Origin of the sequence: Streptomyces sp. NBC_00690, assembly GCF_036226685.1 — a bacterium.
Classification (GTDB): domain Bacteria; phylum Actinomycetota; class Actinomycetes; order Streptomycetales; family Streptomycetaceae; genus Streptomyces.
This window is the reverse complement of the sequence record NZ_CP109009.1, coordinates 4,600,564-4,658,234: the sequence shown is the minus strand read 5'-3', so window position 1 is coordinate 4,658,234 and position 57,671 is coordinate 4,600,564. Positions and strand designations below refer to the sequence as shown.

At 69.1% G+C, this 57,671-nt stretch carries 47 protein-coding genes and 1 riboswitch (2 of these 48 only partly in view); of the genes, 21 read left to right on the top strand and 26 right to left on the bottom strand.

The features are described 5' to 3' along the window. The 5 genes in view from OID54_RS20350 to OID54_RS20330 are tightly spaced (each overlapping or abutting the next) and all read right to left on the bottom strand, a layout consistent with a single transcriptional unit that may run on beyond the window. Nucleotides 1-415, bottom strand: partial view of an ABC transporter ATP-binding protein gene (locus tag OID54_RS20350; RefSeq protein ID WP_329021498.1) — the 5' portion only. It extends 362 nt beyond the left edge of the window; only the first 415 of its 777 coding nucleotides appear in the window; its start codon is at nt 413-415; its stop codon lies off the left edge, out of view. Then, entirely contained in the window at nt 412-1,437 is a 1,026-nt protein-coding gene (locus OID54_RS20345) for a FecCD family ABC transporter permease (RefSeq protein ID WP_443055642.1), read from the bottom strand. Before OID54_RS20345 ends, OID54_RS20350 begins: the two co-directional genes overlap by 4 nt. Then, nucleotides 1,434-2,513: a FecCD family ABC transporter permease gene (locus OID54_RS20340; RefSeq protein ID WP_329021496.1), complete on the bottom strand. Its 1,080-nt coding sequence runs from the start codon at nt 2,511-2,513 to the stop codon at nt 1,434-1,436. The genes OID54_RS20345 and OID54_RS20340 overlap by 4 nt, the downstream gene beginning before the upstream one ends. Then, nucleotides 2,503-3,366 (bottom strand): siderophore-interacting protein, encoded by an 864-nt coding sequence (locus tag OID54_RS20335; protein WP_329021495.1) that lies wholly within the window; start codon nt 3,364-3,366, stop codon nt 2,503-2,505. The genes OID54_RS20340 and OID54_RS20335 overlap by 11 nt, the downstream gene beginning before the upstream one ends. Next, entirely contained in the window at nt 3,363-4,358 is a 996-nt protein-coding gene (locus OID54_RS20330) for an ABC transporter substrate-binding protein (RefSeq protein WP_329021494.1), read from the bottom strand. The genes OID54_RS20335 and OID54_RS20330 overlap by 4 nt, the downstream gene beginning before the upstream one ends. Nucleotides 4,359-4,468: 110 nt before the next feature. On the opposite strand from OID54_RS20330, the gene OID54_RS20325 reads away from it, so the two are divergent. Then, complete coding sequence (locus tag OID54_RS20325; protein ID WP_329021493.1) at nt 4,469-5,332, top strand: helix-turn-helix domain-containing protein; 864 nt, start codon at nt 4,469-4,471, stop codon at nt 5,330-5,332. A 433-nt stretch (nt 5,333-5,765) separates the two neighbouring features. Continuing rightward, the gene (locus tag OID54_RS20320; RefSeq protein ID WP_329021492.1) at nt 5,766-6,164 is read left to right on the top strand and encodes an SHOCT domain-containing protein; all 399 of its coding nucleotides are present in this window, start codon (nt 5,766-5,768) and stop codon (nt 6,162-6,164) included. Nucleotides 6,165-6,314: 150 nt separating this feature from the next. Here the strand turns inward: OID54_RS20320 and OID54_RS20315 are convergent, their stop codons facing one another. After that, complete coding sequence (locus OID54_RS20315) at nt 6,315-8,498, bottom strand: MMPL family transporter (protein ID WP_329021490.1); 2,184 nt, start codon at nt 8,496-8,498, stop codon at nt 6,315-6,317. Between the two features lie 420 nt (nt 8,499-8,918). On the opposite strand from OID54_RS20315, the gene OID54_RS20310 reads away from it, so the two are divergent. Continuing rightward, a complete protein-coding gene (locus tag OID54_RS20310) occupies nt 8,919-10,157 on the top strand; it encodes a sensor histidine kinase (RefSeq protein ID WP_329021489.1) in 1,239 nt (412 codons plus the stop codon). 113 nt (nt 10,158-10,270) lie between these two features. Continuing rightward, nucleotides 10,271-10,933, top strand: coding sequence for a response regulator transcription factor (locus OID54_RS20305; protein WP_329027659.1), 663 nt, complete (start codon nt 10,271-10,273; stop codon nt 10,931-10,933). Nucleotides 10,934-11,059: 126 nt separating this feature from the next. Here OID54_RS20305 and OID54_RS20300 read toward each other — a convergent pair whose 3' ends face one another. Further along, nucleotides 11,060-11,488 (bottom strand): DoxX family protein, encoded by a 429-nt coding sequence (locus OID54_RS20300; protein WP_329021487.1) that lies wholly within the window; start codon nt 11,486-11,488, stop codon nt 11,060-11,062. Between the two features lie 306 nt (nt 11,489-11,794). Here OID54_RS20300 and OID54_RS20295 point away from each other — a divergent pair, with 306 nt between their 5' ends. The 5 genes from OID54_RS20295 to OID54_RS20275 are packed head-to-tail and all read left to right on the top strand — an operon-like array spanning nt 11,795 to nt 20,271. Further along, nucleotides 11,795-13,039, top strand: a complete 1,245-nt coding sequence (locus tag OID54_RS20295) for a hypothetical protein (RefSeq protein WP_329021485.1) — start codon at nt 11,795-11,797, stop codon at nt 13,037-13,039. Between the two features lie 43 nt (nt 13,040-13,082). Continuing rightward, nucleotides 13,083-14,342 (top strand): toll/interleukin-1 receptor domain-containing protein, encoded by a 1,260-nt coding sequence (locus tag OID54_RS20290; RefSeq protein ID WP_329021483.1) that lies wholly within the window; start codon nt 13,083-13,085, stop codon nt 14,340-14,342. Nucleotides 14,343-14,399: 57 nt separating this feature from the next. Next, nucleotides 14,400-15,326 carry an AAA family ATPase gene (locus tag OID54_RS20285; RefSeq protein ID WP_329021481.1) on the top strand — a complete coding sequence of 309 codons (927 nt, stop codon included), beginning with the start codon at nt 14,400-14,402 and terminating at the stop codon, nt 15,324-15,326. Continuing rightward, nucleotides 15,323-16,291, top strand: a complete 969-nt coding sequence (locus OID54_RS20280; RefSeq protein ID WP_329021480.1) for a hypothetical protein — start codon at nt 15,323-15,325, stop codon at nt 16,289-16,291. The genes OID54_RS20285 and OID54_RS20280 overlap by 4 nt, the downstream gene beginning before the upstream one ends. Next, complete coding sequence (locus tag OID54_RS20275; protein WP_329021478.1) at nt 16,288-20,271, top strand: CHAT domain-containing protein; 3,984 nt, start codon at nt 16,288-16,290, stop codon at nt 20,269-20,271. The genes OID54_RS20280 and OID54_RS20275 overlap by 4 nt, the downstream gene beginning before the upstream one ends. Before the next feature lie 220 nt (nt 20,272-20,491). Here OID54_RS20275 and OID54_RS20270 read toward each other — a convergent pair whose 3' ends face one another. After that, nucleotides 20,492-20,818 carry a hypothetical protein gene (locus OID54_RS20270; protein WP_329021476.1) on the bottom strand — a complete coding sequence of 109 codons (327 nt, stop codon included), beginning with the start codon at nt 20,816-20,818 and terminating at the stop codon, nt 20,492-20,494. A 184-nt stretch (nt 20,819-21,002) separates the two neighbouring features. Then, nucleotides 21,003-21,734 carry a hypothetical protein gene (locus OID54_RS20265; protein WP_329021474.1) on the bottom strand — a complete coding sequence of 244 codons (732 nt, stop codon included), beginning with the start codon at nt 21,732-21,734 and terminating at the stop codon, nt 21,003-21,005. A 624-nt stretch (nt 21,735-22,358) separates the two neighbouring features. Here OID54_RS20265 and OID54_RS20260 point away from each other — a divergent pair. Further along, the gene (locus tag OID54_RS20260) at nt 22,359-23,198 is read left to right on the top strand and encodes a helix-turn-helix domain-containing protein (protein ID WP_329021473.1); all 840 of its coding nucleotides are present in this window, start codon (nt 22,359-22,361) and stop codon (nt 23,196-23,198) included. Further along, nucleotides 23,195-23,395 carry a DUF397 domain-containing protein gene (locus tag OID54_RS20255; RefSeq protein ID WP_329021472.1) on the top strand — a complete coding sequence of 67 codons (201 nt, stop codon included), beginning with the start codon at nt 23,195-23,197 and terminating at the stop codon, nt 23,393-23,395. The genes OID54_RS20260 and OID54_RS20255 overlap by 4 nt, the downstream gene beginning before the upstream one ends. 138 nt (nt 23,396-23,533) lie before the next feature. On the opposite strand, the gene istB is transcribed toward OID54_RS20255, so the two are convergent. Further along, complete coding sequence (istB, locus tag OID54_RS20250; RefSeq protein WP_443055638.1) at nt 23,534-24,910, bottom strand: IS21-like element helper ATPase IstB; 1,377 nt, start codon at nt 24,908-24,910, stop codon at nt 23,534-23,536. Nucleotides 24,911-25,179: 269 nt separating this feature from the next. Continuing rightward, nucleotides 25,180-25,437 (bottom strand): hypothetical protein, encoded by a 258-nt coding sequence (locus OID54_RS20245; RefSeq protein ID WP_329021471.1) that lies wholly within the window; start codon nt 25,435-25,437, stop codon nt 25,180-25,182. Nucleotides 25,438-25,803: 366 nt separating this feature from the next. On the opposite strand from OID54_RS20245, the gene OID54_RS20240 reads away from it, so the two are divergent. Further along, entirely contained in the window at nt 25,804-27,813 is a 2,010-nt protein-coding gene (locus OID54_RS20240; protein WP_329021469.1) for a PA14 domain-containing protein, read from the top strand. Nucleotides 27,814-28,048: 235 nt separating this feature from the next. Here the strand turns inward: OID54_RS20240 and OID54_RS20235 are convergent, their stop codons facing one another. Next, entirely contained in the window at nt 28,049-28,861 is an 813-nt protein-coding gene (locus OID54_RS20235; RefSeq protein WP_329021467.1) for a calcium-binding protein, read from the bottom strand. 329 nt (nt 28,862-29,190) lie between these two features. Here OID54_RS20235 and OID54_RS20230 point away from each other — a divergent pair, with 329 nt between their 5' ends. Next, nucleotides 29,191-29,532, top strand: a complete 342-nt coding sequence (locus tag OID54_RS20230; RefSeq protein WP_329021466.1) for a hypothetical protein — start codon at nt 29,191-29,193, stop codon at nt 29,530-29,532. Nucleotides 29,533-29,665: 133 nt separating this feature from the next. Here OID54_RS20230 and OID54_RS20225 read toward each other — a convergent pair whose 3' ends face one another. The 5 genes from OID54_RS20225 to OID54_RS20205 form a co-directional block, all read right to left on the bottom strand. After that, complete coding sequence (locus OID54_RS20225; protein ID WP_329021465.1) at nt 29,666-30,559, bottom strand: universal stress protein; 894 nt, start codon at nt 30,557-30,559, stop codon at nt 29,666-29,668. Nucleotides 30,560-30,901: 342 nt separating this feature from the next. After that, a complete protein-coding gene (locus OID54_RS20220; RefSeq protein WP_329021464.1) occupies nt 30,902-31,357 on the bottom strand; it encodes a hypothetical protein in 456 nt (151 codons plus the stop codon). Continuing rightward, entirely contained in the window at nt 31,350-31,910 is a 561-nt protein-coding gene (locus tag OID54_RS20215) for an RNA polymerase sigma factor (protein ID WP_329021462.1), read from the bottom strand. The genes OID54_RS20220 and OID54_RS20215 overlap by 8 nt, the downstream gene beginning before the upstream one ends. 227 nt (nt 31,911-32,137) lie before the next feature. Beyond that, nucleotides 32,138-37,519, bottom strand: coding sequence for a caspase family protein (locus OID54_RS20210; RefSeq protein WP_329021461.1), 5,382 nt, complete (start codon nt 37,517-37,519; stop codon nt 32,138-32,140). 14 nt (nt 37,520-37,533) lie between these two features. Further along, the gene (locus OID54_RS20205; protein ID WP_329021460.1) at nt 37,534-38,379 is read right to left on the bottom strand and encodes a hypothetical protein; all 846 of its coding nucleotides are present in this window, start codon (nt 38,377-38,379) and stop codon (nt 37,534-37,536) included. Between the two features lie 419 nt (nt 38,380-38,798). On the opposite strand from OID54_RS20205, the gene OID54_RS20200 reads away from it, so the two are divergent. After that, on the top strand, nt 38,799-40,121 hold the full coding sequence (locus OID54_RS20200; protein ID WP_329021459.1) for a DUF418 domain-containing protein: 1,323 nt from the start codon (nt 38,799-38,801) through the stop codon (nt 40,119-40,121). Nucleotides 40,122-40,185: 64 nt separating this feature from the next. Here OID54_RS20200 and cobN read toward each other — a convergent pair whose 3' ends face one another. Beyond that, entirely contained in the window at nt 40,186-43,866 is a 3,681-nt protein-coding gene (gene cobN / locus OID54_RS20195) for a cobaltochelatase subunit CobN (RefSeq protein WP_329021458.1), read from the bottom strand. Between the two features lie 35 nt (nt 43,867-43,901). Beyond that, a riboswitch (cobalamin riboswitch) is annotated at nt 43,902-44,061 on the bottom strand. A 78-nt stretch (nt 44,062-44,139) separates the two neighbouring features. Here cobN and OID54_RS20190 point away from each other — a divergent pair. The 3 genes from OID54_RS20190 (at nt 44,140) to cobJ (ending at nt 47,932) form a co-directional block, all read left to right on the top strand. Then, complete coding sequence (locus tag OID54_RS20190; RefSeq protein ID WP_329021457.1) at nt 44,140-45,699, top strand: cobalamin biosynthesis protein CobG; 1,560 nt, start codon at nt 44,140-44,142, stop codon at nt 45,697-45,699. 38 nt (nt 45,700-45,737) lie between these two features. Beyond that, on the top strand, nt 45,738-46,364 hold the full coding sequence (locus tag OID54_RS20185) for a precorrin-8X methylmutase (RefSeq protein WP_329021456.1): 627 nt from the start codon (nt 45,738-45,740) through the stop codon (nt 46,362-46,364). 101 nt (nt 46,365-46,465) lie between these two features. After that, the gene (gene cobJ, locus OID54_RS20180) at nt 46,466-47,932 is read left to right on the top strand and encodes a precorrin-3B C(17)-methyltransferase (protein WP_329027656.1); all 1,467 of its coding nucleotides are present in this window, start codon (nt 46,466-46,468) and stop codon (nt 47,930-47,932) included. Here the strand turns inward: cobJ and OID54_RS20175 are convergent. The 3 genes from OID54_RS20175 to OID54_RS20165 form a co-directional block, all read right to left on the bottom strand. Then, on the bottom strand, nt 47,899-48,663 hold the full coding sequence (locus OID54_RS20175) for a cobalt-precorrin-6A reductase (RefSeq protein ID WP_329021455.1): 765 nt from the start codon (nt 48,661-48,663) through the stop codon (nt 47,899-47,901). The two genes, cobJ and OID54_RS20175, sit on opposite strands and share 34 nt — an antisense overlap. A gap of 435 nt (nt 48,664-49,098) precedes the next feature. Further along, entirely contained in the window at nt 49,099-49,299 is a 201-nt protein-coding gene (locus tag OID54_RS20170) for a DUF397 domain-containing protein (RefSeq protein WP_329021454.1), read from the bottom strand. Continuing rightward, nucleotides 49,296-50,135: a helix-turn-helix domain-containing protein gene (locus OID54_RS20165; RefSeq protein ID WP_329021452.1), complete on the bottom strand. Its 840-nt coding sequence runs from the start codon at nt 50,133-50,135 to the stop codon at nt 49,296-49,298. Before OID54_RS20165 ends, OID54_RS20170 begins: the two co-directional genes overlap by 4 nt. Before the next feature lie 103 nt (nt 50,136-50,238). On the opposite strand from OID54_RS20165, the gene OID54_RS20160 reads away from it, so the two are divergent. Both OID54_RS20160 and OID54_RS20155 read left to right on the top strand, forming a co-directional pair. Beyond that, nucleotides 50,239-50,499, top strand: a complete 261-nt coding sequence (locus OID54_RS20160; RefSeq protein ID WP_329021451.1) for a hypothetical protein — start codon at nt 50,239-50,241, stop codon at nt 50,497-50,499. Between the two features lie 926 nt (nt 50,500-51,425). After that, the gene (locus tag OID54_RS20155) at nt 51,426-53,261 is read left to right on the top strand and encodes a TerD family protein (RefSeq protein WP_329021450.1); all 1,836 of its coding nucleotides are present in this window, start codon (nt 51,426-51,428) and stop codon (nt 53,259-53,261) included. Nucleotides 53,262-53,409: 148 nt separating this feature from the next. Here OID54_RS20155 and OID54_RS20150 read toward each other — a convergent pair whose 3' ends face one another. The 5 genes from OID54_RS20150 to OID54_RS20130 form a co-directional block, all read right to left on the bottom strand. Then, a complete protein-coding gene (locus OID54_RS20150; protein WP_329021449.1) occupies nt 53,410-53,655 on the bottom strand; it encodes a hypothetical protein in 246 nt (81 codons plus the stop codon). Beyond that, on the bottom strand, nt 53,652-53,897 hold the full coding sequence (locus OID54_RS20145) for a hypothetical protein (protein WP_329021448.1): 246 nt from the start codon (nt 53,895-53,897) through the stop codon (nt 53,652-53,654). The genes OID54_RS20150 and OID54_RS20145 overlap by 4 nt, the downstream gene beginning before the upstream one ends. 147 nt (nt 53,898-54,044) lie before the next feature. Beyond that, nucleotides 54,045-54,800 carry a precorrin-4 C(11)-methyltransferase gene (gene cobM / locus OID54_RS20140; RefSeq protein WP_329021447.1) on the bottom strand — a complete coding sequence of 252 codons (756 nt, stop codon included), beginning with the start codon at nt 54,798-54,800 and terminating at the stop codon, nt 54,045-54,047. Next, on the bottom strand, nt 54,797-56,110 hold the full coding sequence (gene cbiE / locus OID54_RS20135; RefSeq protein ID WP_329021446.1) for a precorrin-6y C5,15-methyltransferase (decarboxylating) subunit CbiE: 1,314 nt from the start codon (nt 56,108-56,110) through the stop codon (nt 54,797-54,799). Before cbiE ends, cobM begins: the two co-directional genes overlap by 4 nt. 137 nt (nt 56,111-56,247) lie before the next feature. Beyond that, nucleotides 56,248-57,068, bottom strand: a protein-coding gene (locus OID54_RS20130; protein WP_329013717.1) for an IS5 family transposase whose coding sequence is annotated in 2 segments (ribosomal slippage) — nt 56,248-56,708 and nt 56,708-57,068 — 822 coding nt in all. Because the reading frame shifts where the segments join, the coding sequence is not laid out codon by codon here. 53 nt (nt 57,069-57,121) lie between these two features. On the opposite strand from OID54_RS20130, the gene OID54_RS20125 reads away from it, so the two are divergent. Both OID54_RS20125 and alaS read left to right on the top strand, forming a co-directional pair. After that, a complete protein-coding gene (locus OID54_RS20125; protein ID WP_329027654.1) occupies nt 57,122-57,553 on the top strand; it encodes a GNAT family N-acetyltransferase in 432 nt (143 codons plus the stop codon). Between the two features lie 16 nt (nt 57,554-57,569). Continuing rightward, nucleotides 57,570-57,671, top strand: the start of a protein-coding gene (gene alaS, locus OID54_RS20120; RefSeq protein WP_329021445.1) for an alanine--tRNA ligase. Its footprint extends 2,568 nt past the window's final position; only the first 102 of its 2,670 coding nucleotides appear in the window; the start codon lies at nt 57,570-57,572; the stop codon falls past the right edge of the window.

The window sequence follows — 57,671 nt, the reverse complement described above, 5'->3', positions numbered from 1 at the left end:
TGACCTGGCGGTTCGCCAGTTCGGTGACACCGGCCGCCGCCATCGCCTCCCGCACGGCGCGTTCATCATCGGCGGTGCCGAGCGAGAGCGCCGAGCGGTGTGGGAAGCGTCCCCTGGCGATCAGTTGGCGCACCAGGAGGTTGTCCGGCGCGGTGAGTTCCTGGGGGAGGAATCCGATCTGCTGCGCGATCGCCTTGGGCTTGTAGACGGCGATGTCACGCCCGTCGAAGGAGACCGTTCCGGCAGTGGGCTTGAGCAGCCGGACGAAGGCCCTCAGCAGGGTTGACTTGCCCGAGGCGTTGGCGCCCACGATCGCGGTGAACGCGCCGTCGGGGACGGTGAGCGTGAGATGGGTGGCGACCGTCCGGTCGCCGTAGGCCAGAGTGAGGTCCTGTGCGGTCAGTCGTGCGGTCACGGTCGGTTGACTTCCTTGATGAGCAGCCAGAGCAGATAGAGCCCGCCGATCGCGGTCGTCACCACTCCGACCGGGAGCGCGATGGGGGCGATGAGGGTCTGGGCGACCAGGTCGGCTGCCAACAGCAGCACCGCGCCGGTCAGGGCGGACGGCAGCAGGGGCACGCCGGGCGCCGCGGTGAGACGGCGGCCGATCTGGGGTGCGGCCAGCGCGATGAAGGCAATCGGTCCTGCGACGGCGGTCACGATGGCGGTGCACCCCACTCCGGCGACGATGGTCAGCATTCGGTGTCGGCCCAGGCTGACGCCGGAGGTGATGGCGAGTTCATCGCCCAGCGCGGTCTGGTGCATGGCGCGGGAGACCCCGACGAGCAGTGCCGCGAGTGCCACGGCAACGCACAGGGGCAGGGTGAGGTCGTCCCAGCCGATGCCGTTGAGGGAACCCGCGCTCCAGCCGGCGGCGGCGAAGGCGACGTCGAGTTCGGCGCGGAGCACGATCCAGGAGTTGAACGCGGTGAGCATGGCGTTGACCGCGATGCCGATGACGATGAGCCGCATCCCGCTGATCCCGGAGCGCACCGACAGCAGCACGATGACCGCAGCGGCCAGGAGTCCACCCATGACCGAGCCGACGGCGAGTTGTGCGGAGGTCCCGGCGAGCACGGTGATCGCGACGAGGGCGCCGGTGTAGGCGCCGGCGTCGAGGCCGATGACGTCCGGGCTGCCCAGCGCATTGCGGGTGAGGTTCTGGAAGACGGCGCCCGCGCAGCCGAGGAGCGCGCCGAAGGCGATTCCCGCGGTGACGCGGGGCAGTCGCCATTCCTGTACGACGACCACGGACTCACCCCGTCCGGTGAGCGCGGCGAGTGCTTCCAGCGGGGTGTTCCAGGTGTCCCCCCGGCACAGGCCGGCGACGGCGAGCACCAGAAGTACGGCGAGGAGCACCGCACAGCCCATGACCGTACGACGTTCGGGGCCGAAGGCCCTCGGCAGCGCCGGAGCGTCTTGGGTGAGCAGGTTCATGGGGCCATCGCCCCGTGGCGGCGGACGGTCCAGATGAGGACCGGGGCGCCGAGGAAGGCGGTGATGACGGCCACGGGCACTTCACCGGTGGTGAGCACCACTCGGGCGCCGATGTCGGAGACCAGCAGCAGCACCGGGCCCAGGACGAGTGAGTACGCCATGAGCCAGGGCACGGAGGCGCCGGCCAGCCGTCGGGCGATGTGCGGAACCATCAGTCCCAGGAAGACGATCGGCCCGGCCACCGCGGTGGCGGCGCCGGCGAGCACGGTGATCACCGCGAGGACCGCGATCCGGGAGCGTACGACGTGGATGCCGAGTGCGTGGGCGACGTCCTCCCCCAACGACAGGGCGTTCAGGGCCTTGGTGAGGGCCATCGCCGCGATGAGTGCGGCGGCGATGGTGAGCATCGGCAGGGCTATCGGCAGTTGCTCCCGCCCGGCCAGTGAACCGACGGCCCAGAACCGGAAGTGGTCGAAGACATCCGGGAACACCAGCCGCAACCCGAGCGATACGCCGGCGAGTACGGAACTGAGGGCGATGCCCGCGAGGACCAGCCGCAGTGGCGAGGTCCGCCCCACGAAGTGGACGGCGAGCGCGGCGAGCAGCGCTCCGAGGAGAGCCAACGCCAACTGCGCCGGCTGGGACCGCGCGATCCCGAAGACGGTGCCCAGGGTGATGGCGAAGCCCGCGCCCGCGGTCACACCGAGGATGCCGGGTTCGGCGAGGGGGTTGCGGGTCAGCGTCTGCATCAGGGCGCCCGCGACGGCGAGGGCGGCTCCGGCGCCGATGCCGAGGACCGTCCTGGGCACCCGGATGTCGCGGATGATCAGTTGGTGGTCGGCGCCGGTGTAGTCGGTGAAGGACCGCCAGATGTCGGCGGGGGCGACCGTCTGTGCGCCGATGCCGACGCTCGCACCGGCGACGAGCAGCAGCAGGGCGACACCGGCGAGGAGGAACACGGCCTTGGCCGGCCCCTCCCCCGGTGCGCGGTCGGGCCCGGACGCCGGAGACTGCTCCGCTCCCCTGGCGGGGTGTGGAGCAGTCTTCGCGGCGACGGTCGGCGGATCAGTCCTCAAGGCCGGCGACTCCGCGCTTCCAGTACCCCGTGAACAGGGCGTCCAGCCGGCCCTTGGCCCAGGCGCGCAGGGGTTTGATGTCCTCCGCCTCGCCGGCTGCGAACAGGAAGATCCGCGGAGCGGACGAGGTGGCCGAGGTGGGGAGGGTCAGTGCGGTGACGGTCGCCGCGAGGTGCGACCGGTCGTCCTCGCGCACCAGGCGGGTAATGCGCACCCCGTCGCGGTGGGCGAGCGGATAGGCGTGCTCCTCGGAGTGGCCGGTCTCGATCACGAGGTCCGCCGAGACGTCCTGCGACGACTCCTCCAACCAGCGGGCGGCGGCAGGGAGGGCGGTGGCGTCGACGGCGAACACGTAGTGGTCGTACGCGTGCGGGAACGCCTTGGCTCCGGGTGGGCCGGCGATCGCTATCTGATCGCCCGGCCGGGCCGCGCGTGCCCACTCGGAGGCGATGCCGCCGGTGTGGACCACGAAGTCGAGGTCCAGTTCGCGGGTGTCGGCGTCGAAGCGCCGGACGGTGTACTTACGGGTGGTGGGCAGGGGGCGGGGCCAGTCGAGGGCGAGTTCCGCGTTGGCGGTGGGCAGCCGGAGCGCGCCGTCCGCATCGGGGAAGACGAGCTTGACGTGGTCGTCGGCCTGGTGGGTGTGGAAGCCGTCGAGCGCGGGCCCACCGAGGGTCAGCCGCAGCATGTGCGGGTTCAACTGCTCTGTGCGGAGGACCTCGACGGTGCGGATGCCGATCGGGTACCCGATGCGGGCGATACCGCGGCCTTCCCGGTGGTGGGCTGCGACCCGGCCGCCCGGGTCCTGGCGGCCCTGCGGCTCATGGCGGTGGTGCTGTGGGGGCGTGCTCATGGCTTGAGCAGCGGCGCGAGCGCCTCGTCGACGGCGTCCAGGGTCTTCAGGGCGGAGGTGTAGGTGGCCGCTTCGGTGTACTTGAGCGGGAAGACCTTGCCGGCCTTGACCGCGGGCAGGTTCTTCCACAGCTTGGAGTCGAGCACGTACTGCACCGCCTCGCTCACCGATCCGTCGTCCTCCACGGAGTAGGTGATGGCATCGGCGCTGCCGAGGCTCTGGGGCAGCTTCTCGATGGAGGGGAACTCGGCGACATCGAGTGCGCCGCCACCCTTCTTGGCCACTTCACCGGGGTACTTGACCCCGATGTCCTGGGCGATGTTGGTGCCCCAGGACGAGCCGAACTCCCGCTGGAAGGTGCCCTTCGCGATGTCTCCGTAGCCGCCGACGTGACCGAACTCCAGGCCGCCCAGTGCATCGGCGTACTTGGCGGTCAGCTCGGAGGACTTCTTCTTGTAGGTCTCGCGGCCCTTCTCGAAGTCGTCGAGACGACCGGCGGCATCGGACTGCCGCTCGGACAGTTCACGCCAGGCGGACGGCCGGGTAGGACCGATCGCGACCACGGGGGCGATGGTCTCAAGCCGCTTGATGTCGATGTCGGCGAGCACCGGCTTGGGCACTCCGATGACGATGAGGTCCGGCTTGACGGAGGCGATGGCCTCGTAGTTCGTCTCCGCGGCCATGGCGCCCGCGACCTTCTTCAGCTTGTTGTAGGTGGCGAGGTCGTCCTTCTCCATCATCGCCAGCCCCCGGTCCCAGGTGGATATGCCCACCAGCGGCGCTTCCGCCTCGATCAGCACCGGCACCGCATAGCCTGTGGCGACGACCCGCTCCGGCTTGACGGGGATCTTGATCTTGCCGTTGTCCGCCGCGTAGACCCGGGTCTTGTCCGCCGTGGACGAGGCGTCGGAGTCGGACGAGCCGCAACCGGCCAACAGGGCGGTCGTGAGCGCCAGAGCTCCGGTGAGACGGAGTGAGGGACGAGAGGACATGAGCGCGTTCCTTCGGGGTGCACAGCCAGTACGCCACCCCGGAACCTGCGGGCGACTTGCTTAGGCTAGCCTTACCTGATTTCGTTTCGATGTCGATGACAGGACAGTTCATGTCGGCCACAGGACACATCAGAACGGCTCCGGCCCGCTGTGAGGAGTACGGATACGGGCTCGGGCGCCCCTCCGGCATCCTCGTGTTCCGCTATCTCTCAGCGGGAGCACTGGAGTTCGGCGCCAACCGACAGGACTTCCTCCATCAGCTCTACTGGTCACCCGACGGAATGCTGTCCACGGTCTACGGGAGGCACAGCCGCTTCGTCGGCCCGCAGGAAGGGTTCTGGTCGGAACGGGCCGTGAACCACGAGGTGCGCGCGTCGGACCGGCAGACCGTCTACCGGATCTGTCTGCGCCAGACGCCCGACGCACTGGCGGACCTGCGCACGGGCCCGGTCGAGATCGACCGCGAGGTGGCGCGGCTCATCGAGACGATGGGCAGCCCGGGGTGCGACGAGGACACAGCGCTGGATGCCCGGGAGCATCTGATGACGGCCCTGCGCCCCTCGTCCTTCGAGGTCACCGCGAGCGCCACCCGACCCGGCCGGCCAGCGGCGACCCCTAAGGACTCCCGCCCCACCGGCCCTACTGGGCACGGTCATGCCCTGGCCGTCGCCCGGGCGCTCTCGCACGACCCCAGCGACGACACCCCGCTCGACGAGTGGGCGGCACGGCTCCACATCAGCGCCAAGACCCTCCAGCGCGACTTCCTGCGCGAGTTCCAGATGCCCTACACCCACTGGCGCACCCGGCTGCGACTGCGGACGGCCCGGGTCCTGCTGGGGGTCGAAGGAGTCACCACTGTCGCCCACCGCGTCGGGTACGCCAGCCCGTCGGCCTTCGTGGCGGCGTTCGCGAAGGAGTACGGAGTGACCCCAGGCCGCTATGTCCGCGAGCTGCGCCGGAACGACACCGGCTGAGGACTCACCCCTCTGCGCGCCGGTAGGCGCACTTGAGTGAGCAGCGAGAAGGAGCACAACCCATACGTACCGGTCGCGGCGGACGAAAATCATCGCGTGCTGGCCGTCCGGCCGGCAACACCGCCCGCGGCTGGCCGGCCAGGCCCGCGGTCCGTACGGAACCCTCGACCGTGCAGGCTGTCGACAGCAGAGGAACACCCGAACGGCGTAGATGAAGGTGCGCCGGCCACCGGTCCCTCCTTGACTGAAGCCAACGACTCCCGGAACGGAGTGGCCCGGGCTCATCGGCGGAGCTGCCCCGCACCGGGGTCCGATGCGCCCCGCAGTGCCGACCCCACGAGCGCAACGGGGCCGGGACCGGGGTACCGCCCCTGCGGACGCACCGGGCGTTGCCCCGGCAGCACATCGCGGTCCCAAGTGAACGGAGCCGACCGTGGACGACTATCCGCTTCTCAACCTGTTCTGGACCATGCTCTGGTTCTTCCTCTGGATCATGTGGCTGTTCCTGCTGTTCAAGGTCGTCGGCGACATCTTCCGCGACCACGAGCTGCACGGTTGGGGCAAGGCCGGCTGGGTCGTCCTGGTCATCGTGCTGCCCTATGTGGGCGTCCTGATCTACTTGATCGTCCGGGGCAAGTCCATGGGCAAGCGCGACCTCCAGGCAGTCCAGGACCGGGACGCCGCCTTCAAGGCGTACGTCCGCGATGCAGCCGGCTCCGGTGGTGGCGGAGGCAACGGGGTGAATGACCTCGCCCGACTGGCGGAGCTGAAGGAGCGGGGCGTCATCAGCGACGATGACTTCCAGAAGGCGAAGGAGAAGCTGCTCGCCTGAACCCGCCCCGGCTGACGATCTTTTCGTCCGCCGCAGCGCCGGACTCCTTGACGCCGGACTTCTCGACAACCGCTGGCCCGGATCGTCCGCTCCCCTCCTGGTGAGGCGGGCGGGGATCCGGGCCGACGGTCGTCGATGTGCCAGGCCGTGTTAGCGGACCGGGTACTCGTCGTGGAGTTGCTGCGCCGGGTACGGGTGGGCCTGCTCGGCTGGCTGGGTTTCCTGGCGTTCCGAGGCATGGCGCCCCGCGGTGCGGTCAGGTCGCCGCGGCCACCACAGTCCACGGCCCAGCAGTACGGCCACCGCCGGGACCAGGACGATCGACAGCACGAACGAGGACAACACGATGCCCAGGGCGGTGGCGAAGCCGACCTCCTGGGTCGCCGGGTTGGCGACCAGGCTGGCGAAGGAACCCGCGAGCACCAGGCCCGCGGTGGCGATGGCGGGTGCGGTGTGACGCACGGCCTCGGCCACGGCGTGCCGCACGGAGACCGGCTTGTCCATCTCTTCCCTGATCCGGTCGCTGATGAGGATGTTGTAGTCGGTGCCGAGTGCGACGACGAAGAGGAACAGCACCAACGGCAGTGTGAACGAGATGCCCGGTCGGTCCAGCAGGTGTTGGAAGGCCAAGGTGCCCGCACCGAGGGTGGCCGCGAATCCCAGTCCCACCGCGATCATGAGCACCAGCGGGGCCAGCACCGAACGCAGCAGCAGGAGCAGGATCAGGGCGATCAGAGCGGCTGCGATCGGAAAGACCAGCCGTAGGTCCTTCTCCACGGCGGTCGCGATGTCGGCGAAGACGGCCGCTGTGCCCGTGATGTGCGCTTCGGTGTTCTCGGGGGTGTTCTTCTCGATGGCGGATCGTACGGGGCCGGACACCAGGTCACGGGCCTGTTGGGTGTCGGACTTGACGGCCAGGATCACATCGATGCGGGCGGCCGTGCGATCGGGGTTGAGGGTGGGCGAAGCCACCTGCCCCACTCCTTCGACCTTGGCGAGCGAGTTGGTCAGACCGGACAGTGCGTCCGGCCGCAGGGTGCCGCTCTCGCTGCGGACGTAGACGGTGTGCGGATCGGTGGCGCCCGCGGGCAGGCTGCGGGAGATCTCCGCGGCGACCTTGACCGCGTCCGTCTCGGGCAGACCGGCCGGGTCGTAGCTCATCTTCACACCGACCACACCGGCCGACAGCACCCCCAGCAACGCCAGGGTGCCGAGGAGGTAGCGCACGGGCCGTCGGGTGATCTCCAGCCCGAGGCGGGCACTGACGCCGCCCTGGCGTTCCTTCTTCCACGCCTTCGAGGGCCAGAACATGGCACGTCCGCTGACCGCCAGGAGTGCGGGCATCAGGGTGAGGCTCGCCAGCAGCATCACGAGCACGGAGATGGCGATCGCCGGGCCGAGGACCCGGAACTGCCCGAAGCTCGCGACACCCAGTGTGGCGAACGCCGCGACGATCGTGAGCCCCGCGGACAGGATGGCGTTGCCCACCCGTCCCGCCGTCTCGGTCGCCGCCGTCACCGCGTCCTGCTCCGGGTGGGTGCGCAACTGCTCACGGAACCGGAAGAGCAGGAAGAGGAAGTAGTCGATGCCGATGCCCAGCAGCACAACGGTGATGAGGGACGGTGTGGACGCATCGAGCTTGATGTCGAAGAGCTCCGCCGATCCGGCCACCGCTCCGGCGGCGACGCCACCGATCAACGACACCGCGATCAACGGGAGCAGCGCGGCGAGCACACTGCGGAACACCAGTACGTTCAGCAGGACGATCAGGCCCACCGTCAGAACGCCGATGATCTTCTCGCGGAATTCGCCGGCTTCCACGGTGTCCGTGGTGCTGGCGATGCCGCCCGTGAATCCGACGCGCATTCCCTTGTCGCCGAATTCCTCCTCGGCGGTGTCACGGAATTCCCGATAGATCTCCCGGAGCCCGGGGTCGTTCATGTTTCCGGTGACGGAGACCGAGAGCAGTTGGAAGGAGCCGTCAGGGGCCATGGGGCCCACGGACACCCGCGGAGTCTGGGAGTGGTCCTTCATCAGCGGCATCTCGGGCTTGGGCCCGACGACTCGACGATCGCCCAGTTCAGCGGTGGTTTCGCCGATCTCCTTGCGGTCCTGGACGGTCAGTTTCTTCCCGTCGGTCCTGGCGACGAGAACGGTCGCCGCATTGCCGTCGGGTTTCGCGTCGAACTCGTCCTCGGCTATTTTCAGAGCCGCAGCCGAATCGTAGCCCTTGGGCAGGAAGTCACCCGCCTGCGAATCGGTGGCGCTGAACATCATGGATTGCCCTACGACGGTCAGCGCCGCGCCCAGGAGGGTCCAGATGATGATCGTCACCCACCGACGACGCGTCGCGAACGATGTCAGACTGCGAATCATTTTTCTTCTCTCGGCAATTGGCTGCACGGACCCTTCGGACTCTCCACAGCCCATCAGGGAAGGCATCGCGGGGGCATCGGCCGGGGGAAGGGGCCGCGGTCCGGACCGGGGTCCGGGGTGCGCGGGACCCAGGACCAGGGTCCTGGGTGGGTGTCGTCCCAGGTGAGGATGGCGACGACGGTGGGATGTGATGCGATGGACCGCACGATTCCGGGGGACCGTCACCCGACGGGGGCCCGCCCCACAACACCCTCGGTCTCCCTCGGCGGCCGTGCCGACCTGCTCGGAAGTGTGTGAGGGACGATGCACTCCCGAGCAGGTCGGACCGCCACCGCCGTTCCCGTATCCCCGTTCCACCTGTGTGAAGGAGGCGCCCCGATGGGCCCCGACCCCCGTACCGCGGTCCCCGTCCGGGCCCGCGGTGTTCGGCTGGACCCTCGGTGGTGGTGGCAACTCGCGGGCGAACGCGGATTGATGTCCCCGGCGCTCTCCTGGCTCCGCGGGGACGTCCTGGTCCTGGTGGTCGCCGCACTGGAGATCCTCGACTACACGGGGACGAGCCTGGCCAACGGGAAACAGATCACGCCCGTAGGTGTGATCCTGCTCGTCCTGTCCGCACTGCCCCTCTTGATCCGGCGCGAACATCCCCTGGCCGCGCTCGTGGGAATCCTGACCCTCCAGACCGTTGCGAGCCTGGCGACCCCCATGGCCCACGGCAATGGCGTCCCCACCCTGCTCGCCATGTACGCGATCACCAGGCTCTGCCCTCCACGCACGGTGGCACTCGCCTTCGTGGTGATCCAACTGGTCCAGGTCTTCCGCGGTCTCTGGAACGGCATGCGCCCGCAGGATCTGGCGGGAGAGTGCCTCGGACTGTTCTTCGTGGTCATCCTGGGGTGGTGGGTCCGCAAGTGGCGCCGTCAGTTGGACCTCAACCGGGAACTCCTGGCCGAGCGCGCGGTGGCACAGGAGCGACGGCGTATCGCCCGGGAACTCCACGATGTGGTGGCCCACCACATCACCACCATGTATCTGATGTCCGGAGGGGCGAGGACCCATCTGGAACAGGACCCGGAGACCTCCAGGGAGGCACTCGTCACCCTGGAGGCGTCCGCCCGTACGGCGCTGCGCGAGATGCGACAGATGCTCGGTGTGCTGCGGGGCGACGACACCTTTGAGGAAGCGCCCTCGCAGCCGCAGCCGGGCGTCGCCGACCTCGACGCCCTGATCGCCGAGTCCCGGGCCAGCGGTCTGTCCGCGCGGCTCGTCGTCACCGGTGAGCCGCAGCCACTGCCGACGACCGTGGGTCTCACCCTCTACCGGATAGCCCAGGAAGCACTGACCAACGTCCGCAAGCACGCGGGCCCCGCCAGCGCCGATGTCCACCTCGGCTATCTGCCCGACCGGATCACCCTGGAGATCACCGACGACGGTGCCGGAGGCCAGCGCCCCCAGGGCGTGACGGGCGGCGGATACGGTCTGCTGGGAATGCGCGAGAGAGTCGCCGTGCACGGGGGCTCACTGGACGTCGGCAGGCGTGACCAGGGCGGCTTCAGGGTCACGGCGACAGTGCCGCTGACCGACCACAACGACGATCGAGGAGTGAGGGTCCGATGACACTGTCCGCCCCCGCCGACGGCACCCCGGCCCTCACCGGCACCACCTCCCCGCAGGTGGACCGCCCCGGCCCGGACCCGTCCTCCGTACCGACCGCTCCGGACCGTTCCGGGATGATCACCGTGCTCATAGCCGATGACCAGCCCCTGGTCCGTCGCGGCCTGGCCCTGATCCTGCGCAACGCACCCGGCATCGAGGTCGTCGGTGAGGTCGCCGACGGCGAACAGGCCATCGCCGCGGCCCATGAACTGCGCCCCCGGGTGATCCTCATGGACATCCGGATGCCCGTGCTCGACGGGGTGCGCGCCACGGAACGGCTGACCGTCGAACTGCCCGAGTGCCGGGTGCTGGCCCTGAGCACCTTCGACATCGACGAGTACGTCATCCGCGCCCTGCGAGCGGGTGCATCGGGTTTCCTGCCCAAGGACGTGTCCCCGGAGGAGTTGGCCTCGGCGCTGCACACCGTCGACATGGGCGAGGCGGTCGTGGCCCCCCGGATGCTGACCCGGCTGATCGCCACCTTCATCACCGAGCAGACCGTCTCCAAGGACCTCTCCGAACTCACCCCGCGGGAGGTGGAGGTGCTGCGGTTGATCGCCTCGGGGCTCGACAACGGCGAGATCTCCCGGAGCATGCAGATCGGGGTCCAGACCGTGAAGAACCACATCACCAGCGTCTTCGCCAAGCTGAACGTCCGCGACCGGGCGCAGGCGGTCATCGCGGCCTATGAATCCGGTCTGGTCCAGGCCCGTGGTGCGGGCTCCGACGGAACGTAGGGCCAGACAGTTCGGCGGCCCGGAGCCGCACCCCGCCGGCCCCGCCCGGCGGCGACCCCGGGCACAGGCGTGGCGCGGGAATCCCGCCACGGGCGCAGCGCACGGCTCCCGCGCTCGACGGGCGGTTCAGACGAGGGTGAGCGCCGCAGCTCCCATGTAGACGAGTTGGAAGACCGTACGCGGTCCGATCGGATCGCCCTGGGCCACCTTTCGGCGGGCGGCGGAGACATTGGCCGGGTACATCGCCGCCATCAGCAGGATCAGGCCGATCGCCGCCCAGGTGGAGGTGGCGGGGATCAGCAGGCCGACCGCCCCGGCGATCTCCAGTGCGCCGGTGATGTTCACCAGCAGCTCCGGTCGCGGCAACACCGGCGGAACCATCTCGACGATCTGCGGACGCAGCTTGGGGTGGAAGTGGGCGAACGCCGCGAGCAGGAACATCAGCGCCACGCCGACCTTGAGGGCGTTCTGCCAGTTGTCGAGCGCGTCCACTCCGGCCCAGCCGATGACCCGGGCCACGACGAGCCCCACGACGAGGGCGATGAACGGCTCCACGGTTGCCTCCGATGTGCGTTGGCCGTCGCCGTGCGGCCCTGATGCCGGATACGACCCGATCCAGTGCACCACCGTCCGGCACGGCCGGCACCCGCACGGCCGCGCACGGCCGCCGGACGGGCGAGAGCTCCCCCGTCCGGCCGAGCCCCGACCCCTGCCCCCGGCCCTCGGCCCCCGCCTCCCGACGAAGACCGTGCGCCGAAGCCGCTGGCGAACGGGGACGCCTCGTTCGGGGGTCCAGGGTTCCGGAGCAGCAGCTTGGGAATCTTCGATAGCGTCGAGTGACGCGCCGCTGTAGGGGGGAACATGCTGGCTGCCGCACGGGCTGTCGTCGTTGTCGCGAGTACGGTCGTTTTCGCAGGGCTGGTCGTTGCGGCCTCGATCACCGGGTTGTCCGCCTTCTTGGTCCTCACCCCGGTCGCCGGGGCGTTCTGGCTGCTCGTACTGATCGACAGCGGCTATCGCATCGGACGCGAATGGGCACATCGACGGCGCAGGAGAGCCAGCCGGGCGCAGCGGGACGCCTGGACGCCTGGAGCGGACGTCCGTCCGCCGATCGACTATGCGGGGGTGCTGCGACGGCCGTCCGGAAATGATCCGGTGGATCACCAGGGCGACTTCCGGGCCGTGGGCATCCGCCTTGCGGTGCTGCCGGCGCTCGCCGTGCTGTTCCTGACCGTGCAGACCGTGTTCCTCAACAACGGCGAGTCCTTGGCGATCGGTTTCATCCTGGCCGAGTGCCTGCTGTTGGTCGCCATGATCTGGACCATCTGGACGGGGCAGGAGCCTTCCAGGCCCTGGGTGGTCAGTCGGATGCGGGGCGAGGTGTTCCGCCGGGAGATGTTTCTGCTCCTCGCCGGGGTCGGGCCCTATCTCGGGCTGTCCTCCGAAGACGCGGAGCGGGTGCGCGACGCCCGGCTGAACGTCCTCTCCAACGCCGAACAGGCCCAACTCGACGAACTGAACCGTTTCGCCGATCGGACGACGCTCGGCGACGAGCACCACTGGCAGGACGAGGTGTGGCGCCGCAATTCCCCCCAGCAGGGTCCCGCGCCCGACGTCGTCGACCGGATGCGGACCTATCTGGACTACCGCATAAGGCGTCAGGCCCTGTTCATGGAGTTGTCCGTCGAGAAGTGCGAGCGGACCGAGAGGTCCCTCGGCCGGGTGGCCAAGGCGATGGTGCTCGCCGGCATCGCCGTCGCCCTGTGCTACGCCGCCCTGCTGCTGGCCGGCCCGGACGGTCACACCCCGTCGACGACGGCGGCGATCGTCGCCCTGCTGGCCGCGGGCCTCCCGCCCCTGTGCAACGCCGTGTTGGCGATCCAGAACCTGTTCGCCGCCCAGCGGCTGGCCGCCTCCTACCGGGAGACCCGTCAGGAACTGCTGGGGCACGAGAACACCCTGCGCACCCTGCTGTCCAAGCCCGCCACCCCTGATGCGGTGGTCCTGTTCAGGGCGCTGGCGGTCCGGGTGGAGCTGACCCTTGCGGAGGAACTGCGGCGGTGGCGCATCATCGTCGTGAAACCGGAGTTCGACGCCGGTTTGTGAGACTCCCTGCCGAATCGGCTGACAATGGATCACAATCGACGACGTGAGGGACGTCTTCATCAGCCATAGTGCGCGCGGCGACGAGTTCGCGATGACGGTGTTGGAGACCATCAAGGACGGCCTCGCCGCCAAGGGCTTCCAACCCCTCGTGGACCAGGAGGACATCCCGCCGGGCCAGGAGTGGCGTCCGGAGATCGTCGACTGGCTCGCCCGCTGTCACGCCGCCGTGGTCCTCATCAACGAGAAGGCGCTGAAGTCCTTCTGGGTGCGCCGCGAGGTCAACATCCTGATGTGGCGCAGGGCTCTGGGCGCCCGGCTGACCGTGGTGCCCGTGCTCCTGGGAGATCTGTCCACCGGCTCGGTCAAGGACGCCGGTATGGAGGAGTTGCGACCGGTCCAGTTCGCGCGCACCGCACGCGGCGCACCGCAGGACGCCGGGAGCATCGCCGAACTGGTCCTCAAGCAGTTCGCCGAACTGCCCGCGCAGGCGTCTGAGAACGACCCGATGGCAGCCTGGCTCAACACGCTCTCGGAGTACCTCGGCGAGGCCCAGCACACGGGCCGTCTGGTGAAGGCCGCGACCGCGCTGAAGCTGAAGGAGAAGCATCTGCCCCAGCTCAACGGGGGCTGTCTCTTCCTGGCGCACCAGTTCCTGGTCGCACCCGTGGACCGCATGTCGCACGCGGTCCACGAAGTGGCGCCTTCGCTGTCGACCGACACGCTCCGACGGCTGATCGCCTCCCTGGAGACCACCTGGGTCAGCGAAGAGGCCGCACGAGGGGTGCTGCCGGCATCGGCGACCCAGCCGCGGGACATGACCGTATTCCTCAACGCCCGCCAGCCGGACACCGCCAAGCACTACATACGCCGGGCGACCTGCAATGCCACCCGCGGCTACGAGATGGTGTCGGTGGGCGGCCCCATGCCCGCGGGGGAGGACGTGGTCGCGGCCAGGTTCCGCGACTGGGAGGACGCCGTGTGGAAACAGTTCTTCGACGCGGACGACGAGGAGGACCGCATCCTCCCGTCCAATCTGCGCGAGGACGTCCGCTACCTCATCATCCGGGAGCCCGACCCGCCCACGACCGACCTCGCCGAGGCGGTCAAACTGCTGCACGGAAAGTTCTCCTGGCTGGTCGTGGTGGTGGCCACGGGCACCGCTCTGCCCGATGCGCACGTCCAGGCCGCCTTCAAGAATCCGATCGTGCTGAAGCCCCTGCTCGAAGGCCAGGACGAAAACGAAGCGAAGCAGCTCACCCGACGGCTGTGGAAGCTGCCGGACCGGCTCCACGGCAGGTACTAGATGGACGCCGCCACCGATCCCCCCGAGCCGGCCCACCGACACATCCGAGGAGCACTCGTGACCGCCCCGCCCACTCCCCACGGTCCCGATCCCCGGGACGGTCAGCTCTACGACATGCCTGCCGAACTCGATCTGGCCATCAAGGTCGCGCTGGCCACCGATCGACCGCTGCTGCTGAGCGGTGAGCCCGGATCGGGCAAGTCGTCCCTCGCCCCCTTCTACGCCCGCACCGAGGGCATGCGGTACTACGAGCACGTGGTGACCTCCCGGACCCGGGCCACCGATCTGCTGTGGACCTTCGACAGCGTGCGACGGCTCGCGGACGCCCAGGCGCACCGCTCCCACCTCCAGGACGCCGAGTACGTACGGCCCGGTGTGCTGTGGTGGTCGCTGGCGCCCGAGTCCGCCCGCACCCGCGGTGGGCTGTTCAGGGCGCCGGCGGCCCACGACCCCATGGATCGTTTCGCCCACGAGCGCCAGGCCAAGGACGCCGTCGTCCTCATCGACGAGATCGACAAGGCCGACCCGGACGTGCCCAACAGCCTCCTCGTACCGCTCGGTTCGCAGGAGTTCACCGTTGCCGAGACCGAAACCACCGTCTGTCGGGAGCCGTCCGTCGGCGCACATCTGGTCGTGATCACCACCAACGACGAACGGGAACTGCCTCAGGCGTTCCTCCGGCGGTGCGTCACCTTCACCCTGCCTGCGCCGACCGGCGCGAGCCTGCTGCGGATCGCCGAAATGCATCTGCGCCACGAGGGCCAGGAGTGGGACACAGCGACCCGGCGACTGGCCGAGGCGCTGGCCATCGAGTTGATGAGCGCACGGGAGGGCCGTGACGCCCGGCGCGATCGGCTGCCCAGCACTGCCGAGTACCTGGATGCATTGCGTGCCTGCCGGGCCCTCGACATCCGGCCCGGTGGCCCGAAGTGGGAACTGATCCGCACCCTCACCCTGACCAAATCACCCCAGAAGCAGGGGTGAGCAGAGTGCGCCCGCAGATCTGGATCGGGGACGCGGTCCGAGCGCTCGAAACGGCGCAGACCGAGGAGGAACAGGTCCAGGTGCTGCGGGTGTTGGGTTTCACCACCACTGCCGTCACACCCCTCGACGACGAACCCCTCCCCGCTCCCCCGCTCCAGCCCGCTCACCCGTCCGACGACCACAACGAACGGGCGCCACGACACCGCGAAGACGAGCCTGCGGAACCCGACACCGTTGAGGAGCCCGAGCCGAGCAGGGCCCTGGCGGAACTCCCGCTGCTCCAGCCCCGCCGCATCGAGACCACGAGCCCCGCACCCGATCCGGTCGAACGCCTCGCGCTCCCCACGACCGAACGCACCGTACGCCCGCACATCCCCCTGCTGGTCCCCCGCTGGACCAGCAGCCTCATCCGGGCGGCCCTGGCCCAGCAGGTGGACGACGGGCCGATCGACATCGACGCACTGATCGAGACGCTCGCCCGCTGCCGCCCCGTCGTCCAACTGCCCCGCAGGCAGGTGCGCACCCTGCGCTACGGCGTCCAGGTGCTGGTCGACCGCGGCAGCACCATGCAGCCCTTCCGACGCGACCAGGACCATCTGGTCCGCCAGATCCGCTCGGTCGTCGGCCGCGAACTCGTCGACGTCGGGTACTTCTCCGACGCCCCGCAACGCGGCACGGGCTCCGGCGCCCGCTGGACCCGCACCGACTACACCCCGCCGACGGGCGGCCAGCGCATCCTGCTGCTCTCCGACCTCGGTCTCGGCGCACAGCCCTACGCCCATGGGCGGAGCACCCCCGAGGAGTGGCAGGAGTTCATCGCGCTCGTCACCCGTGCCGGCTGCCAGCCCGTCGCCCTCGTCCCCTATCCGCCCGCGCGCTGGCCGGCCTGGATGAATGCGCTGCTGCCGCTCGTGAGTTGGGACCGGACCACCACCACCGGCCAGATCAGCGCGAGGATGCCGTGATCGAGTTCCCCGACGGCCTACCGCCCGCGCCCCCGCCCGGGGCTCTGGAGCTGGCGACCACGCTCAGCATCGCCACCCGCATCGAGCCCGAACTGATCCGTGCCGTACGGCTGGGTCTCCATCCGCACCTCGATGTCGGGGCCGAGGCCGATCTGTGGTTCTGCGAGTGGGTGGGCGCCCGGACTCACGACGCCATCGCCCTGCTGCCCGAGTGCCTGCCCTATCTACGGGGGCGACTCACCCGGCGGCTGGCAGCCGAGCCGGGGATGGCGGAGGTCTTCACCCTTCTCTCCGACCACCACCAGGACCTCTCACCCGCGCTCTTCCTGGAGGAGCAGATCACCTGGGCGAGCCTGACCGGTGACACCGACAAGGCCGAACAGCACCTCGGCCGGGCTCTGCACGCCCTCGTCCGGGAACAGCGCAGCGGGGTCGCCGGCTGGTTCGCCGGCGCCTGGCAGCGACTGCCCGAAGCGGCCCGGACGAGCGCCACCGCCTGGAGCCTGGCCAATGCGACCCGCGCCCACGCCCCTTCCCTCCCGCTGGGACCGGCACCGGACCTGACCCTCGCGGACGTGGCGACGATCGCCCCGGCCGTCGGCCGGGTCCGGCTCGGACTGCGCAGGGAGGGCAGGAACCTCCTCATCGGCGAGGTCCAGGGTCCGGACGCGGTGGCGATCCTGGTACCCGACACCCACCCCCGGATGGTGGAGGTCCTCACGAGCCGGGCCCAACCCCCGGTACGGATCGAGGCCGGCGCGGTGGTCCGCGTTCCCGTGGGGCCGGGTGCGGTCAACCTCCGTACGGGAGGGGGTGAGCTCTATCGCCTCGACCCGCCCGGCCAAATCGGGCAGGTGGACGAGGCATCGGAGTGGGAGGTGCTGCACGAGCTGATGCGTACCGGTGCACCGCTCGATGTGGTGACACCGCGCCTGATGAGGGAACTCGACCGTCTCATCACCCGCTTCCACCAGGCGAACGAGGACAAACTCCTCAAGGAGGCCGCACGGCTGGCCCGCTACGCGCTCGACACGAACTACGCACCACGCCAGCAGTCCACCCTCAGAGTGCTGATCGCGGAGACGTTCTACCTCGACGGCCTGCACTTCGGCGTACGGGACTCCCTGGACAAGGCCGTTGGGATCGCCGGCGAACTCAACGAGACGCGCCCCACATCCAGACGCGTCCCCATCGTCCTCGGAGCGGCCCTGCGCGAACGGTACTTCCACTCGCGACGCTTCGACGACCTCATGAGATCGGTGGAAGTGCTCAATGTGGCAGTGGAAGCCGGGCTCGTACAGGAAGAGGGCAACACGGAGGCGGTCTGCGAACTCCTGCGCACGCTGATCGCCCAACACGAGGCAGATCCACGGTCCCTCAACCTCCATCGGGCCCGAGCTCTGGCATCCGCCGCAGCGCAGCAGATCGGCACGCCGTCGACGCTGATCGAACTGGCCCTGGCCCAGTTCCATCTGATGGTCTTCGGGGCCACTCAGGAGATCAACGAGTTCGACAGGGCCCATGCGCTCATCACGGAGTTCTGTGCCGCACCCGGATGGCCGGCGTCCGTCCAGGCGGAGGGACTCGCCACCCGAGCTGCCGTGTCCCTGGCGCTGCTCCGTATGACCGCGGGCCGCGGCGACCTCGAATCGGCCTTGAGCGACCTGCGAGCAGCGATCTCCCTCACACCTGCGTCCCGGGCCCGCCGTGGGACGCTCCGAATCGAACTCGGCAACGCCCTGCGCATCCGCTTCCACCTGCTGGGAGAGCACCGCGACCTCACCCGTGCCATCAAGGAACTCCAGGCCGTGGTGAAACGCCGCCACCGGCCCTCGCTGCTGCCTGCGCTGAGCGCCCTGACCCGATGCCAACTCGACGACGTCGCGGTGACCGGTGACCTGGCGACGGTCGAGCGGGCCATCGCCAACGCCCGGGAGGCCGTGGCGCTGGCGGAGGAGACGTACCCGGCTCCGCCGCGGTGGAGCCGGGCGGACGGACTACTCAGGGAATCGCTCCTCGCCCACCATCGACTGGTGGGCGACCCTGCCGTACTCGATGAGGCGGTCGCAATCCTCGCAGAAGCCGAGCGCCGGTCCACTCATGACAGCCAGGGGAGCCGCTCCGACACGGTCTGGCTGGCCTCCGCGCTGCTCCAACGGGAGATCCTCAGCCCACGCGGCAAGGATGGCCGACAAGCCTCGCGCTTCCTCGACTCCATGATGACGTTGCACACCGACCAGGACCTGACCAGATGGCAAGCGGTGCTCCTCAGGGCCATCACGGTCCAGCGGGATCCCCGCGCATCGACGGATGAACTCAGCGACGCGCTGCGCGACGCCGCCCATCTGTCCAGGGAGTCGAGCGCGCCACCGCTGCTACGGCTGAGAGCCGATCTGCTGCGAACCACACTGGCCGTACGACTCAGAGATTCCGACGCCGTCCTGCGCGGCTACGACGACGCGACCCACGCCATGGCGACCGCCGTACTCCTCCCGGGAAGGGAGCGCGCCGACCTCATCACCATGTGGGCCCGGCTAGGGCAGGAGGCAGCCGCCTACGCGATCGAGGCGGGCGCACCCAAGCGCGCACTGGCGTACCTGGAGCAACAGAGCGCGCTGTTGCAGCTGTGGAATCGCGGTGCCGACTTCGTGACCCAGGTGCTGAGGCGAGCGGGACCCAGTCTGGTGACGGAGCTGGAATGGCTCTGGAACCTGCTCCACCTCGATCTCCGTCTCGGCGAGGAGACGAGGGCGGTGTCCTCTCCCGATCTGGCGAACCGACTGAACGGCCTGGTCGACTCCATCCGGCATGCTCCGGGCTTGGAGAGCCTCTTCCCAACCCTCGACGTCCAGCAGTTGATCGACGCGGCGGAGGAAGGGCCGATCGTCGTTCTCAATCCCGCGGACCGCCGCTGTGATGCGCTGATCCTGACCGGGCGGCGCGGACTGTCGGTCCTCCCACTGGTACGACTCGATAGCCGAAGCCTGACCGAGCAGGCCCAGCGGTACACCGCGGCTATGAGCGACCCGGCAGACCCGGCGAAAGTCCGGGCGGCGCTGGAAGTGCTGGAGTGGCTGTGGCACAACCCCGTCAGACAGATCCTCCACGAACTTCAGCTCACCCCCCGCTCCGAACGGGCAGAGAGCCCTGCTCGCTCCGCCCGCACACCGGAGGAACCCGACGGGCTGTTCGTCCCCGATGAGGACCCACCCCGTCTGTGGTGGTTCCCCACCGGCGCCTTCGCATCCCTGCCGCTCCATGCCGCCGGGCAGTACGACACCAGCCGCCCACGGACCGCGATGGACTTTGCCGTCCACTCCTACACACCCGGTATCCAGGCCCTCATCGACGGCCGTCGCCAGGAGCGGAGCAGAAGCAGCGCCGGCAGCAGAACAGGCGGCGAACGGCGGATGCTGCTGGTCGTCGGGGACACCTCGCTGGAGAACGCCTCCAGGGAAGTGGAGCGCATCCATGAACTCATCCCGGGTGCGACGCTGATGACCGGTGCCGAGGCGACGACGGAGCGCGTGGTGGCAGCCCTCTCGGACCACCAGTTCTTCCACTTCTCGGGACATGGATCACACCGTGGCGACCTGCCTTCGGGACTCCACCTCAACGAGGTGAGGCTCACCCAGCACGACCTCCCGCCGCACGATCTCGTGCTGGACGGCGCCCTGGCCTATCTGTCCGCCTGCGATACGCATCTGTCCGTCGGGGTGGCGGAGGGCGGCGCCGCCTGGTCGATAGCCAGTGCCTTCCAGGCCGCCGGCTATCGCCATGTGATCGCCAGCCTCGGTCAGATCACGGATGAGATGGCCACCGAGATCGCCGTGCACTTCTACCGCTTTCTCATCCGCCCGGACGGAATCCCCCACGCCCATCGTGCGGCCCATGCCCTGCACAACGCCCTCCGCCAGATCGACTCCACCCGTCCACAACACCTGCTCGACCGGGCCGCCCTGATCCACCTGGGGCCATGACGTTTCTGTCTGAGAGGGGCCTATGTGTCCGGCTCAAGCTCGCCGGGCACCGGTGCGGGTGTCAGGGTCGCGGCGTGTGTGGGGCATGCGTACAGGGTCATCGGTGGACCGCTCATTCGCTCAACATGGCGCACGGGCAGGGGTGCGAGGGTCCAGCGCTTGCAGACGCAGCATGTCGCGCCAACTTCTTTGGGCGTTTTGTTCGTGAGTGCATCGCGGGTCATGCCACTGCCCCCGTACGGACCTGGTGGACGCCCACGGCGACATAGGGGTAGTCATAGCCGTGTTCGGCCCAGGCCGTGGCGAAGTAGCGTTCGCGGCATTCGGGCGTGAGTGCGTTCGCTTCTTCGGCTCGGAAGATCGACCGGGCGAGTTCCGCACTGGGGCCGGTCCATGGACGCGCCCACACCGAAAGGCCGGGAACGTGCGTCGATGCGCGCCGCGGGATGACGGTCGGGGCCGTGCGGACGGGGGGTTGTCCGGTCAGGCGAGTGGGACGGACGAGGTAGAGCGCCCATGCGAGGGCGCACACGATAAAGTCGCGCATACGTCGTTCAGCTCCAATTAGCTGTTTCGGTGAGCCCCGATGCGACCGATTAGGCCCGGTCCATCGGGGCGTTTCTGTTGGTGCTTGTACGGCGGTAGACCGCTAGGTCGCTTGTGTGTTGAAGGGCCCGCCCCTGCCGGGTGCCTGCGGGAACGCTCGGCAGGGACGGAGTCTGATGGGCCGGTCAGGGCGGGGGCATGGGAGAGAGCTCCACGCCGTGGCGAGGCAGCAGGTTGATCGCGTCGAACGCACCGTCCACCGCGTGACCGGGCAGGGTTCCTGCGGCTATCCGCCGCATGGTCTCGATCTGCCATCCCTCGGGCAGCGACGCGAGCCGCAGTGCGGTTCTGGCGTAGTGCCCGTAGTGCCCTTCGTCGGGCCGGGGTGTGTCTCGATCGCAGACTCGGTCATGCACCCTGCTCAACACGTGCGACAGGACCGGCGGCCCGTCCTCCCGGTGTCGGAGCGTTTGGTGTTCCGTTTCGAGTATCCGGAACACTTCGGGACGCCAAGCGGGGGTGTATCCCTGGTACCAGTCGAGTAACTGCGCTGCCCCTTCCTTCTCCTCGTACCGCCCTTCAGCTGCCGCCCACCGTTCGTGCTTTCCCTCGCAGTGAACAGCGAAGTAGGCGCATTCTCGGGATAGTTCATCGAGCACGGTCCGCCAGTCGGCAACCGGTGAGGGCCGGTGTGTCTGGACGCTCTGACCTGTGGAGAGTGACCAGTACAGGGCCGCCCGGTCAGCCGGTTCCAGTTGGTACCAGACACCGTGGTCTTTCAGCGCCGTCCACACCAGTGGAACGACTTCGCCGGCGACTCGGGACACCTCGTCCCAACTCACATCGGGCCACTTGGCCAGGGTGTCCAGCGCGGTGCGAAGTCTGTCGAGGGTTGTGTTCTGTTTGTTGTTCGTCATGCTTCCTGCCGTGAGAGGTAGCGGCCCCGGCCGTCCGGGCACCGATGACGACCGGGGCCAGAGGATGCGGAGCACCCTCTCTTCCCTCGGTGGACGGACCGACCCACCAGCCGAGGGGGTTCAGGGGGTCCGGCCCGCCTGACTGTCGCTGTCCATGGCCCAGTCGGGCGGACCGGATTGACCGCCCCACGCGACGAACCCGCACAGGTCCATGCACTTGGGGGGGGGACGCTTTCAGAGCTGGAATGAGCGGGTCATCCCCGCGACGAGCCCTCACTACTGCGCGCATTCAACTCAGTGAGAGCGGGCCGAAGATGGTCAACCACACTGGGCAGTCGAAGATCCGCTCTCACAGCGGTCCACTCAATCCCGCCTTTGGGCGGACGGAGCGAATAGCGACCATCCCCGTCGTCCGTGTCCATGACCACCCCCAACGCTTTCTCGGCGGTGTCATACACCAGTTCACCGACGCCGAGCCGGGGCGTCCTATCTGCTTGATCCGCTAGGTTCCTGCCAGGCATGACCACTCCTCTCCGTAGTGGACTCACTACCGGGGGAATTCAGGTTGACCTAGGGTGAAGAGCGGTTCAACTAGGGGAACCGGCAACCAAACTTGGGGAACATATGGTTAACCGGAAGGAACTGAATCCGGACGCGAGTCCACAAGCAGCCCTGGGGGCCCGACTCCGCCGCGAGCGCGAACAACGGGGGTGGACACAGCGAGAGTTCGGCGCCGAGATGCAGTATTCGCCGACCCAGGTATCCCATGTCGAAACTGGGCTGAAGATTGCAACTTTGCCGTTCTGTCGCCGCGCTGACGTGGTACTTGGCCTGGCCGGAACCGAAGAGTCTTTCGAACGTGAGTGGTTAGGCATGAAGTACGGGGCACTTCTGGAAGGGTTCTCGGGGTTCATCGGGTACGAGGGCAGGGCCGTGGAGATCCGTTTGTACGAGGTAGGTGTCATCCCTGGCCTGCTTCAGACTCCCGAGTACGCGGTGGTACTAGCGAACGCGTATGTCGAGCGGGGCGCGATCACGAACGACCAGGCGAGAGAGCGCACCGAACTGATCGCGGAGCGGCAAGCGAAACTTGTCCGAACCCCCGCACCTCTGATCTTCGTGGTGCTGGACGAAGGTTGCATCCGTCGGAGCGTTGGGGGTTCCGCAGTGATGGGCGCTCAATACGACAGGCTGTTGGAGTTCGCGGAGGAACCGAACGCTTCTCTTCAAATCGCCCCGTTCGCCATGGGGGAGCGTCGCCCGTTCAACTTGCCGATAACGGTGTTGACACTGGCCGATCGTTCGCTCGTCTATTACGCAGAGTCCGCAGCTCGGGGGCATCTCGAACGTGACGGGCCTTCCGTGGTGCCTACGTTGACGGCCTACCATCAGTTGCAGAAGCACGCACTCCCCCAGACCGAGTCTGTGGCCATGATCCAACAGCTACGAAAGGGCACCCCGTGACGACCGAACCCTGCAACTGGGTCAAATCCTCATACAGCGACAACGGTGGTCAGTGCGTGGAATGGGCCCCCGACCACGTGTCCGCTACCGGCATCGTCCCCGTCCGGGACAGCAAGCGCCCCAGCGGACCCGTACTGATGATCTCCACCAACGCGTTCGCCGGCCTGGTCTCCCTCGCCCGCGCCGCCAAGCTGTAACACCACAGCACAGCGCAGAAGATGAACTGAAGCACAACACGCATCAGAGAGCCCCGTCCGGTGACCGACCGGACGGGGCTCTCGTAATTGCTTCTCAGGCGGAATCCGTAGCCGTGGTCGAACAGCCACGAAAGGGCATCAAGCGTCGGGGCTGATGAGGGCGGCGTCGGGGTGGTAGCTGCGGAGGCGGTAGCTGTCGCCCTTGAGCGTGATCACATCGGCGTGGTGTGCCAGTCGGTCGATCATGGCGAAGGTGACGGGGTCATCTCCGAACACCTCGGCCCAGCGGCCGAACGACTTGTCGCCCGTGACCAGGACCGAGCCGCGTTCGTAACGGTGGGAGACCAACCGGAACAGCAGGTTCGTCGCCTCGGGGGTGAAGGGTACATAACCGATCTCGTCCACAACGATCAGGTCGTACTGGTCGAGTCGGGTCAACTCCTCAGTGAGGCGGCCGGTGTTCTGCGCCTCCGTGAGGCGGGCCACCCACTCGGTGGCGGTGGCGAAGCGCACGTTGTGGCCGGTACGGCAGGCCCGCATCCCCAGCGCAATGGCCAGATGGGTCTTGCCGGTGCCGGGAGGGCCGAGGAAGACGGCGTTGGCATGGGCGTCGACGAAGTCCAGGGCGGCGAGACGGGTGATGGTCTCCCAGTCGTGGGGGCGCTGACGGTCGGCGTCGAAGCCTTCCAACGACTTATGCGCGGGGAAGCCGGCGGCAACGATCCTGGCATCGGCGCCCGCGGCCTCCCGGGTTTCGATGGTGGTGGACTCGGTGGCCTGGGCAGGCTGCGGCTGTTCGATCTTCTTGACGGTGCGAGCGGTGGCGTTGGCCTGCGCGGGGATCGTGCGCCGTGGGGGTGGGACCGGTCCGCTCATCTCCTGGAGGATGGAGCACGGCTCGCTGGCATCGGCGAATCCGCTGTCCCCATCACGGTGGGGTGGACCTCCCAGACCAGGTCCGGCATGGCCGTGTGACTCCATGGGGCCCGACATATAGGCGAGGATCGCTGCCGAGAGGATGAACGCCATATGGATCACGGTGCCCCACAACAGCGAGTGTTGTGAGGTGTGGGACACATCGACGAACATCTGAAGCAGGTGGACGGACGAGATCCCGACGATGGCGGTGGCCAGTTTCACCTTCAGCACGTTGGAGTTGACGTGCGACAGCCATTCCGGCTGGTCGCGGTGGCCTTGGAGGCCGATGCGCGACACGAAGGTCTCATAGCCACCGACGATGACCATGATCAACAGATTTGCGATCATCACAACATCGACGAGCTTCAGCACGGCGAGCATGACGTGGGTTTCGTCGGCCTGGCCGCTGATGATGTTGAGCACCAGGTGCCAGAGTTCATTGAAGAACTTGTAGACGTAGACGCCTTGGGCGGCCACCAGCCCGAAGTAGAGCGGGGCTTGGAGCCAGCGGGTGGCGAAGAGGGCGTATCCGAGTGAGGGAGCCGCGTAACTCTTGAAGTCTTGCTTGGTCGACGCGGGCATAGCGGGGCTGAGCAACGAGTCTCCAAAGGTGGCTTGCGGCAGTCGGCGCGGAACCGCATATGCGCCGCTAACGAGCCTGCCGGGAGGTGCGTCACTGCATTTCGGCAGGGGTCGTCGGCCCGCCGGGTCCACCCGACTGGCTTCTTCCTCCGATTTGCCGCTGGTACCAGGGATTTCACGGGGCGAGAGGCCCTGTACGAACCGTCAAGGTCCATCAGTGAAATCGGCTACCGCGCTGCCACGACGTTGACGTCGCGCTCATTTCGTCACGTCGGGGGAGGTCCTCAATGCCCCCTGGTGATGGTGGATCCGGGAAGCGCACAGAGGGACGACCGGTCCTCCTCGGGGAAAGGGCGGTCGCGGCTCTCGGCCTGCCCGCAAGACATCAGGACCGTCTCGATGACGGAGGAGGGCTGGTCGGCTTCGGTCCCGCCGATGCCTCGCTCGGCCGATTTCGTGGCCGGGCGCGCCGAACCGAGCAGTTCGCCGAAGACGGTCCTCGCCTTCCGCTGGTTCTGCGCGGTGGATGAGCCCTTCACCATCGTGGGTCCTCGCCTTGTCCGGGCTGCTGCGCGACCCTCATGAAGGGCGCAAGACTGACACCTAGTCCAACACGAATTGTGACATGCAGGCTGGATTCAATGACTCATAGTGAGGGCGCGTCGGAGCAAATTCTTCTCCTCCCGCTGTCATTGCGGGAATCCAAGCACCGAACGGGCACTCGGGGTCATCACCGCGTGACTGCAAGGAAGATCGCCCTATCGGTCAATTCTTCTTGTATACATATGTGTTGAGCAAGTAAAGTCTCATCTTCGATGCGCATTTCGGCTTGGCTGGAGCCGCCGAACAGAATCCCCCACCCCTCATCGCATCTTTGTGTCATCCGGGCTGGAAAGGGCTATTCACGCGTGACCCTGATACCTCGCGGCCGACTTCGCACGGTCGCCGCACTCACTGTCGCCACGACAGTCGGCGGGCTTGTCACCGCCGTGACCACCACGTCCGCTTCGGCTGCCGTGAGTTGTGTCTCACCCGCATTCCAGCGGCAGTTCTTCTCCAACACCTCATTGTCGGGCACCCCGAAGAAGACCGACTGCGACTCGACGATCAATGAGAGTTGGGGCACCGGCGCACCCGCGAGCGGGCTGCCGCGGGACAACTTCGGCGTACGGTGGTCCATGACCCGGGACTTCGGTTCGGGTGGCCCTTTCTCGCTGTCCGTCGCGGCACGTGATGGAATTCGCGTGTACATCGACGGATCGCGCAAGATCGACCTCTGGCGCAACGGGTCGAGCAATCAGTCGAAGACGGTCAACCTCACCATTCCGTCCGGCCGGCACAGCATGCGGATCGACTATGCGAGCTGGACCGGATCGGCGAATGTGCAATTCACCTACGCACCGCGAACCACGGCCGCGGTCGACAAGGTCAAGCCGTTGGTGCCCGGTGGGGTGAAGGTGGCCATCGACCACGCAACCGCTCGGCCCAAGGTGTCCTGGGCGGCGAACAAGGAGATGGACCTCGCGGGTTACCGCGTCTACCGTCGCAGCAAGACGTCCACCACCTTCAGGCTGGCGGCCACCACGACCGCCACCTCCCACACGGACCTCGCGCTGGAGCCCGGTTCCACCTACTACTACGAGGTCCGCGCCTACGATCGAGCCGGCAACTCCTCGGCGGGCAGTGTGGACGTACCGGTGACGACGGTGCTCGTCGCCGTACCGGATGGGCTCACCGCGAAGGGCACCGACTCCGGTGTTCAGTTGACCTGGAAGCCCGTGAAGGGTGCCGTTCGCTACACCATCGTGTGGAACAAGCCCACCGGCGGCACGGGTTCGAGCACCGTCAGCTCCACCACGTTCACCGACACCACCGCACTGCGTTCGGTGGTCCGCACGTATCAGGTGGCTGCGGTCGACGGGGCCGGGCGGATGTCCCCGTACGCGTTCACGGAAGAGAGTCGCCTGGTCGCGGCGCCGCACGAGGTGACGGCCGTGGTCGGGACCGGTACTCATCGGCCCACATTGAAATGGCGGGTCAACCGCAGCACGGACGGTGCGATCCACAACTTCCACGTCTATCGCTCCACCTCTCTCCCGGTGGACACCACCGTGGAACCGACGCGCTGCCTCACCGGTTCGGTCACGCTCCCCGACGGCCGGCGCGAGTACAGCTGCGTCGACACGTCGGTGGGATGGGGTACGACGTACCACTATGTGATCAAGGCGCATGACAACCGCAGCCGGGAGTCGAACGCCTCCGCCGTCGCGACCGTCACCACGCCCACGAAGGACCTCACTCCACCGGCCGCCGTCAAGGGGCTGACGGTGCGGGCCACCGAGTACGGCGCTGAGCTCGACTGGGACCCCAACACCGAATCCGATCTCAAGCGGTACACGGTCTACAGCGGCGAAGTGCGCCGCGAGCCCGATCAGCCGGCGGTGTGCTTCGCCTACGAGCGGGAGCACCTCGCCCCGTCCACGACGGCCTTCCGGTATGTAGAACTGCCGGACGGCCAGGAAACCTGCTACTTCATCGATGCGGTGGACAACGCGGGCAACTCCAACTACCAGTGGACCCGCACCGCCAACTTCGTGTTCGTCAATGAGCTGGACCTGACGCCTTCGGTTCCCACCCCGCCCGGAGCGTCCCACACCGTGGAGTCGGTCCTGGAGGGTTCGACCGTGCGGCTGTCGTGGGACGGTGTCCCCGATGCCGTGGGATATCTGGTCCACCACTGGAACCCGGTGACCAAGACGTACGAGAAGTTGACCGATCAGCCCGTCTCGGCACTCTCGTACCAGCACGCCAATCCGGGTGCCGGGACCACTCACTTCTACTGGGTGAGCGCCGTCCATGCCGGCGGTAGCGAGTCGGCGCCCGCGGCGGCCTGGGCGATCGTGCCTCCCACGTCCTGAACGCAATGGGTCCCAAGCCTCCCCCGTGGGCTTGGGACCCATTGGCCGGCATCCGTGCGGGCCCGTCAGGGTTCTGTCCCCGGCGAGCCCGCACTGTTGGGTGCAAGCCGTTCGTGCGTGCTCGTCAGAGCGGATGAGTTGCCGTGTTGCGGCCCGTCACCCCGCCGAAGCGCGGTGCCGGTGTCGGCCCGGACCCCCCGGTCCGGGCCGACGGTGCGACGTCGGTCTCAGCTCGTCAGCGCACGTCGATGTAGTCGGCGACGGCGTTCTGGCCCGCGGTGGTCGACGTACCGGCGAAGACGTAGCGGTAGTGGCCGTCGGAGGTGGCCTTGACCGTCGTCTTCAGGTTGCCCTTGCTGTCCGCCTTGATGGTCTTCAGGGTCGTGTAGGCGGACGTGCCCTTCTTCAGGTACTGGAGCTTCACGGACTGGCTGCCGTAGCTCACGTACTTGTTGGTGTCCCAGCTACCGCGGGTCAGGGAACCCGTGATGGTGATGGTCTTGCCCTTGGTGACCGGCTCCGGGGAGGCGTTCACCGTCAGCTTGGATTCACGCTGGACGACGGCCGAGCCCACGTTGGTCCGCTCGATGCCGGCACCGTTCTTGTCCATGACGAAGGAAGCGATCTTCCACGTACCGGCCTGGTCGTTCCACAGGTCTATCTTCGGGTCGATGGTGAAGGTGGACGTGCAGGTCACCTTGGTGCCGGTGCCGCAGGTCGCACCCGCTCCACCGGTGACCAGGAACGCGGTGGGCTCGTCCCAGTTCGACCCGCGCCACAGGGCCACGTCCGCGTAGCCGATGCCCTGCGGGTCGCTCACGGTGTACGTGACCTTCACGACCTTCTTGGCGGTGGCGCCGACGACGATCGCCTTGCCACCGTTGGCCACCACGTTCGAGATGGTCGGAGCACCAGCCGCGGAGACCTTGGCGCTCGAACGGGGCGCGTTCCACGAGTCCGAGCCGGCGTCTGCGTGCGCCATGGGAACTGCCAGACCGGTGAGCGCGAGAGCGCCGGTCACCACCGCGACAGAAGCACGAATGCGCATGTATCTCCCAATGCATGGGGCCGCTTCCGGGACACGGCAGGGTGTCACCAGGGGCCCTAGGTCTGTCTGAGTCTGCTGACTCAGCTGATCCGACCCGGGAAGCGGGGTAAAGGTTGTGCAGTGAAGTGAAAATTACGTGATAGCCAGTTTTATGATCTTGATACAGGCGTAGGGATCGGCGGCCGTGTGCGCTCCGGATGCTCGAACCGCCGCCAGGCGGGACCCCGCGTACCCCGGGCAGCCGCGCCCCGGATGCCGCTCTCCCGGGAACCCGGCAAGGTGATCTTCAGCAGGACAGCAGGACTCCCGCACAGACAAGGACCCCGCCCATGTCCGTGATCCCCACCCGGCGGCTCGCCGGCGCCGCTGGAGCGGCGCTGCTGGCCCTCACCCTTGCGGGCTGCTCCGGCCTCGGCCGGACTGCCGTGGGTCCCGTCTCCTACGACACCACGCAGGACAACCATGTGACGATCCACAGCCCGCTCGTCCGCGGCTGTCACAAACTGGCGTCCGCGGGAGCCGTGTCCGTGGAGAACGGCAGCCTCGTCGACATCGTCCTCTACCCGACCGCGGACTGTTCCGGCGGTGACTCGATCTACGTGGCGACCATGTCGTCGGACATCACCGCACCCCGTGCCAAGCCCTGGCGGAGCTTCCGACTCATCCACTGAGTCACTCCATACGCACGCGGCACGCGGCACCCGGGCTCCGGTGGTGCGCGATCGGCGGTGGTCGCCGGCATATGACAAACGGTCCCGCGGTGTGTTCACACCGCGGGACCGTTGGGGCGGCCGGCTGGGCCGGTCAGTCCTCGTCGGTGATCTGGCCGGCGCGGACCACGGCGACCGGGCAGTTCGCGTGGTGCAGTGCGGCCTGGCTCACCGAACCCAGCAGCAGCCCGGTGAACCCACCGCGGCCACGGGCGCCGACGACCAGCAGCTGTGCGCCCCCGCTGGCTTCGAGCAGCGCCTGACGGGGGCGGCTGCGGACCATCTCGCGACGCACGGTCACATCCGGGTACTTGGCCTGCCAGCCCGAGAGTGCTTCCGCCAGTACGCGCTCCTCGGTGTTCTGGAGCCGGTCGAGACCGTCCACCAGATTGTCCGGGTGGCCCGGGTCGTCATCGCCACGCTCGCTCCAGGAGCCCCAGGCGTGCAGCGCCACCAACTCGGCGCCGCGCATCGAAGCCTCGGCGAAGGCGAAGCCCACCGCGGACTCACCCTCCGGGGAGCCGTCGGCGGCCAACAGGACGGGCCCATCCGGGTCGGGCGTACCGCGCACGATCAGTACCGGGCAGCGTCCGTAAGTGGCGAGGTGCACCGCCGTGGAACCCACCAGGAGGCCGATGAAGCCGCCCATGCCCCGGCTGCCGACGACGACCAGCGATGCCTTGCGGGACTGGGCCTCCAGCACGCTCAGGGCCTCACCGGTGATCAGGTCCTGGGTGACCTCCACATCGGGTGCGGTGGCACGGGCATGCTCCACCGCTTCGTTCAGTGCGCGCTCGGCGATGTTGCGCAGTCCGCCGTCGGGCGGACCCATCGGCGAAGGGCCGAGCGAGACATGCATCTTCGGCCAGATGAACGCGTGCACCACATGCAGTGAGACCCCGCGAATCCGGGCCTCGCGCGCTGCCGCATCAACGGCGTCCAGACTCGACTTCGAGCCGTCCACCCCAACGACGACCGGTCCGTTCATCACTGCGCTCCCATCTTCACTTCGGTGCGCGACCGCCTCGGCTTCCGGGCGGCCGACGGGGACGGCAGCGGATGTTGCCGCTCTGCACCGCCCCCACACCGGGGCGGGCGGTGATCGTCCCTACCTTCAGTCTCGGTCGGATCGGCAGGGGCTGCCAGGGGCCGAAGGGCCATGGTGGGAGGGCCATCGGCCCCCTGTATCGCCCTGGTTTGCCCGAGACAGCCATGATTGACACCGATACGGTCGGTACGCGGGGGCGAGCGTCGTACGGACGGCCGTCGGCCATTCGAGGCAGGGCGATACAGGGCAGGGCGGGACAGGCCAGGTCAGGTCAGGTCGCCGCTATCGCAGGCGGTCACCGACCGCCACGACGGATGCGGGCGCTGGGCTGCATTCGGGTGCTGTGGTTGGTTCCGGCGCTGCGGTGGGTTCCGGTGCTGCGGTGCGTCCAGGCGCCGCGTCCGCCGGGGACAGTTCGCAGCCCTGCTCCGTGCAGGACCGACGGAGCCGGCCCATCGAGAGCGTCTGGACCAACCCCAGCGTCCAGCACATCGGGCAGCCGCGCAGCGCCAGCAGGCCCACGGGCACCAGTAGCAGACTGGCCCAGCCCAGGGCGGGGAGGAGCAGCACCGCCCCTGCGAGCCCACCGAATCCCACCGCGCCCCGCAGCAGATGACGGGAGAGCGAGGCACTGGCGAAGCTCCCCGAGCCGGCCGGACCGGTTGGGCTCGTCGCGCCGGCCCAGTTCGCTGGAATGGCTGGGCCAGCGGCCGTACGAGGGCTCGAAGGCTCAGTCACGCCGACCTCCGGGGCCCTCGTCCGCCGAGGTCAACAGTGCGGCGCGGACGGCTTCCCTGGCCCGTCTGAGCCGTGACTTCATCGCCGCGTTGCTCAAACCCAGTGCGTCGGCGACCGCCCGTCCGCTGTGGCCCTGGATGTCGCGCATGATCAGCACCTGCCGCTGATCGAGGGGGAGCGCGGTGATCGCCGCAGCCACCCGGCCCGCCTCAAGGCGCTGGAACACGTCCTCCTCGAACGAAGGCACCACCGCATCCGGCACGGGCCCGTGGTGGCGCAGCATCAGCCGGGTCCTGCGCAGGCACTCATTGCGGACGATGCGGAACATCCAGGAGGCGAGCGCCCCGGACGCCCGCAGCATGCCGATCTTCCGGTAGAGGATGATCAGGGCTTCCTGTGCGGCGTCCTCCGCGTCCTGCGGGGTGGCGCACAGGGAGTGGGCGAACCGCCGCACATGCGGGTGCGAGCCAGACACCAGCGCGGCGGTGGCCTCGGGGTCGCCCTGCTGCGCTGCGGAGATCAGTTGCTGACCGGGCCAGTGGGAGTCAGCCACGGCCGCGTCCTCGACGGCGCAGCACGACGACCGTGCACGCGCAGAGCAGCACGGCGGCGACGGCGAGGGAAAGTCCAAGGATCACGATGCCTCCACTTCTCGGTGCTGACGCTGTCGTCCGCACATGCATAAGAGACGCGGAGGTGGTGAAAGGATTCAGCCTTCGTCGCGACCGTTCGTGGCTCCCGGGTGCCGTGCCGTACAACCGGACGAACCCAGGCGCGGGCTCAGGCTCGCGCGCCAGCGGTCCCTTTCGCTGCTTCGTCCGTCGGTGCCGGCTCCAGGGGGTCGATCAGGACCACCCCGTTGGGTGCGGCCACGACCAGTTCGCCGCCTGGGCCAAGGGCTGCCGCCCGCACGGTGAACGGCAAGGCGATCTCCCGGCGCTCGTCCTCGCCGGAGAGGGATTGCACGAACAGGCGTCCCGTCTCCTCCGTCACGTAGTCGCGTCCACCGGGCAGTATGCCGATGAATCCACCGTCCCAGCGGCTCGGCACCGGCCAACTGGCGATCGGGGTCAGTGCCTTGCGGCCCGCGGGCAGGAGACGCCGTCGGGGTGCGTCGAAGGAGTCGAGGACGGTACGGATGCCATAGACGGCCGTGAGTGTCCGGGACGACACCAGGACCGTGGGTTCCGGCCGGTCGGACAGGGCCACCACCCGGACGATCTCACTGCCCGACGCAAGCCGGAACCGCCGTGAACTTCCCTGGGTGTCGAGGTCGTGGAGGCCGATGTCACCCTGCTCGTACTGGATGAACAGCAGTCGACGTCCGTCGAGGACAAGCGGCCACCGTGGCTCGACGCTCCGGAAGGCACTCCCCGCAATGGGAGCCGGTGCCGGGAACAGGATCGGGAGCCCGTCGGTGGGCAACGCACCTGAGTCCGCGGAGAATCGATGGCCCCGGATCTCATGGCCTTGCCGCAGGGACAACAACAGCGTGACGTCGTCCTGCCGGTGGAGCGTGCTCAGGTTGCCGAAGGCCGGCGAGGTCGGGAGCACTCGACCCGCATCGCGGAAGGAGGCCGAGGTCAGGTCCCAGAGCTCCACGATCCCGCTGCTGCTGAGCGTGGCCAGATAGCGGTCCCCGACCGGGGTGCGAAAGCCTTCCAGTTGACGGATCGGGCGGTCGCTGACCGATCGCAGCCGGGCGAGGAGTCGCCCGGTGGCGATGTCGCGCAGTTGGAGGTCGCCCCGCATGCCGCCGATGGCGATCTGGCCCGACGGTCCGGTGCAGACCGCGGACGGCGGCCAGGTGTGCTCCACCAGGTCGTCGATGCGCCAGGCCGAGTCCCTCCAGAACCGCCACACCACCTTGACCGTGCCGCTGTCGTCACCGCCGAGCACGGTGCGCGTACCGCCGTTGGGGACCGCCCGTGCGGCGAGGACATTGACCGCGGGGACCACGCGTACCGTCGCCCGCTCGACGAACGCGCCCGTACCGAGGTCCCAGTCGGTCACCGCACGATCGTCGGATGCGCTCACCACGGTGGTCCCGCCCTTCCCGTCGTCGATGAAGGCGAGGGAGTTCACCCGGGCGCGGTGGGCGCGGTGGGCGGGTCCGTGCGCCCGCCCGGACGGGAGGTCGAAGCGTAGGAGCATGCCCCCTTCGGTGCCGGCGACGAGGACACCGGAGCCGTCGGGGGCGAGGGCGAGACTGGTGATCCACTCGGGGTCGTCGGTCGGGGGCCGGCAGCGGGTGAGCCATCGGTCGCCGTCCAGGTCCCAGCAGTGGATCTCGCCGTCCGCGGTGGCACCGACGGTGACCCGGCGGTCGCCGACCACCCCGGCACAGACCGCGGTGATCATGGGCTCGCACCGGGGCGAGGCTTCGTGGACGACGATGCCGTCGGCCAGCTGGAGCGTGTGGAGGGCACCGGATGCATCGCCGATGACCACCACCGCGGTTCCGTCGGAGCAGGAGTGAACGGCCGCACAGGTCGCGGTGGTCCCTTGCCACCGGTCGTCGGCGGTGACCCGGCTGGTCCATAGCTCGTCCCCGGTCCGCGGCTGCCAACAACGGATCTGGTGGTCCTCGCCCACGCTGATGAGTGCGTCCTCGCCACCGTCCACGCTCACAGCCCCGAGGGCGAGGACCTTCCCATGGTGGGCGGGCACGAGCAACGCATCGGATGCGGTGCCCGAGTGGACGATCCTGACGAGCCCGTCACGTCCCCCGGCACAGACCGCGGGCTGCTCGCCACGGGTCTCGTAGAGGGCCGTGATCTCCCCCGTGGAGACATGGCCCCCGATCCGTTCGCCGGTGACGATGTCGTACATCTGCACACCGCGGCCCGAGCCATGGACGACGACGGCGAAGTGACGGGCGTCGAGGCGGCCGGTGGTCGTGCGGACCGGACCGCCGCGTCCCACGCGCCGGGGGTTGCCGAGGCGGCGGCCGGTGTCCAGGTCCCAGCGGTGCAGGGTGCCGTTGTCGGTCACGGCGATGACCAACCACTGCGGTCCGACCCGGAGGGCGCTGACGGCCGCCACGGGTGGCCCTCCGTCGAGCAGGGTGCGTACCGGTTGGCCGGAAGCGACCGCGCTGACCTGAACGCGCCCGTCCGTGCCGCCGCTGACCAGCAGCGGCCCGAGGACGTGCGGATGGACCCCGGTGGCGCAGTTGACGGTGTGTCCGGGCCGTATCTCGATGGGTTCGACCATGTCCCGGCACAGCAGTACGCGCTCGTCGACGCCGATCGCGATACAGGGGTCGGGCAGTCGTACAGCGACGCAGAGATGACCCGTGGGCGCGAACGGCACCTCGGCCAAGCGGTGTGTGTCCTTCACGATCCTCGACGTGAACTGAAAGTCCGGTACGGGACGCCAGGCGAGCGAGCCATCGACGTATCTGAGCACGAGGAGGCCGGGGACGGTCGCGCACTCCACCACCTCTCCTGCGCCGTCGCGTACTCCCTTGCGGAAGCTGAGCACCAAGGAGTCGTCCGAGTCCACGTCCTGCACCTCCAGGTCGTGGAACGGCTCCGTAGAGGAACCGTCGACACGGACGCCCATTCGGGCGTCCCCGATGAAGGCCACCACGGGTGCGTCGAACTCGGCGGTCGCCCACACCCGTCCCGTCCGCGGGGTCCTGCTGCGACTGTGCCGGGAGTCCTCGCGGACGCCGGAGCCCAGGGCCCAGCGAACGGGGTCGTCGCGGTTCTCGACACCGACGAAGGTCAGCCCCCGCGCCGATGCCACGACCGCCCCGGCATCCAGACCCAGTTCAGGTGCGGTGAAGCGCCAGTTCTGCTGCTCCGTGCTCCACACGGCCCACCGGGTGCGCCAGGGCATCGGTCCCGACACATCGCAGGAGGCGGCGAGGCGTTCCGCACGGTGGCAGACGGCGGCCCACCGCAGGCGGGCGCGGGTCTCGGGCTGCCCGGGTGCCTCCCTCAGTCCGTCCTGAACCGTGCGGATTGCCCGGCCGGCGGTGACCCCATCGGAGGTGCGGAGGGCGGGCAGCGCGGCGAGGAGTTGCTCCAGGTCGCTGGAGAGGACGAACGCGGCGTCGTGGACGAGTTCGTCCAACCGGCCGCCCTGTGCCCCGTGGAGCGGCAGATAGCGACGCACATACGGGTGGGCCCACTCCCTGGCCACCGCGATCAGGGTGTCGGTGACGGTGCGTTGGATACGTTCGGTGTCCTGGCCCTCCCGGAGGTGTTCGATGAGGGCGCGGTGGTAGATCCGGTAGACGGACTCACCGTTCTCGATGCCCTCCACCACATAGGAGCCGGCATGGGTCCGCAACCAGGCGATGTCCGCGTCGCCGTAGCTCCGGCCGCTCACCGCGCTCGCCAACCGGGGCCAGATTCCCGCCCAGGGCAGACCGGCACCCTGGGCGAACGCCAGGGGGAGCAGCAGATCGCGGGCCCGGGTGGTCTGGTCGCCCAGGCGCTGGCGCAGATCGCGTTCCATGGCATCGCCGGGGAAGCGGGGCAGGTCGGCGCGCCAGGACAGTTGGAGGGGGTCGGGGAGTTCGGGGTCGCGGGCGAGGGTGAGTGCGGTGATCCGGGCAACGAGGAAGGAGTGCCCGGCGGCCTCGGCCACGGCCTCGGCGACCCCGTCGATGTGCTGTGCCGGGCGGCTCGCGACGGCGGACGCGGGGTCGGTGAGGAGCTTGGTCACATAGCCCCGTACCGCACTCGGGTCGGTGTAGCGGTCCTCATCGAGGTCGATGCGGTGGGCGTGCGGGAGTCGGCGTTCCACGATCTGTCGGCGTGCGCCCAGGAGCAGTCTCAGCGGCAGGTCGAGCGAGGGATCGGTGAGGGGGGCGAGCAGGTCCCGGATGAGGGAGTCGGGGTCGACCGCCTCGTCCACGGCGTCGACGATCACCACCAGGGGGGTGGTGCGCCCCTGGAGGCGGGTGATCAGTTCGCCGGCCGAGCGGGCGACGAGGCCGGCCACCGCCGCGAGGGCGTCGAGCACTTCGCGGGTCGTGCGGTGACTGGCGAGGACGGCCGCGTCCACCGCATCGGCGGCGGGCAGGCAGTCCGCGGGCAGGGCGAGGGCCTCCCGGGGGACGGAAGGCCGGTAGTCGGGGTCGGTGACCACCTTGACCAGGCCCAGGAGTGCGGACTTGCCCGATCCGGGGTCCCCGGTGACCACGACCAGCCGTTCGGCGGCCCGTTCGGGACGCAGCCAGTGGGTGAGTTCGCGCAGGGCGAGGTGCCGGCCGGTGAAGTGCCAGACGTCGTCGTCGGGTACGTCGGTGCCCCGGGCGCGCGGCAGGAAGTGGCCCCGCAACTCCTCCTCCCGCTGTGCGTCCTGGCGGGCGTTCTGCTCGATCAACCGGTCGATCTCGTCGAGCCTGCGGCCTTCCGTACCGCCCACGTACCGCGGGTTGGGCAGAAAGCCCGGCAGATCGAGGGACGCGTCGGCCACATCCCACTTGAGGTTCATGTGGTCGGGGATGGCCGGGTCGCCGGACATGACGCCGAAGACGGTGTTGAGGGAGAGGAACGCGGGCACGTTGCCCGCCGTGGACGAGGCGTGCACGGCCCGTACGAGGGCGTTCGTCAGCACCCCGGGCGAGGTCTCCTCCTTGCGCCGGGACGAGGAGACGACGATCAGCGCCTCACTGCCGGGAGAGGCCCCACGGGGACCGGTGAACTGGCGGGCGACGTGTGCCGCGTCGATGATGGTGTCGGCCGCGGCGCCCGAGTGACAGGCGTCGAGGAAGATCAGCACTCGGCGCAGCCCGGTCTCCTCCCACAGCGCGCGGGCGATGTCCCTCGGGGGGAGTGCGGTGTGCGGCAGGTCGTCGGGGTCGGTGTCGGCGAGCAGGAGATGGTGCAGACCGCTGCCGAGGGTGACGGCGCCGTGGCAGGCGAGATAGACGACCAGATGGTCGTCAGCGCGTCGGTCGGGCGCCTTGGCGAAGGTGCGCAGCGCGTGCAGGAACTCCCTCCGCGTGGGGTCGAGCCCCAGGTCGGCGCCCCGCCGATAGCCCAGGTCGCGGAGGAAGAGATCCTCCATCCGCTGGACGTCGTCGGCGAGTTCGGGCACGTCGTAGCTCGGCGCGTCCGTCAGATGTCGGACGGCGGTGGCGATCAGGAACCGTCGCGGCTCGGCACGCTCATCGGGCGCCGGTCCGTCGTCCCCTGTCACCCCGCCATCACCCCTCAGTTCCCGTGGCAGCCGCGCCCCACGGCCCGCCCCGCCTCCACCGTGTTCAGATAGCGGTCCACGTCATGCGCCCGCGCCCCGTTGTGGACGATGTGGTTCTCCACCCGGGGACCGAACGGTCCGGCCAAGTCCTTGACCAGCGCGACCACATCGCCGGCGTCGGCGATGTTCGTCCAGTGCCGCACCGGGCCGGGCCACACACCGCCCGCAGGCAGCAGCCGATGGTAGACGAGATGGCGGATGCCGAGCGGCGACCCCAGGGTGACCAGGGTGTCCACCGCCCACTCGGGGTGGGCGGCGAGCGTCTCGTACGCCACCACGCTGCCCAGCGAGTGGGCCACCACGACCCGGGTCCGCGGGGTGATCGACGCGGCGACCCGCTCCTGTGCGGCGGCGCGCACCGAGGGGTCGGTGAGATAGGCCCGCACCTGCTTGGTGTCGGCGATCAGCGCCCGCAGGGCGATGTCCGCGAAGAACGACGACCCGCTCAGGGCGTCCAGGGCCCGCTGGACGGCATGGGGCGTACGCATCAGGGTGCGCTCGCCCGGCGACACCACGGCCTCGTCGACCCGGGCCGCCTCCTCCCACCAGGAGAGCAGCAGTTCGCTCTCCAACCCCTCGGCCACATCGGACGCGTCATAGGGCGGAAGGGTGCCGGAGAGCCGTCGGCCCGGCGGCCGGAACAGATCGCCGTAGAACGCACAGGACACGTCCTCGGGGGCGAGCACCGGATGACCGGCTCGTCGCAGACCGTCGTTCATGGCCGGGAGCCAGCGTTTGTGCTGCTCGTCCTCACCACTGAACTGTTGGCCGATGCCGTGTACACAGACCACCAGGGACACGTACGCACTCCCCCCGCCACCGCGCTACGCCATGAAGGGGGCATGGTCCCACAGCCACCGTGTTTCCCGGCAGACCCTCCCCGCCCGGCGAACTCCAGGGGGGAGCCCTCACGGCACCGGGCCGTGCGGTGAACCCTTGCCGAGCCGGGCGGCACCGGGCCGAGCGGCACCGGGCCAGGCGGCACCGGGCGAGGTCCGGAGCTTCCAACTCCGGAAGAGTGCCGAACCGCCCGCTCCCACCCATCACCGCCCATCGCTGCCCGTACCCGAACAGGTACCCCGGTCACCCCTGCGTCCTCCAGACCGGCCACCACCGACCCGACCCGACCCGATCCACCGACCCGACCCGACCCGATCCACCGACCCGACCCACGGCCCGCCCCTGCACGGGCGGGCCGCCGACCACGAAAGGCCCCGGCATGAGTCACACGGCAGACGAACGGTCGCCGACGGACGACACTCCACAAGAAGCGGACGGAACTCCACGAGAAGCGGGCGGCGCTCCACGGGAACAGCAGCTCCCCGGCCCCACAGCCCACGAGACGAACACCCGGACGGTACGCGGCCCGGTGGAGCGCATCGCGGACGTGGACGTGCTCCGCGGCTTCGCACTGCTCGGCATCCTGCTGGTCAACATCACCTTCATCGCCTCCGCCCACCGTTTGGAAGGCGTGCACGACCCCAGCTTTGACGGCCCGCTGGACCGTAGCGCACTCCAACTGACCGTGGTGTTACTGGAGTCCAAGTTCTACCTGCTCTTCTCCTTCCTCTTCGGCTACAGCTTCACCTTGCAGATGCGGTCCGCCGAACGCAGCGGCGCCCGGTTCACCTCCCGCTTCCTGCGCCGCTGTGCCGGCCTGCTCGCGATCGGCGTCTTCCACGCGGTGGTGCTGTTCCCCGGGGACATCCTCACCACGTACGCCCTGTTGGGACTGATCCTGCTGGCCGCCCGCGGCACCCGGCCACGATCGGCGCTGCGCACCGCGATCCTGCTGTTCGGGATCACGGCACTGCTGTATCTGCTGCTGGGCTTCTTGATATGGCTCGACGGCGGTGCCTCCGTGGACACCCCGGAGACCGCGGCGGGCATCCAGGACACGCTGGCCGCGCTGCGCGGCGATCCCGCGTCCGTCATCGGCGAGAACCTGGCCAGGCTGTCGGACGTCCTGCTGATCATCGTCCTGCTCCAGGGGCCGGCTGCACTCGCCGCGTTCCTGGTGGGACTCGCCGCGGGCAAGAAGGAGTTGCTGGCGAATGTGTCAGCGCACCGCACTTTGCTGCGGCGGCTCCAGTGGATCGGCTTCCCGGTGGGTCTGGCCGGTGCCGTCTTCTACGCCTGGGCATCACAGGGGACCCAGGGGATGGACTTCCTGTCGTTCGCGGTCGCCGTCGATCTGCTGACCGCTCCGCTGCTGACCGCCGCGTACGCGGCGACCGTGCTGCAACTGGTCGCGACCGCCCGCGGTGCCCGCATCGGTCGGGCGCTGGCACCTGCCGGGCGGATGGCACTGACGAACTACCTCAGCCAGTCGCTCGTCCTGGCCGTGCTGTTCACGGGCTTCGGCTTCGCCCTCGTCGGACGGGTGGGCCCGGCCACGGCGGTGTTGATCGCCCTCTCCCTGTTCGCCGCACAACTGGTGGTGAGCCGCTGGTGGATGGGCCGCCATGCGTACGGACCGGTCGAATGGGTGCTGCGGACGATCACCAACGCCCGACGACCGCGCTGGCGGAACGAGCAGTAGCCGTCCACCACCGGTCGACGGGTCCGGACGGCCCCACCGAGGGGCCGTCCGGGCCGGTGTCGGCTCAGGCGTCGCCGCCCGCCGCCTCCGCCTCGTCCTCCAAGGTGCCCTCGGTGGAGAGGAACACCTCCCGCAGGGCGGCCAGGACGGCCGGGTCCGGCTTCTCCCACATGCCCCGCGACTCCGCCTCCAACAGACGCTCCGCGATGCCGTGCAGCGCCCACGGGTTCGCCTGCCGCAGGAACTCCTGGTTCTGCGCGTCCAGGACATACGTCTCGGTCAACTTGTCGTACATCCAGTCCGCGATCACGCCCGTCGTCGCGTCGTACCCGAAGAGGTAGTCGACGGTCGCCGCCAGTTCGAACGCCCCCTTGTAGCCGTGGCGTCGCATCGCCTCGATCCACTTCGGATTGACCACGCGCGCCCGGAAGACACGTGACGTCTCCTCCACCAAGGTGCGGGTGCGGACGGTCTCCGGACGGGTCGAGTCACCGATGTACGCCTCCGGGGCGGTGCCCCGCAGTGCGCGCACGGTCGCCACCATGCCGCCGTGGTACTGGAAGTAGTCGTCCGAGTCCGCGATGTCGTGCTCCCGCGTGTCGGTGTTCTTCGCGGCGACCTCGATCCGCTTGTACGCCGTCTCCATCTCGGCGCGCGCCGGACGCCCGTCCAGCTCACGGCCGTACGCATAGCCGCCCCACACCGTGTAGACCTCCGCGAGATCGGCGTCCGTACGCCAGTCGCGCGAGTCGATGAGCTGGAGCAGGCCCGCCCCGTACGTCCCCGGCCTGGAGCCGAAGATCCTGGTCGTGGCGCGGCGTTCGTCGCCGTGCTCGGCGAGGTCGGCCTGGGTGTGTGCCCGGACGAAGTTGTCGTCCGCGCTCTCCTCCAGCGAGGCCGCGAGTCGTACGGCGTCGTCGAGCAGCCCGATCACATGCGGGAAGGCGTCCCGGAAGAAGCCCGAGATGCGCAGGGTCACATCGATGCGCGGCCGGCCCAGTTCGGCGAGCGGGATCGCCTCCAGTCCGGTGACCCGCCGCGATGCGTCGTCCCAGACGGGGCGGACACCCAGCAGCGCCATCGCCTCGGCGATGTCGTCGCCCGCGGTGCGCATCGCACTGGTGCCCCACAGGGACAGTCCCACCGATGTCGGCCAGTCGCCGTTGTCGGTGCGGTAGCGGTTGAGCAGTGAGTCGGCGAGCGCCTGCCCGGTCTCCCAGGCCAGCCGGGACGGCACCGCCTTCGGGTCGACGGAGTAGAAGTTGCGACCGGTCGGCAGCACGTTGACCAGTCCGCGCAGCGGCGAACCCGACGGCCCCGCGGGCACGAAACGGCCGTTCAGGGCACGGACGGTGTGATCGATCTCGTCGGTGGTCGCCGCGAGCCTGGGCACGACCTCGACGGCCGCGAACCGCAGGATGTCGGCGACCTGCTGACCGTGCTCGGCGGGTACGGCCGCGAGATCCCAACCCGCGTCGTCCATCGCCTGCACCAGGGCGCGGGCCTTCGCCTCGGCCTCGTCGGCGGTGGTGCGGGTCGCCGCCGACTCATCGAGCCCCAGCGCCTCCCGCAGCCCGGGCAGTGCGGTCGTACCGCCCCAGATCTGGCGGGCGCGCAGGATCGCCAGCACCAGGTTGACCCGGTCCGCACCGGCCGGTGCCTGACCCAGGACGTGGAGCCCGTCGCGGATCTGGGCGTCCTTGACCTCGCACAGCCAGCCGTCGACGTGGAGGAGGAAGTCGTCGAAGCCGTCGTCGTCGGGTCGGTCGGCGAGTCCGAGGTCGTGGTCGAGCTTCGCAGCCTGGATCAGCGTCCAGATCTGGGCGCGGATCGCCGGCAGCTTCGCCGGGTCCATGGACGAGATCTGCGCGTACTCGTCCAACAGCTGCTCAAGGCGGGCGATGTCACCGTAGGAGTCGGCACGGGCCATCGGCGGTACGAGGTGGTCGATCAGGGTGGCGTGCACCCGGCGCTTGGCCTGTGTGCCCTCACCGGGGTCGTTGACCAGGAACGGGTAGATCAGCGGCAGATCGCCGAGCGCGGCATCGGGTCCACAGGCCGCGGACAGTCCGGCGTTCTTGCCGGGCAGCCACTCCAGATTGCCGTGCTTGCCGAGGTGGATCATCGCATCGGCGCCGAAGCCGCCCTCGGCGTCGGAGGTGGCGATCCAGCGGTAGGCGGCCAGATAGTGGTGCGATGGCGGCAGATCGGGATCGTGGTAGATCGCGATCGGGTTCTCGCCGAAGCCGCGCGGCGGCTGGATGACGACCAGCAGATTGCCGTGCCGCAGGGCGGCGAGGACGATGTCGCCCTCCGGATTGCGCGACCGGTCCACGAACATCTCACCGGGCGGCGGCCCCCAGTGCTCCTCCACGGCGGTGCGCAGCTCCTCGGGGAGGGTGGCGTACCAGCGCCGGTAGTCCGCCGCGGGGATGCGGACCGGGTTGCGGGCCAACTGCTCCTCGGTGAGCCACTCCCGGTCGTGCCCGCCCGCGTTGATCAGGGCCCGGATCAGCTCGTCACCGTCGCCGGACGCCAGCCCGGGCACGTCCTCGGTGCCGAAGTCGTAGCCTTCGGTGCGCAGTCGCCGCAGCAGCGCGACCGCACTCGCGGGGGTGTCGAGCCCGACCGCGTTGCCGATGCGCGAGTGCTTGGTGGGATAGGCGGACAGGACCAGCGCAAGGCGCTTGTCCGCGGCGGGTATGCGGCGCAGCCTGGCGTGCCGCACGGCGATCCCCGCCACCCTGGCGGCGCGTTCCGGGTCGGCGACATAGGCCGGCAGCCCATCGGCGTCGATCTCCTTGAAGGAGAACGGCACGGTGATCAACCGCCCGTCGAACTCGGGCACCGCGATCTGACTGGCCGCGTCCAGCGGGGACACGCCCTCGTCGTTCTCCTCCCAGTCGGCGCGCGATCCGGTGAGACACAGGGCCTGGAGGATCGGTACGTCGAGCGAGGTGAGCGCACCCGCGTCCCAGGACTCGTCGTCACCGCCGGCGGACGCCTCGGCTGGCCGGGTGCCACCGGCTGCGAGCACGGTCGTCACGATCGTCTCGGCCGCCCGCAACTCCTCGATCAACTCGGGCTCCGGCGCCCGCAACGAGGCCACGTACAGCGGCAGCGCCCGGCCGCCCGCCGCCTCGATCGCACCGCACAGGGTGTCCACGAACGCGGTGTTTCCGCTCATGTGGTGGGCGCGGTAGTAGAGGACGGCGATGGTGGGGCCGTCCCCGGCAGCGGACGTGCGCTCCAGCCGCCCCCAGGAGGGTGCGGGTGCCGGCGGGTCGAAACCGTGGCCGGTGAGCAGGACGGTGTCGGAGAGGAATCGCGCCAACTGCTCCAGGTTGGCCGGGCCGCCGTGGGCGAGATAGGCGTGGGCTTCGGCGGCGATGCCGATGGGGACGGTGGAGGCGGCCATCAACTGTGCGTCGGGCGCCTGTTCACCGGTGAGGACCACCAGCGGCAGACCGCTGGCCCGGATCCGGTCGAGTCCGTCCTCCCAGGCACGCACCCCGCCCAGCAGTCGTACGACGACCAGCCCGGCGCCTTCGAGCAGCGCGGGCAGGTCGTCGAGGGCGGTGCGGGAAGGGTTGGCATAGCGGAAGCCGACCGGTCCACCGGCGGCTCGGGCACTGAGCAGATCGGTGTCGGACGTCGACAACAGGACGATGTCGGGTGCGTCGCCCGGGGGGTTCGGGGGGCTGGCCGGTCCATCGGTAGAAGGGGTCTTCGGTGCGTGCGGCATACGGCATCGGGCCTTCCTCGGGGTGTCCACGCCCCGGGCAGTGTCGGACGACGGGAGTTCCTGACTCGCCGCCCCGACGACTGCCTTCGTCCGGCCGGCTCACAGTGGCGGGACCGCGCCGGATTCACACCGGGCTTCCTCCGCTGTCGCCTTCTGCGTTGCCGGACCGGGTGGCCCGTCCCCGAAATAGTAAGGGTCGCCTTTTCGGTGCGGTTCATACCGTCTTACTGGTGTGGCTCATACCGTCCCAAATGACGGTCGTGGCTGGTCGGTATGCTCGCCGACATGCCCACCTCACCCCGCCCGGCCCAAGCCGGCGCCACCGGTACGACCCCCTCCGGGGTGCGCGGTGACGCCTGCCCCGGTTCCCTGCGGCTGCACCGGGCGGACGACGGCGCACTGGCCCGGATCCGGATACCCGGGGGTGTGCTGCGCCCGGCGCAGGCCGAGGCACTGCTGACGGCGGCCAGACGGCTGGGCGACGGCGAACTGCACCTCACCTCCCGGGGCAATGTGCAGTTGCGCGGACTCGGCGAGCAGTGCGGCGGAGAGTTGGCCCAGCTCCTGGGAAATGCAGGGCTGTTGCCGTCCGCGACCCATGAGCGGGTGCGCAACGTCGTGGCCTCGCCCCTGGCCGGACTGGACGGACTGGACGGAAGCGGCTCGGGGCCCGGCGTACGGGGTTGGTTGAGGGCACTGGACGAACTGCTCTGCGCCAGCGCTCGGGCGGCGGCCCTGTCGGGGCGTTTCCTGTTCGCCCTGGACGACGGACGCGGGGACGTGGACGCCCTGCGCGCGGATGTGACCCTGCTGGCCGCCGGGACATCCGGACGGACCGCGAGGGACCACGACGGTGGCGCCGGACTGCGGATCGGGGACAGCGATGACGTACTGCTGCTGTCCCGTTCGGACGATGCTCCACGGGCCGCGCTGCTCTGTGCTGAAACGTTCCTGGATGCGGCCGATCTCACACCCGAGGCCAAGGTCTGGCGCGTACGGGACCTCCCTGACACCGGCGCACGACTGCGGGAAGGGACCCTGGCACGGCTCGCGAAGGCGGGCATCCCCCTGACGGGCATCCGACGGCACCCCCGGCGAGAGACCGCCACCCCGCCCCCGTACGGAATCGTCACCCCACCGGACCCCCGACCGACTCCCACCCCGCCCGTCCCGCCCACGCCGCCCTCCGTATCTTTCCCGTCTCTCCCATCCCTCCCGTCCCTTCTGTGCATCCCGCGCGGCCCGAGCGGCCCAGCTGAGGCCATCCGCCCCAGCGCCCCCGCCGCCACCTCCCCGGCCGCGCTCTCCATCGGCGCCCCCCTCGGCCGCCTCACCGGCCCCCAGTGGGAACGGCTGACCAGCACCGCCCGGAAGACGCCCGACGGCGAACTGCGCCTCACCCCCTGGCGCGGAGTGATCGTCACCGGCATGCCAGGCGACCAGGCCGGCAGCGCCCTCGACGAACTGGCCGCCACCGGGCTGATCACCACGGCCGACTCCCCCTGGAACGGTGTCGGCGCCTGCATCGGCATGCCCGGATGCGCCAAGTCCTCGGCCGACGTCCGCGCCATGGCCGAGGCCGTGGTCTCATGGGAACTCCCTTCCACAGCAGGGAGGTTCACCCAACTCCCCGTCTACTGGTCCGGCTGCGAACGCCGTTGCGGACGCCCCCCGGGAGACCGGGTCGATGCCCTCGCCACCCCCGACGGCAGCTTCCGGGTGACCCGCGTCTGCGGCGATCCACCCCCCGTCGCCCACGGCACCACGGTCCCCACCGACACGTCCGCCGCCGCCCTCGCCCACACCGTGGCCCACGCCCGTCGTCCCCGATGACCCGACCGTCCCCGTCCCCGCCGAAGAGAGACCACACCGTGTACGAGTACGAGAAGGACGGACCGGCGATCTACCGCCAGTCCTTCGCCACCATCCGCGCCGAGGCCGACCTCACCGGCCTGCCGGCCGATGTCAGCCAGGTCGCGGTACGGATGATCCACGCCTGCGGAATGGTGGACCTCGTACGCGACCTCTCCTACACCCCCCAGGTGGTGGCACAGGCCCGCGAAGCCCTGCGCGCGGGCGCCCCCATCCTCTGCGATGTCGCCATGGTCGCCAGCGGAGTCACCCGCAAACGGCTCCCCGCCGACAACGAGGTGATCTGCACCCTCTCCGACCCCACCGTCCCCGCACTGGCGGCCGACCTCGGCACCACCCGCAGCGCCGCCGCACTGGAACTGTGGCGCGAGCGGATGGAAGGCGCCGTCGTCGCCGTCGGCAACGCCCCCACCGCCCTGTTCCGACTGCTGGAGATGATCGAGGAGGGCGCACCCCGACCCGCCGCGATCATCGGCGTACCGGTCGGGTTCGTGGGCGCCGCCGAGTCCAAGGACGCCCTCGCCGACCATCCGTCCGGCCTGGAGCACCTGGTGATACGCGGCAGACGCGGCGGCAGCGCGATGGCAGCAGCCGCACTCAACGCCATCGCCAGCGAGGAAGAGTGAACGTGAACGCCCCCAACGACCACGCCCCAGCCTCGACAGGCGCCCCGGCCGCCCCCGGCAGGCTCTACGGCGTCGGACTCGGCCCCGGCGACCCCTCGCTGATGACCCTGCGCGCCGTGGAGGTCATCGCCGCCGCAGATGTCGTCGCCTACCACTCGGCCCGCCACGGACGCTCCATCGCCCGCTCGATCGCCGCGAAGCACATCCGCGCGGACCAGATCGAGGAACGGCTGATGTATCCGCTGACGGTGGAGACCACCGACCACCCCGGCGGCTACCGAGGAGCACTCGACGACTTCTACGAAGAGGCGTCCGATCGGCTCGCGGCCCACCTCGACGCCGGCCGCACGGTCGCCGTGCTCGCCGAGGGCGACCCCCTCTTCTACGGCTCCTACCAGCACATGCACAAGCGGCTCGCCCACCGCTATCCCACCGAGGTCATCCCCGGAGTCACCTCGGTCAGCGCGGCAGCCGCCCGCCTCGGAGAGCCGCTGGTGGAGGCCGATGAGGTGCTCACCATCCTGCCCGGCACCCTGCCCGAGGAGGAGTTGGCGGCCCGGCTCGCCGCGACCGACTCGGCCGTCGTGATGAAACTGGGCCGCACCTTCACCAAGGTCCGCAACGCCCTGGAGCGCACCGACCGCCTCCACGAGGCGCGCTACGTCGAACGCGCCACCATGCCCGACGAGCGCACCGCCCTCCTCGCCGATGTGGCGGCCGACTCGGTGCCGTACTTCTCGGTCGCCGTGCTGCCGAGCCGCATCGGCGCCATGCCGAACGCGCCCGTACGCACCGCGACGACCGGTGAGGTCATGGTCGTCGGGACCGGCCCCGCGGGACCGCTGTGGCTCACCCCCGAGACCCGCGGAGCCCTCGCCGCGGCCGATGACCTCGTCGGCTACACCACCTATCTGGACCGCGTACCGGAGCGCCCCGGCCAGCAGCGCCACGGCTCGGACAACCGCGTCGAGGCCGAACGGGCGGAATTCGCGCTCCAACTCGCGGCACGCGGACGCCGGGTGGCCGTGGTCTCCGGTGGCGACCCGGGAGTGTTCGCCATGGCCACGGCGGTACTGGAGGTGGCATCGCAACCCGAGTACGCCGACGTACCGGTACGGGTCCTCCCCGGGGTGACCGCAGCCAACGCGGCAGCAGCCCGCGCAGGTGCACCCCTCGGCCACGACTACGCCACCATCTCGCTCTCCGACCGGCTCAAGCCCTGGGAAGTGATCGCGGAACGCCTACGGGCGGCAGCCGCTGCGGACCTGGTCCTCGCCCTCTACAACCCGGGCTCACGCAGCCGCACCTGGCAGGTCGGCAAGGCCCGGGACCTCCTCCTGGAACACCGCTCCCCGCAGACCCCGGTGGTACTGGGCCGGGACATCGGCGGCCCGGAGGAGTCCGTACGGATCGTCCGGCTCGGCGAACTCGACCCGGCCGAGGTCGACATGCGCACGGTCCTGCTGGTGGGCTCGTCACAGACCCAGGCCGTCCGGCGCGGCAACGGAACGGAAATCGTGTGGACCCCGCGCCGCTACCCGGAGGCCCCGGAGCCGGCACAGAGCTGAACCACCCAGGCGGCGGCCTCATCCGACGTACCCACCACCGCAACGCCCTCGGGCGCGGGAGGCCGCCGCACCACCACCACGGGCAACCCGCCCTCCCGCGCGGCGGCCAACTTGGGCGCGGTCGCCGCCCCACCGCTGTCCTTGGTCACCACCACATCGATCCGATGCCGGCGCAGGACCTCCCGCTCCCCGTCGAGGGTGAACGGCCCCCGGTCCAACAACACCTCCATCCGCGGCGGCCCCGGCGCCTCGGGCGGATCGACGGACCGGACGAGGAACCACGTCCGCTCCAGCCCGGCGAACGCGGCGAGCCCCATCCGCCCGGTGGTCAGGAACACCCGCTCCCCGAGCCGCGGCACCACTTCAGCCGCCTCCACCAAGGACCCCACGGAGTGCCACCGATCCCCTTCCCCGGCCGTCCAACCCGGCCGCCGCAGTGCGAGCAGCGGTACGCGGGTGATGGCGGCGGCCCGGGCAGCGTTGAAGCTGATGTTCTCGGCAAAGGGGTGCGTCGCATCGACGATGCCCCCCACACCGTGCTCACGCACCCACGCCACCATCCCCTCCACCCCACCGAACCCCCCAACCCGCACCTCCCCCACGGGCATCCGCGGCCGAGCCACCCGCCCGGCCAACGAACTCGTGACCCGTAGCCCCGCCACCCCGCTCATCTGCAACCGCTCAGCAAGCTGCCGGGCCTCGGTGGTACCGCCGAGGATGAGGAGGTGCATGGGGGCTCCGGGGGGGGGAGGGGGTGAGCTGGGGTGGGGCTGCGGTCCAGCCAAGCACAGGGGGTGACGAGGGGCGCGGGGGTAGGGCGGTGTTCGCGGGGGTGGGTCGTCGAGGGGGAGCCCCGCGCGTGCGGGGACCACACAGCCTTCAACGTTCCAAATCGGGAGGACACAGGACCACCCCCGCGCGTGCGGGGACCACACTTCCTGACCTGCGGTGATTCTAGCGATCATGGACGATTTCATTCAGTTGGACTCCGGGCCCAACCACGCCCGATCGCGGGTCATCCAGCCCAACACACGCACCTCGTCCAGATGCTAGCGGGCAACAACGGGCGAAGCGCCGCATCAGACATCAAGGCAAACCTGCACGGAACTTGGGTGAGCCCCGCCGCTCCGGAGGATGGGAACGGCGGGGCCCGGAGCGGTGCGGTTCTAGAGGTTCGCGGACCGTGCGAGGGTGACCAGCCCGGCGAACGCCGAAGCGGAAACCATCAGAACGGGACCGTTCGGGCGCTTGCTGTCACGTACCGGAACAATGCCGGTGACGTTCACGTCCTTGGGGGCCCACTCAATGCAGGTACCGCCGCTACCACTGTATGAGGACTTGATCCAATTGGATGGTTCGGTCGTCACGGGGTGCCCTTTCGTACCTCACTGATCATGGCCACAGACTCTGCCTGCGACAGTGCCGATGTCTGTAGTTGATGGTAGGCCCTCACCAGTGGACGAACGGAGGCGAGATCACGCTCCAGGTAACCCTGCGTCTGGGACTCGACATACGCCACCACCGATCGATCTGACAGCGTCAACAGATTCACGGATCGGTTGAAGGGGCGCAGTTCCCCCATGGCATAGGGCGCGACTTGCAACGAAGTGTTGGACTGTTCGGCGAACTCCAGCAGTTGGCAAAGCTGCGCGTCCATGACGTCGTGCCCACCGATCGTGCGTCGGATACAGCTCTCGTCCAAGACCACAATCACGAGCGGCGGTGGGTTCCGTACGAACGCGGCCTGCCGCTCTATGAGGAACTCAACTCGCTCAGCGGCATGTTCAGCAGCGATCGCCCCTCGCCGCACATGGCCCGCTTCGATGGCTGCTGCGTACTCCCGCGTCTGCAGCGGTCCGGGAATCAGGCCGACTTCGAAGAGCCGAACCTCTTCGGCCCGGCCCTCATAGCTGACGTACTCGGGGAAGCCTTCCAACAAGCTGCCGTGCTGCATCTCGCGCCATTGACGTTCAAATGTGGCCACTGTTCCCGCCAAGCCCAACGCCTGGTCAGCAGCTTTCGCGAAGTGTAAAGACGGCATCTTGCGCGCAGTTTCGACGCCTGAAATATGCCCACTGGAAATGCCCATATGGACGGAAAGATCCTCTTGCCTCCACCCGCGAGCCTCGCGGGTGCTGCGCAGACGTGCGCCGAAGGCTGCCTGCGCGCTGCTTTCCGGGTCCAGTTCCTTGCGATTCACCACAGCGACCCCAACTTATGTGGCCACCACGCCACGTTGAACAGGTTCTGACTCTAGGACACGCTCATGGCACCCGGTAGTGGTTCCACTACGGAGAGGAGTAGCCATGTCTGGCAAGAAGGTAGCGAATACACCCCAACTCGGCGTCGGGGAATTGGTGTTCGACATCACCCAGAAGGCTTTAGGTGTGGTCATGGACACCGGTGCGGATATGGAGGATGACCGCTACTCGCTCCGTCCTCCTGGAGGTGGGATTGAGTGGACCGCTGTGAGGGCGGACCTTCGGCCGGCCAGTGTGGTTGACCGGATTCGGCCGGCTCTGACCGAGGTGAACGAACGGAGCAGCCGGCAAGAAGGCTCGGCATGAGGGTGATGGCGATCCTCCGCCACGTTGAAGGATCGCCAAGCACATGGTGTGCCAAGGCTCCCGCGCTCCATCTGAGGGTGACCACATGAAACGACTCCGCTCGTACGCGGTCGCCCTGTTCTTCCTCGGCGGATTCCTCGGAACCACTGCATTGCTGCTGATGCTGGTCCGGTACCAGCACTGAAGATGTCCGCCCCCTGAATACCTGGCCACTTAAATTCGCGGGTTCATCATGCGGGGCGGTCAACCGGTCCGCCCGACTTCCGCTGAGGGTCGGAGAGTCGGGCGGGCCACCACACACCCCCGCTCCCTGCGGCAGCGTCCCCCGACGCTGCGGAGGACCGCACAGGAGCGGGCACCCCTCGGTCCGGCCCCGGTGTCACCGGCCCGAGGAAGGGGAGCGGCCACTCACCCGCTCCCGGGCCCCGGTCGTCACCATCCCACCCAGACGACCGGGGCCACCCGCGCGCAGGGACCACGACGTCCTGCTCGCCGACCACCTGCATCACGAGGGGCCACCCCCGCGCCCGCGGGGACCACTACCGCACCAAGCTACGAGAGGTCGAAGCCCGGGGACCACCCCCGCGCCCGCGGGGACCACACTTCCTGGCCTGCTGCGATGTCGGCGATCATGGACGTTTTCATTCGGTTGGAATCTGAGCCCTAACCACGCCCCATCGTGGACCGACCCAACCCAACGCCTCGATCTCGTCCAAGATGCTAGCTGGCGATGGGCGGCAAAACTGCGCGTACCCGCACTCATCGTCCCCGAGGCAGACCCTGCCCGGTCGAGCCGACCGACCCGGCAGTCGCACCCTCGGCACGAGGGATCGGCTGGTCAAGATCACGGGGTTGCTTCGCGAATGAAAGACTCGGCCCGGGAGGGATGCACCATGGGGTTCGGATTTCGTGTCGGTGTTCCGGGGATGAGTGTGCGGGTTTCCACCCGCGGGGTGCGGGTTTCGGTCGGCTCGCGCACGGCGCAGGTCGGGATGGTGGGCGAGGGAGGTCGGGCGGCGCCCGGTGCCGGATCGACGCGGGTGGCGCCGCCACCTCGGCCAGTCGCACGTCCCACCTCGTCCCCGGGCCGGGGCACCAGCACCCGGCGTACTGCGCCGCACCGGAGTGTCGCGCCGTCCGCCGAGGAACTCGACCTGGCGCGGCAGCGGGCCGTTCGGTCAGAGCACGACGCACAGCGGGACGCGGCGATCATCGAGTTGCAGCAACTCTGGCAGCGCATGACCCATGTGCATCTCCAGACCTTCCCGCCGGCCCGCCCGCCCGTCGTGGCCGGGCCTCCCATGTTGGGGGTCGAGTGGGCCCGCGCCGAGGCCCAGGCGTTCCATCTGCGGGGACTCGGAGTGTTCGCGCGCTCCGAGCGTGCGGTGGCCAAAGATGCGGCCGAGCAGGACGCCCCCGTATATCTGACTGACCAGCAGGCGCGCCTACGGGGCGCGCACGAGCAATTGCTGGCGGACGCCGAGCAGTGGTGGCGGGCTCTGACCGGCAACGACGAGGAAATCGTCTGCGAGGCCGTGAACGCGGCCTTCGCCGACAATCCCGCCGCAGGCTGCGCTGTCGGCGTGGACGGATCGGTGATGTCCGTCGTGATGCGGCAGCAGGACATCGACGCGTTGCCCACACAGGCCCCGGGCGCCACCCCGGCCGGCCGGCCCACGCTGAGGGACCTCGGGAAACGTGAACTGACTGAGCGGTGGCTCACTGTCATGGGGTCCCATGTCATCGCCACCCTGAAGGAAGGGTTCGCAACCGCTCCGGGCATCACCGCCATCAATCTGGCCGTGCTGACCCGGATGCCCGAGACTCGGCGGCTCGGCGTGGTCGCATACGGGCGCTGGACCCGCCGAGCCATCGAAAGCACTGCCTGGCAAGGTCCGGACGACGCGCTTCGGTTCCTGGAGATAGGTGAGGACGTGCTCTGCTCGGTCAAGAAGACCGCGGCGGGAAACACTTCCAGCACGGTCAAGCCCCTCAACACCCGTCGGATGCCGGGCCTTCAGGACCTGCTGGACCATGCCAGGGACGAACCCGACTCCGCAGGTTCAACCTTGGCCAACTTGAACATCGGGCTGCATGACGGTGGCCCCGACGTCGATCCGGAGTTCCCTTCCGACCCGTACTGGATCATGCCCTTCGCTCAGTGGCGGGAGACGATCGTCGCCTCACCGACGGCAGCCACCATGGTCATGGAGCGTGAGCCCGTGGTGTCTCTCGTTCCCGGACAGACCCTGACGCTCCCCGAAGAGGCGTGGCGAGGGCTGCTGGTCGCCTTCTCCTTCGCCGGAGCCGACGCCGATCTGACGCTCTTCCTGACCGACGGCGACGGACAGGTCGCCGGCGACGAGGACTTCGTCTTCTACAACCAGCCATCCGCCGCCGCCGGGGCGGTACGTCTTCTGGGCCGACACACAGAAGGTCCCGACATCGTGGAGAGCGCGAGCATTCAGCTGGCGGCCCTGCCCGCACGGGTTCGGCGCGTTGCGGTGGCGGTCAACATGAACGTCGAATCGGGCCTCGCCTGCGGGGCTCTCACCCATGCCTCCCTGCGCATGGAGTGCGGCAGCGGTGCTGCCTGGGCGTTCCATCCGCCGAGTGACCCGGACATACGCGCCATGGTCGTCGCCGAGTTGTACCGGCACACCCTGGACGGATCCCCTGTGTGGAAGTTGCGCGCCATCGGCCAGGGCTGGGCCGACGGTCTCGACGCCTTGGCCCGCGCCCATGGCGTCGATGTGCAATGACCCCGTCCGGCACCGTACGCGATATCGCCGGGGCCGTTCGTGGCGGAGGGACCACCCCCGACAGTTCGCGGATCGACCCCGTCCAGCATCGAGAACTCGCCCCGGTGTAAGGGGTCACACCCCCCACCTCAGACCATTCAAGCGCCCCTCACGGTGGAGGTATCAGCCGGACCGCCGTCACCTTGAGGACCGATTGGGCCACGTAGTACACGACGATCACCCCGGCCACGATCGCCTGGCGGCGGTCCTTCTCTCCGCCCACCGGGTGGGATCTATGGCCGTACGGATCCCTGCCGAGCGTCCGGAACATCTCCGTCCGGAACTCGTGGGCCGACTGCATGTGCTTCAGCGCCGTGTCCGCCACGGGCGCATACGCGATCTCGTACCGGCTCATGGGTTTTCCTGGTCGCGTGCTCGAAGCTCGGCGAAGGTCTCGTCGTCCTCCGGTTCGGAGGCGATCCGCACGATCCACTCTCGCAGGACTTGTTCGATCGTGTGTACGTTCGCGGAGAAGACCTCGTCGAGGAACTGTTTCCGGGCATCGTCCGGGAGAACGTCTCGAATGCCCGCCACCGTAGCGGGCACGCTGACCTTCTCACCACCGCGGATGGTCCACAGCCTGTCGCCTTCAGCCATCATCGGAAACCTTCCCGTTCAGGAACAACGCCCCCTGCCAAGCCTGTTCTCGGTGGCAGGACGACGACTTCCCCGATCGTGGTCGGGGCACGCCCGGTCATGCGCTGTCGGTGTCCCAATGTAGTGAGTCGAGGCTCTGACCACCCGTCAGCAGGCGTGTTCTCCGCGCTCTCGTTCCGGCGAGTACAGATGGCTGTCCCTGAACTGTTCGGCGCCCAGGGTGCGGCCGACCATGATGACCGCCGTGCGCAGGATGCCCGTCTCCTTCACCTGGGCCGCGATCGTCTCCAGCGTGCCCCGCAGGATGACCTCCTCCGGGCGGGAGGCGTACGCCACCACCGCGGCCGGGCAGTCGGCGCCGTAGTGCGGGAGGAGTTCGTCCACCACCCGATCCACGTAACGCATCGCAAGGTGAAGCACGATCAGCGCGCCGCTGCGGCCCAGGGTCGCCAGGTCCTCGCCTTCCGGCATGGGGGTGGCGCGTTGGGAGACGCGGGTGAGGATGACGGTCTGGCCGACGGTGGGCACGGTCAGTTCCCGCTTGAGTGCCGCTGCCGCCGCCGCGAAGGCCGGTACGCCCGGGATGACCTCGTACGGAATTCCCACGGCGTCCAGGCGGCGCATCTGTTCGGCGACCGCGCTGAAGACGGACGGGTCGCCCGAGTGGAGGCGGGCCACATCATGGCCTTCTTCGTGGGCTCGGACGACTTCGGCGACGATCTGGTCGAGGTCGAGTTGGGCGGTGTCCACGAGTCGGGCGTCCGGTGGGCACTCGTCGAGGAGTTCGCGGGGCACCAGGCTGCCCGCGTACAGACAGACCCCGCAGGCGGCGAGGGTACGGGCGCCGCGCACGGTGATCAGGTCGGCGGCCCCCGGGCCTGCGCCGATGAAGTACACGGTCATCTGTGGTCTCCCATGACGGATGAGGGTTTGGTGACGGTCCATTGCGTGACCGGCATGGCCTGGCGCCAGCCGGTGAAGCCGCCGACGGGTACGGCGTGGGCGACCGCGAGCCGGACGAGTTCGCCGCCGTGGCGCCGGTAGCGGTCGGCGAGCAGCGCCTCCGATTCCAGTGTCACCGTGTTGGCGACGAGCCGCCCGCCCTCTGGCAGTGCTTCCCAACAGGCGTCGAGCAGGCCGGGTGCGGTCAGTCCGCCGCCGATGAAGATGGCGTCGGGCACGGGCAGGTCCGCCAGCGTCGCTGGGGCTCGGCCGGTGACCACGCGCAGGGCGGGCACCCCCAGCCGATCGGCGTTGCGGCCGATGCGTTCGGCGCGTACGGGGTCGCGTTCGATGGTGATCGCCTGGCAGGACGGGTGGGTACGCATCCACTCGATGGCGATCGATCCGGAACCACCGCCGATGTCCCACAGCAGTTCACCGGGCGCGGGCGCGAGTGCGCCGAGTGTGGCCGCGCGGACATGGCGCTTGGTGAGCTGGCCGTCGTGTTCGTAGACGTCGTCGGGCAGGCCGGGTACGGCTCCGATGTGCGGGGTGTCCGGCGCGCGGACGCATTCGACGGCCACGATGTTGAGGGCGTCCGCGAGCGAGTGGGTCCAGGTGTCGGCGGTCGCGGTGGTCGATGACTCGGACGGGCCGCCGAGTCGGGCGAGTACCCGCATCGGGCTCGGTCCGTAGCCGTGTTCGCGCAGCAGGTGCGCGACCTCGTCGGGGGTGTGTGCCCCGGCGCTGAGCACCAGCAGTCGGCGTCCGTGGTGCAGTGCGGCGGCGAGCCGCGCAACGGGACGGCCGACGGCGGTGATGACCTCGGTGTCCTCCAGTGGCCAGCCGAGTCGGGCGCACGCGTACGACACGGACGAAGGGTGCGGCAGGACCCGCAGTCCACCCGGGCTTCCGCCCCGACTTCCTTCCGGACCTCCGTCCAGTGCGGCGCCGCCCAACTCCTCGGTGAGCGCGCGCCCGATCCCGTAGAACATGGGGTCGCCGCTGGCCAGGACCACGATCGCGCGCCCGCGGTGGGCAGCGAGCAGCCCGGCGACGGCCGGGCGCAGCGGGGAGGGCCAGGCGACCCGTTCGCCGGCGCAGTCCGGTGGCAGCAGTTCCAGTTGACGCGGGCCGCCGATCAGCACCTCGGCCCCGAGGAGCGCGGTGCGCGATGCCTCGGGCAGCCCTTCCCAACCGTCGGCTCCGATGCCGACCACGGTGACCGCGGGCGGGTGCACGGAGGAGGCGTCGTCGGCTGCTGATGTCACGGCGTGTCCCGGTGGTGGAGTGGGTGAGCGGTCCGACCGCAGGGGCCTGACATGCCGGAACTCTACTGTCCGCCCCCTTCGCCACCTCGGTCAGGTGAGCACCCCCCGTACCCTTATTGCATTGCTTCTTAGAGGAGCTAACACAATGCCTGGACTCGTCTGTAGGTGATCACGCAGCAGGCGAGTTTCAGGAACGCTTCGTGGATGTCGTCGCGGATGTCCCAGCGGATCCGTAGCCGTCGGAAGCCATGAATCCAAGCGTTCGTGCGCTCGACGACCCACCGAACAGTGCCTAGGCCGGAGCCGTGGGGCACGCCCCGGCGAGCGATGACTGGTTTGATGCCGCGCTTCCACAGCAGTCGGCGGTACTTGTCGTAGTCGTAGCCTCGGTCGGCGAACAGCTGCCGGGGACGGTGGCGTGGCCGGCCGGTGGTCCCGCGGATGCGGGGGATCGCGTCGAGTAGGGGCAGTAGCTGGGTGACGTCGTGGCGGTTTCCGCCGGTCAGGGTGATGGCAAGCGGTGTGCCGACGGCATCGGTGATGATGTGGTGCTTCGAGCCGGGCCGGGCGCGGTCGACCGGGCTCGGCCCGGTTTTGGGCCGCCCCGACGGGCTTGGCGGTGCGAGCCGTCGATCACCGCCCGGGACCAGTCCAGCTTCCCCGCGCGATGCAGTTCGGTGAGAAGCAGCTGGTGCAGCCGGTCCCAGACACCGGCCTCGTGCCAGTCCCGCAGCCTCCGCCAGCACGTCATTCCGGAGCCGAACCCGAGCTCCTGCGGCAGCCACTCCCACTGGATCCCGGTGTGCAGCACGAACAAGATGCCCTGCAGGCAACCGCGGTCATCAAGCGGCAGCCGCCCCGGGTTGCACGACCGGCGCTGCCTGACCGGCAGCAGCGGCTCGACCCGCATCCACAGGTCGTCCGACACCACCCACGGCGGACCATTCCCCTTCCCCATACCCCGCCCAACGATCCGCCAGGGGAAGAGGACATGGCTTCCACCACAGCTTTCTGTTAGCTCCTCTTACTGGCAGAGATCCCGGATTCCGCTACGCACTGGCCTTCGACACCGACGGATCGACGGTGGGGTTCGCCACCGCCTGGACCGCACCGGAAGCCTTCCCCATGGGCCGCTGCTATCCGCAGGTGCACACTGCGCTGGGACCGGTGCGCACCGGCGCGTGGCTGTGCGGTGCGATCGAGGTCGATGAACTCGCCGTGGTCCGGCGTGCGCGTGGCCGCGGCGTGGCGCGAGCACTGCTGGATACGGTGACGGCGGACGCGCCGGACGGCAGGAGTTGGCTGCTGACGTCCGTACGCGCCGCCGACGCCCTGCGTTTCTACCGGCGCGCAGGATGGCGGCAGGTCACCCATCCCGCGCCCGATGGCAGGAGCGTGGCGGTCTTCCTCGGTCCGCGCCACCCGGCCAACACCCCCCACTGACACCTCTGGAGCAACCGTGCGTACCGCTGAAGTCCGGACCCGCTTCCTCGACTACTTCGCCGAGCGCGGCCACACCGTCGTCCCCAGCGCACCCCTGCCCACACCCGACCCGACGCTG

What these genes read in the sequence shown, in the direction of transcription:
- OID54_RS20155 (WP_329021450.1), top strand. Translation starts at nt 51,426, where the DNA reads ATGAGTGTGCGGGTTTCCACCCGCGGGGTGCGGGTTTCGGTCGGCTCG.
- cobJ (WP_329027656.1), top strand. Translation starts at nt 46,466, where the DNA reads ATGACCCTGCGCGCCGTGGAGGTCATCGCCGCCGCAGATGTCGTCGCC.
- OID54_RS20295 (WP_329021485.1), top strand. Translation starts at nt 11,795, where the DNA reads ATGCTGGCTGCCGCACGGGCTGTCGTCGTTGTCGCGAGTACGGTCGTT.
- OID54_RS20265 (WP_329021474.1), bottom strand. Translation starts at nt 21,734, where the DNA reads ATGACGAACAACAAACAGAACACAACCCTCGACAGACTTCGCACCGCG.
- OID54_RS20245 (WP_329021471.1), bottom strand. Translation starts at nt 25,437, where the DNA reads ATGGTGAAGGGCTCATCCACCGCGCAGAACCAGCGGAAGGCGAGGACC.
- OID54_RS20160 (WP_329021451.1), top strand. Translation starts at nt 50,239, where the DNA reads ATGTCTGGCAAGAAGGTAGCGAATACACCCCAACTCGGCGTCGGGGAA.
- OID54_RS20310 (WP_329021489.1), top strand. Translation starts at nt 8,919, where the DNA reads ATGGGCCCCGACCCCCGTACCGCGGTCCCCGTCCGGGCCCGCGGTGTT.
- OID54_RS20270 (WP_329021476.1), bottom strand. Translation starts at nt 20,818, where the DNA reads ATGCGCGACTTTATCGTGTGCGCCCTCGCATGGGCGCTCTACCTCGTC.
- OID54_RS20225 (WP_329021465.1), bottom strand. Translation starts at nt 30,559, where the DNA reads ATGAACGGACCGGTCGTCGTTGGGGTGGACGGCTCGAAGTCGAGTCTG.
- OID54_RS20145 (WP_329021448.1), bottom strand. Translation starts at nt 53,897, where the DNA reads ATGGCTGAAGGCGACAGGCTGTGGACCATCCGCGGTGGTGAGAAGGTC.
- OID54_RS20325 (WP_329021493.1), top strand. Translation starts at nt 4,469, where the DNA reads ATGTCGGCCACAGGACACATCAGAACGGCTCCGGCCCGCTGTGAGGAG.
- OID54_RS20200 (WP_329021459.1), top strand. Translation starts at nt 38,799, where the DNA reads ATGAGTCACACGGCAGACGAACGGTCGCCGACGGACGACACTCCACAA.
- OID54_RS20190 (WP_329021457.1), top strand. Translation starts at nt 44,140, where the DNA reads ATGCTCGCCGACATGCCCACCTCACCCCGCCCGGCCCAAGCCGGCGCC.
- cobM (WP_329021447.1), bottom strand. Translation starts at nt 54,800, where the DNA reads ATGACCGTGTACTTCATCGGCGCAGGCCCGGGGGCCGCCGACCTGATC.
- OID54_RS20175 (WP_329021455.1), bottom strand. Translation starts at nt 48,663, where the DNA reads ATGCACCTCCTCATCCTCGGCGGTACCACCGAGGCCCGGCAGCTTGCT.
- OID54_RS20230 (WP_329021466.1), top strand. Translation starts at nt 29,191, where the DNA reads ATGTCCGTGATCCCCACCCGGCGGCTCGCCGGCGCCGCTGGAGCGGCG.
- OID54_RS20150 (WP_329021449.1), bottom strand. Translation starts at nt 53,655, where the DNA reads ATGAGCCGGTACGAGATCGCGTATGCGCCCGTGGCGGACACGGCGCTG.
- OID54_RS20335 (WP_329021495.1), bottom strand. Translation starts at nt 3,366, where the DNA reads ATGAGCACGCCCCCACAGCACCACCGCCATGAGCCGCAGGGCCGCCAG.
- OID54_RS20305 (WP_329027659.1), top strand. Translation starts at nt 10,271, where the DNA reads ATGATCACCGTGCTCATAGCCGATGACCAGCCCCTGGTCCGTCGCGGC.
- OID54_RS20345 (WP_443055642.1), bottom strand. Translation starts at nt 1,437, where the DNA reads ATGAACCTGCTCACCCAAGACGCTCCGGCGCTGCCGAGGGCCTTCGGC.
- cobN (WP_329021458.1), bottom strand. Translation starts at nt 43,866, where the DNA reads ATGCCGCACGCACCGAAGACCCCTTCTACCGATGGACCGGCCAGCCCC.
- OID54_RS20330 (WP_329021494.1), bottom strand. Translation starts at nt 4,358, where the DNA reads ATGTCCTCTCGTCCCTCACTCCGTCTCACCGGAGCTCTGGCGCTCACG.
- OID54_RS20235 (WP_329021467.1), bottom strand. Translation starts at nt 28,861, where the DNA reads ATGCGCATTCGTGCTTCTGTCGCGGTGGTGACCGGCGCTCTCGCGCTC.
- OID54_RS20260 (WP_329021473.1), top strand. Translation starts at nt 22,359, where the DNA reads ATGGTTAACCGGAAGGAACTGAATCCGGACGCGAGTCCACAAGCAGCC.